Origin of the sequence: Streptomyces sp. NPDC086519 (assembly GCF_040686075.1) — a bacterium.
In the GTDB taxonomy this organism is placed as follows: domain Bacteria; phylum Actinomycetota; class Actinomycetes; order Streptomycetales; family Streptomycetaceae; genus Streptomyces; species Streptomyces shenzhenensis.
This window is the reverse complement of the sequence record NZ_JBFBJL010000006.1, coordinates 166701-222978: the sequence shown is the minus strand read 5'-3', so window position 1 is coordinate 222978 and position 56278 is coordinate 166701. Positions and strand designations below refer to the sequence as shown.

The following is a 56278-nucleotide window of genomic DNA, read 5'->3' as shown; positions in this document are numbered from 1 at the left end:
TGCCCTCGGGGGTGCCCCAGCCGGTCGGGCCGTCGTAGCCGGTCGTGGCGGTGCAGTAGTACGAGACCGAGCAGGTGCCGTTGTTGCCGCTCGTCACGTCGTTGAGGGACGAGGTGCCCGCGTAGTCGTAGGGGTACTGGGCGGGGTAGGTGCCGCTGGCCGGGGTGCCGGCGAGCGCGTAGACACCGGCGATGATCGGCGCGGAGACGCTGGTGCCGCCGAAGGTGTACCAGCCGGCGGTGACGCCGTAGGAGTCGTAGACGGAGACGCCGGTGGCCGGGTCGGCGACCGCGGAGACGTCGGAGATCATGCGCTTGGTGCAGCTGGTGTCGGTCTGCCAGCTGGGCTTGGCGTCGTAGGAGGAGCAGCCGGAGCCGGTGCCCTCGGTGCTGGACGTCTTCCAGACCGTCTCGGTCCAGCCGCGGGTGGTGGAGGACGTGGACAGCTTGGTGCCGCCGACCGAGGTCACGTAGCGGGAGGCGGCCGGGTACTCGGAGCCGTAGGCGCTGTCACCGGCGGAGACGGTGATGGCGACACCGGTGTGGTTGAAGTACGAGGAGTCGTACGAGGTGTCGGAGGAGGACTCGCTGCCGCCGTAGCTGTTGGACACGAACTTCGCGCCCAGGGTGACCGCCTCGTTCACCGCGGTGCCCAGGTTGGCCATCGTGGCGCTGGTGGCCTCGACGAGCAGGATCTTGCAGTTCGGGCAGATCGCGGAGGCCATGTCGAGGTCGAGGGAGATCTCCTCGGACCAGCCGGCGTCGGAGGAGGGCAGCGAGGTGGTGGAGCCGGTCTGGCTGACCTTCTTGAAGCAGCCGTTGGCCGTGGTGCAGGCGGAGAGGCCGTAGTACGAGCGGTAGGTCGCGAGGTCGGACTCGGCGTTCGGGTCGTTGTACGCGTCGACGATCGCGATGGTCTCCCCCGAGCCGTTGGAGGCGGCGGCGGAGGTCAGGCCGTAGGCCGACCGGAGGTTGGTCGGGCTGTAGCCGGAGGGGGTGGAGGCGTCGGCGGCCTTGGGGGTGATGCCGGTCTTCGCGGCCTGCTGCTTCTGGTAGGCGGTGAGGCCGCCGGTGACGCGGTAGGAGTTGCAGGCCAGCTCGCCCTTGTGCTTGGGGGTGGCACAGGGGGTCGCGGTGTAGGTCACCTTCGAGGAGACGGAAGGTGCCGCGTCGGCCTGGACGGCGGTGCCGAAGCTGGCGAAGACCAGTGCGGCCGTGGCCGCTGCGGCGGCGCCGATGCGGCGCCAGCTGCCGCGGTGGGACGCTCTGTTGGGGGGAGTGGAACGCATACGTGCAGCCTCCTGAGTTCCGGAACTGGGGTGGGAACAGGGGCGGTGCGGGTGCGATCTGGTGCGTTCGCCGTCGGTACGGGTTCCCCGGCGGCGGGGCGGCGGCCCGCGAAGAGAATCCTTTGTTGGGTACGCGACAACAAGAGGCTGCTGGAATCCTGACTTCCGCATTGCCGAACAGGGCCTTCGCGTGACCCTTCAATGGCCGCCTGTTGTATTGCGGGTGACAGCGGCTTGACTCAACTCACAGGCAATACACGGGAGTTGCAAAGGGCATGTAACCGGGTTCGGTGGGGGCATGAAAGACGGGCCACGGCCGGCTGCCGTGGCCCGTCTCTCTTTCCCTGCCGCCGAGGGGACCCCACGTCCCCCTCACGGTGGCGGCTCCCCGTGACCCGACGGGGAGGTCAATCGGTGCGGGCCTCAACCGGTGAAGGCGTCGGTCCCCTCGGGGGTGCCCCAGCCGGTCGGGCCGTCGTAGCCCGACTCGGCGGTGCAGAAGTACGAGGTGGAGCAGGTGCCGTTGCTGCCGCTCGTCACGTCGTTGAGGGCGGAGGTGCCGGCCGCGGCGTACGGGTACTCGGCCGGGTAGTCGCTGCTGCCCGGGGTGCCGGCCAGGGCGTAGACCGAGGCGATGAGCGGCGCGGAGGCGCTGGTGCCGCCGTAGGTGTTCCAGCCGGTGCCGTCGGAGCCGTAGGAGTCGTAGACGGAGACGCCGGTGGCCGGGTCGGCGACCGCGGAGACGTCGGAGATCATGCGCTTGGTGCAGCTGGTGTCGGTCTGCCAGCTGGGCTTGGCGTCGTAGGAGGAGCAGCCGGAGCCGGTGCCCTCGGTGCTCGACGTGTTCCACACCGACTCGGTCCAGCCGCGGCTGTTGGCGGCGGTCGTGAGGGCGGTACCGCCGACGGCGGTCACGTACCGGGAGGCGGCCGGGTACTCGGCGCCGTAGCCCTCGTCGCCGGCGCTCGCGGTGATGGCCACGCCCGCGTGCTTGTAGTACGAGGTGTCGTACGTCGTGTCCGAGGAGGACTCGGAGCCGCCGTAGCTGTTCGACACGAACTTGGCGCCCAGCTTGACGGCCTCGTTCACGGCGGTGCCCAGGTTGGCGTCGGACGCGGACTTGGCCTCGACGAGCAGGATGTTGCAGTTCGGGCAGGTCGCGCTGACCATGTCGAGGTCGAGGGACTCCTCGCCGGCCCAGCCGCTGTCGGCGGAGGGCAGCGAGGTGGTGGAGCCGGTCTGGGAGACCTTCGTGAAGCAGCCGTTGGCCGTGGTGCAGTCCGGCAGGCCGTAGTACGAGCGGTAGGTCGCGAGGTCTTCCTCGGCGTTCGGGTCGTCGTAGGCGTCGACGATGGCGACGGTCTCGCCCGAGCCGTTGGAGGCGGCGGCGTCCGTCAGGCCGTAGGCGGACTGGAGGTCGCCCGGGCCGTATCCGGTGGGGGAGTCGGAGGCGGCGTTCGGCTTGACGGTCTTCGGCGCGATGCCCTTGAGGGCGGCCTGCTTCTCCATGAAGGCGGTGGTGCCGCCGGTGACCCTGAGGGCGTCGCAGGCGGCGTAGCCCTTCTTCGGGGCGGCGCCGCAGCCGGCCTTCTCGTACCGGACGTGGGCCTTGGCGACCTGGGCGGCGACGGCCCTGGCGCTGACCTTGTGGGTCGCGGTGGTGGCCGTGGTGGCCGCGCTGGCGTGGGCCGCGGTGCCGAAGCCGGCCACGAGGAGCGCGGCGGTGGCGGCGGCTGCCGAACCGATCTGGCGCCATCTGCCGCGTATGTGGGGGGAGTTGGGGGTGGTCGTACGCAAGGTACAGCCTCCTGGGAGGGGTTGGGACAGAGGCCTGCGGGTGGGGGGTCACCGGTGTGGTTGCCGGTGGGGGCGGCGGCCCGCGACGAACCATCCCCTTGTTGAGTACGCGACAACAAGGTGGGTTTCGGAATCCTGACTTCCGCGTTACTGAAGGGCGGGAAGGGCTTACTGATCATTGGGGGCCGGATGGCCGGAGGTTGGGGTTCGATTGACCTGAAGTCCGTTGCGGGCGGGGTTCAATGCGCGTTGATCGGGGCGTACCGAGCCGTCCGAAGGGCCGAACCGGCCCTGCGTCAGCGGGGCTTGAGGCCGTACAGCATGAGGTGGATGTGGCGCTCCAGGCCGGCCAGGACCGCCTCCGGCCGGAGGCTGCCGTTGGTGGCCAGCGCGGCCAGGCCGTGGATGCCGGCCGCGGCCGTGAGGGTGACGGTCTCCGGGTCGCCCTGGACGATCTCGCCGCGCCGCTGGGCGTCGGTCACCAGCAGGACGAAGGAGCCGAGGGACAGCTCGGCGGCGGCGGCCAGTTCGGTGCCGATGTCCGGGTCGTGCTTGCGGGAGTACATCAGCTCCAGCAGCTCGGGGTTCGCGACGGCGAAGGTGACGTAGGCGCGGGCGAGTGAGGTCAGGCGCGGTTCGAGGGCGGCGTCCGGGAGGTCCGCCGCGGCCAGCGTCTGGTTCAGGCGCTCGAACCCGCTGAGCGCGAGGGCGTCCAGCAGCGCCTGCTTGTCCTTGAAGTGCCGCCCGGGGGCGGCATGGCTCACCCCGGTGTCGCGGGCCAGTTCGCGCAGGGACAAGGCGGCGCTGCCCCGCTCTCGCAGGGTGCGCTCGGCGCGGGTGAGCAGGGCGGCGCGCAGGTCTCCGTGGTGGTAGGGGCGGCTTTGTGGCATGGATGCCATCGTAGCTCGATGTGGTCGCCGTCAGCTTTGTTGCCGTTGACATCATTGTTGTCGACGTCTACATTGGTGGCATGGCTGAGAAGAACCGCACATGGAATGTTTCCGACCTGCCTGGTCTTGCCGGTCGTACGGCCGTGGTCACCGGCGCCAACAGCGGCCTCGGCTTCGCGGCCGCGGACGCGCTGGCCGGGGCGGGCGCGCATGTGGTGCTCGCGGTACGGGACCCGGAGCGCGGGCGGGCCGCCGCGGCCAGGGTGAACGGCAGCACCGAGGTCCGCCGCCTGGACCTGGCCGACCTGTCCTCGGTACGGGAGTTCGCCGCGGGCTGGGACCGGCCGCTGGACCTCCTGATCAACAACGCGGGCGTGATGATGCTCCCGGAGCTGCGCACCAAGGACGGCTTCGAGATGCAGTTCGGCACCAACCACCTGGGCCACTTCGCGCTGACGAACCTGCTGCTGCCGTATGTCACGGACCGCGTGGTGACGGTCTCCTCGGGCCTGCACCGGAGCGGCGACGGAGTGATCCACTTCGACAACCCGAACCTGGAGGGCTCCTACACCCCGACCCGCGCCTACGCCCAGTCCAAGCTGGCGAACCTGTTGTTCGTGCTGGAACTCCAGCGCCGCCTGACGGAGGCCGGCTCCCGGGTCCGCGCCCTCGCCGCCCACCCCGGCTACGCGGCCACCAACCTGCAGAGCCACACCGCCAACCCGCTGGTCCGCCTGGGCATGCGGTTCGGCAACCGTCTCGTCGCCCAGGACGACCGCGCGGGCACCCTCCCCACCCTGTTCGCCGCGACCCAGGACCTGCCGGGCGCGAGCTACGTCGGCCCGGACGGCCTGGGCGAGATGCGGGGCGCGCCGACCCTGGTCGGCCGCAGCGCGGCGGCGAGCGACCCGGCGGCGGCCCGCAGGCTGTGGACGCTGTCGGAGGAGATGACGCAGGTGCGGTGGCCGCTCGGCGTCGAGGCCGCGTGAACGGCGGGATGCCTGGGTGAGCACCCGGCCACCGGAGGCCCTGCGGAACCGTCGAGGCGCCCCGATACCGTGGGCGGACACGATCGACACGACGGCTCTCCGGGAGGTGGCCGGATGAGCGCCGGCACCGTGGACTTCACGCTCGACGGCCGTACGGCCCTGGTGACCGGCTCCGTGCGGGGGCTGGGCCTGGAGATGGCGCGGGGACTGGCGGGCGCCGGCGCGCGGGTCGTCCTCAACGGCCGGGACGCGGCGGCGCTGGCGGAGGTGGTCTCCCGGCTGCGTGAGGACGACGGCCTGGACGTGACGGGCGCCGCCTTCGACGTCACCGACCGCGAGGCCGCCGAGGAGACGGTGACCGCCCTCGGCGCGATCGACATCCTCGTCAACAACGTGGGCCACCGGGACCGCAGGGGCGTCGAGGAGATGACCCCGGACGAGCTCTCCGCGCTGCTCGACGTCCACCTGACGTCGGCGTACGCGCTGAGCCAGACGGTCGCCCGGGGGCTGGCCGCGCGAGGCGTCCCGGGCCGCATCATCAACGTCTCGTCCGTCGTCGGCCAGCTCGGCCGCATCGGGGACGTCGCCTACGCCACGGCGAAGGCGGGCCTCGACGGCCTGACCCGGGCGCTCGCCGCCGACCTGGGCCCGAGCGGCACGACCGTGAACTCGGTGGCCCCCGGCACCTTCGCCACGGAGGTCAACGCGGAGCTCGCCGAGGACCCGGAGTGGGGCAGGTGGCTGCGCACCCGGACGGCACTGGGCCGGTGGGGCCGCCCGGCCGAGATCGCGGGCATCGTCGTCTTCCTGGCGGGCGACGCGGCGTCCTTCATCACGGGGCAGACGATCGCGGTGGACGGCGGGATGACCACGACGTTCTGAGCGCGGGGCCGGCTGACACGCGGTGCTGGTCCCAGAGGCCGAGGACCGCGCCGAGCGCCTCGTCGGCACGGGCGATCGCGCCGGCGTGTCCCAGCAGATAGGGTCCGCGCATGTCCGACGCGATAGCGACTGCGATCACCGCGGCCGCGGGCCTCGGCGGGGCTCTCCTCGGCGCGGTGCTCCCGCAGCGCTTCAACGCCCGCGAACGTGCCACCGAGGCCGAACTCGCCGACCGCAGACGATCGTTCGAGGAACGCCGAGCGGCGTACACGGCCATGAACCGCGCCTCCGAGCAGTTCCACACGCTCCTCAAGGACGCACTGCACCGCATTCGCGACGGCGTCTACACCGAGGAGGACCGCACCGGTCTGGAGAACTCCCGCAGGGAGTACCGCGACCACTACGCGGCGGCCCAGATGATCGTCCCGCTGCGGATCATGGAGGCGTCGCGGGAGCTCAACAAGGTGCTCGCGGGGGTGGACGCGGCGGCCAAGCGCGTCGACCGCGGCCTCGCGCGGGACGGGGAGACCGTCGAGCACCTGCTCGTCGAGATCAAGCGGGCGGAGCCCCGGCTGGTGGCGATGCGGACATTGATGAGGGCGGACCTGGGGATCCGGGACTAGCCGTGCGCCGCACACCCGCCCCGCCGACGGCGCCTGCCAGGGCGTACTGCCGGGGAAGTACGGCGCGAGCGTGCCGTCGCCCGAGCCGGTCCGCGTCGGCGTCGTGACCGACGCGTTCCCTCTCCACGGTGAGGCCGGTCGGCCGCAAGGGCGGTTCCCAGGAAAATCTCAGTGAAGTCGGGAACCGTTTCTCACCTTTGTGGGAGACAGTGGGCGCTGATGAAGCGCACCTCACGCATCTCCGTCACCTTGCGACGCGTCGCGCTCTGCGCCGTGCTCGTGCTGGCCGCCACGTCGGCCTCCGTCGCGGCCGCCGACGAAGCGGCGGGGCCGTTCGGAGTGACCGCGGTGGTCGGCGACACGGCCGAGAGCGCCCGGGCCGGGGCGCTGTTCGGCGCCGACAAGGCCGGGAGCCTGTCCGGCAACCACTTCTGCACCGCCTCCGTCGTCCACAGCCCGCAGCGGGACCTGATCATCACCGCCGCGCACTGCATCGACGGGGAGGGGGATGCCACCGGGCTGGTGTTCGTGCCGGGTTACCGGGACGGACAGGCGCCGTACGGGGTGTGGAAGGTGGGCAGGCGGTACCTGCCCGACGGGTGGGCCCACGGGCAGGACGAGGACAGTGACATTGCCTTCGCCGTCGTGGACGAGCTGGGCGGCAAGCGGGTCGAGGACGTGACCGGGAGCAACCGGTTCGCCGCCGGGGTGGCCACCGGCGCCACCGCCGTCACCGTCACCGGCTACCCCGACTCCCGCGAGGTGCCGGTCAGCTGCACCAACAAGCCCGTCGCCCACAGCGCCACCCAACAGCGCATCGACTGCCCCGAGTTCACGGGCGGAACCAGCGGGAGCCCGTGGGTGAACGGGGACCACGAGGTGGTCGGGGTGCTGGGCGGGCACGAGCAGGGCGGGTCGACCCCCGACGTCTCCTACAGCGTGGTGCTCGGCCGGGAGGCCGCCGAGCTGTACAAGGACGCCACGGGCGGCTGAGACGGCCGTCTGAGGGGGCGTCATGTGCGCCGTCTTCCTGTGAAATAGCGCCACTCTCCGCCGAAATGGCGTTGAACAGCCCTGACATGGGGGAGGGTTGGGGCGTGCGGAAAGTATGGGTGATCGGTGGCGCGGCGGCGGCGCTCGGGCTGAGCTTCGTCATGCTGCTCGTCATCGGCGTGTACGTCGTCGCCGGGAACCTGCTGGGCGGGGTCGACGGCGCCGGCAAGACCCTGGCCAAGGGCGCCGTACCGGCCGCGTACTCCACGCTCGTGCAGAAATGGGGCAACCTCTGCTCCGCCCTCAACCCCGCCCTGCTCGCCGCACAGCTCTACCAGGAGAGCGGGTTCAACCCGAAGGCGCAGAGCCCGGCGGCCGCGCAGGGGATAGCTCAGTTCATCCCGGGGACCTGGGCCACCCACGGCATCGACGGGAACGGCGACGGAGTACGGGACGTCTGGGACCCGAACGACGCGATTCCGTCGGCCGCCTCCTACGACTGCGAGCTCGCCTCGTACGTCAAGGACGTTCCCGGGAACGTCTCCGAGAACATGCTCGCCGCCTACAACGCGGGGGCGTACGCGGTCATCAAGTACAAGGGGGTGCCGCCGTACAAGGAGACCCAGAACTACGTCAAGACGATCACCACGCTGGAGCAGAGTTTCGCCGCGCCCGTCAGCCGGCTCTCCCCGACCAAGCAGGCCGCCGGGGCCATCAACTACGCCCAGAGCAAGCTCGGCACCCCCTATCTCTGGGGAGGCAACGGCACCGCCGCGGACGGCGGCCGCTTCGACTGCTCCGGGCTGACCAAGGCGGCGTACGCCCATGTCGGGATCACACTGCCGCGAGTCGCCAACGACCAGTACAACGCGGGGCCGCATCCCTCGCGCAACGAACTGCTCCCCGGCGATCTCGTCTTCTTCTCCACCGACCTCTCGAACTCCCGCGCCATCCACCACGTGGGGATCTACGTCGGCGGCGGATACATGATCGACGCGCCCTACACCGGGGCCGTGATCCGTTTCGACCCCATCGACTCGGCCGACTACTTCGGGGCCACCCGCGTCACCGAGGATGGCGCGAAAGCACTCCCCACGACGGTGTGAACGGAGCGTATGACCTACCCCCTGAGCTGGGGCTTCGTGTCTCTCTTCGATAACGTCTGCGTGATCATTCGGTGGAACCTGGAACGCAGTGGTGTGGGCCGTGCGTTCCTGTTGACGTAGCCGACCACGGGGGTGGCAGCGAGCGACGCACACCAGGTGCGTCCCGGAACGACGACGAAGGGGCCACAGCACGATGGCTGTAATCGCCGAATCCGGATCGAACCCCGACGTCGACCTGCTCTACGACATCAACGGCCTGGCCAAGGACGCGCCGCACTGGTTCGACCGGGCCATGGAGTTCGTCGGGGAGTACGGGCTGCTGGTCGCGATGGTGCTGCTGGTGGTGTGGTGCTGGTGGTCCGTGCGGCGCCGGGGCGACGAGGACGTGCCGGCCACCATGGCCGCGCTGGTCTGGGCGCCGCTCGCCGCCGCGATCGCCGTCCTCGTGAACGTTCCCATCCGCGGTTTCGTCGAGCGGCCCCGGCCGTTCCTCACCCACCAGGGGCTCGACGTCCTGGTCTCCGGCAAGACCGACTACTCCTTCGTGAGCGACCACGCGACGATCACCATGGCGCTGGGGGCCGGGCTGTTCGTCGCCAACCGGAGGTTCGGGGCCGCGGGGATAGCGCTGGCTCTGGCGGAAGGGTTCTGCCGGGTCTACATGGGGGTCCACTACCCGACGGACGTGGTCGGGGGCTTCGCCCTCGGTACGGCGGTCGTGCTGCTGCTGTCTCCGCTGGCCACGGCCTTGCTGACGCCGCTGATGAAGGCGGTGGAGGGGTCGCCGCGGGTGGGGTGGATCGTGCGGAGGCGGTCGGCGCGGGTCGGACTGGTGCCGGGGGGCCGGGCGTCGCTGGAGTCGGAGGAACGGGACCTGGCGGCGTAGGCGGGGGTGTCGCCGCGCCCACCCTCCCCCACGCTCGGCTTCGCTCGCGCGGGGGGACCCCCATCGCCCTGGGGGAACCTCCCAGGCCCTTGAGGCACTGGGGGAGGCACGACTGCCCGCAGCTAGGAAACTGACGCGAATGCAGCGCCCCGCAAGGGGCGCGGGGAACTGCGCGACCAGCCCCCACCCACCCGCAGCCGAACGATCTCTACAACCCCTGCGCGTACGAGAAGAACCTCTCCGGGTCGTACTGCTTCTTCACCTTGCCCAGCTTCGTCACGGCGTCGCCGTAGTACGCCTTCTTCCAGCCGGTCAGCGTCGGGTCCGTGTAGTTCTGGTAGGCCGCGCCGGAGGCGTACGGCCGCATCGCGGCGTGCGCCGCGTTCAGCCAGGACTGCCCCGTGCTGCCGGAGGAACCCGCCCCCCAGGACACGATGTACTGCGCCAGCATCCGCGACCGCCGGTGCACGAACGCCGTCGCCGTCGGCGCGACCCTGTTCACCGCTCCGCCCAGCGCCGTGAACGCGATGCTGCCCGCGCCGCCCCGGACGGCGGCGATCTGCCGCAGCGCCGTCTGGATGCCGGCCGCCGAGAGCGAGCGGTCGAAGAAGTCGGAGCGGGCCGTGTACGTCTCACGGCCGAGTCTGCCCTGGGGGGAGCGGCCCGGCGTGGAGCCGGGCAGGTGGCACTGGGCGTCGGTGGAGAAGGAGGAGCAGCCGGCGTAGATCTCCATCACCTCCTCGTAGCCGTGGCGGCGCAGCGAGACGGAGGAGGCGTTGGCGCCCGCCTTGTGGGCGAGGGCGTCCACGGCGTTCTGCAACTCGCCGTACGTGCCCATCGAGAAGCAGGCGACCGAGACGCGCGGGCCGCTGCCCGAGTTCTCCAGGTGCAGGGAGGACCAGATCTCGTCCGGCTGGGCGGGGCCCCACTCCTGCCAGGCCTTGAGGACCTGCGCCGCCTTGGCCCACGGCCAGGTCAGGTACGCCGTCACCCCCTGCGGGGTCGGGTGGGTCTTGAACTGCAGCTCCGTCACGACGCCGAAGTTGCCGTTGCCGGCGCCGCGCAGTGCCCAGAAGAGATCCGCGTTGGTGCTCGCGTCAGCGGTCACCTGCGTGCCGTCGGCGGTGATGAGCGTCGCGCGGGTGAGGCTGTCGCAGGTCAGGCCGTACGCGCGGGACGCGACCCCGTGGCCGCCGCCGAGGACCAGGCCGGAGACACCGACGGTGGGGCAGGAGCCTGCCGGTATGGTCACGCCCTTGGCCGCCAGGGCCCGGTAGACGTCGATCAGTTTGGAGCCGGCGCCGACGACCGCCGTGCCGCCGCTGACGCGGATGCGGTTCAGCTTCGAGACGTCGACGATCAGACGGCCGTCGCCGGAGGAGTAGCCCGCGTAGGAGTGGCCGCCGTTGCGGATCGAGACCTTCAGGGAGTGGGCCTGGGCGTACGACAGCGTGGTGCGGATGTCGTCGGCGTGGGCCACGTACGCGACCGCCGCCGGCTTCAGGCCGTCGAAGCGGGTGTTGTAGAGCTGGTGGGCCGTCGTCCAGGAGGCCTCGCCGGGGCGGACCAGGGTGCCGTCCAGGGCGTGCGCCAGGGCCGTCCAGTTGGCCGCGGCCGCTGCGCTGGTGGTCTTCAGTGCCGTACGAGAGGATGTTGTCGCGAGTGGCGCCCCGGTCGTGTGGGTCGCGGTGGTGCCGCCGGTGCTGCACCCCGCCAGTGCGGTCGCCGCGAGGGCGGCCGCTCCGCCCGATATGAAGGAACGCCGTTCCATGCCCGTGCCTTTCGTCGGCTGTCGTGGGACGAGACGGCGTTGGTCGCACACGGGTTCCCGTGCGGTGTAACGAACGCTGTGACGTCGTAACGGCTGTGATGGCGAACGCCGAAGACTTGTTCGCCCAACCCGCCCGTTGGAACCGGCATGTGCTCTCACCGTGAGCATTCCGTGACCTAACCGGGTTGACGGCAGGGGTTCACCCCCCGTTCACCTATGGCCATCGGCGGCTTCACCTGTTCTGCCTAATTTCGGCCGTACCGGGTGCGGTGAGCGGCCATGAATGCCCATGCAGGAGGTCCTTGCCCACCACCTACTTCGCACGCCGCCGAAGGTGGCGCCTCTGGAAGGAACTCCCGAAAGTGAAGCTTCAGCGCAAGAACCGGCTGCGCGCCCTGTCTCTCGGTGCTGTCGCCGTCTCCGGCGCCCTGGCCCTTACGGCGTGCGGCTCCGACGACAACGGTGGCGGCAGCGGTTCGAGCACGTCCTCGGCCTCCGCCAACGCCAGCTCCATCAAGTGCGACAACGCCAAGGGTCAGCTGCTCGCCGACGGCTCCTCCGCGCAGAAGAACGCGATCGACGCCTGGGTGAAGAACTTCTCGCAGGCCTGTGGTGTCCAGATCAACTACAAGGGCTCCGGCTCCGGTGCCGGTGTGACCGCCTTCACGCAGGGTCAGGTCGCCTTCGCCGGTTCCGACTCCGCGCTCAAGCCGGAAGAGGTCACCGCCTCCAAGAAGGTCTGCTCCGGCGGCCAGGGCATCGACCTCCCGATGGTCGGCGGCCCGATCGCCCTCGGCTACAACGTCCCGGGTGTCGACAGCCTGGTCCTGGACGCGCCGACGATCGCCAAGATCTTCGACAGCAAGATCACCAACTGGAACGACGCGGCGATCAAGAAGCTGAACCCCACCGCGAAGCTCCCGAACCTGAAGATCCAGGCGTTCCACCGCTCGGACGAGTCGGGTACGACGGACAACTTCACCAAGTACCTGATCGCCGCCACCCCGTCCAACTGGAAGTACTCGGGCGGCAAGGCCTGGCAGGCGAAGGGCGGCCAGTCCGCTCCGCAGTCCGCGGGCGTCGCGCAGCAGGTCAAGCAGACCTCGGGCGCCATCGGCTACTTCGAGCTCTCCTACGTCGCGGACGGCATCAAGGCCGTCTCGGTCGACACGGGCGCCAGCAAGCCGGTCGCCCCGTCCACCGAGTCCGCCACCGCCGACATCGCGGCCGCCAAGGTCGTCGGCACCGGAAAGGACCTGTCGCTGAAGCTCGACTACAACACCAAGGCCGAGGGCGCGTACCCGATGACCCTGGTGACCTACGAGATCGTCTGTGACAAGGGCAACAAGGCCGACACCCTCCCGGCGACCAAGGCGTTCCTGCGCTACATCGCCTCCGAGGACGGCCAGAAGATCCTCTCCACGATCAACTACGCCCCCGTTCCCGACGAGATCATCGCGAAGGTCCGCACCACCATCGAGGGCCTGAGCTAAAGATCCGTGAGTGCGGCCGAGTTCCGGACGGAACCCGGCCGCACCGTCCGGTGCACCGCCGCCCGGAGTCGTACTCCCTTACGTGTGGGGCGTACGGCTCCTCCGAGCCGCCCCCAGGCGACTCCGCAGACCGGAGAACCCGATGGACATATCGACGCAGACAGCAGACGCCTCTCCTCCTCCGCCCCCGCACCCCTCCGTGGCCGAGCAGAAGCGCAACGCGCGCGGCGCCACCCGGGTCGGTGACCGAGTCTTCCTCGGTCTCTCCCGTGGTTCCGGCATCCTGCTCCTGGTGGTCATGGCCGCGATCGCGGTCTTCCTCACCTACCGGGCCGCCCTCGCGATCAACCGCGACCACAGCAACTTCCTCACCACCTTCGAGTGGAACACCAACCTCATCCCGCCGAGCTTCGGCATCGCGGTGCTCGCCTTCGGCACGATCGTCTCCTCGATCATCGCCATGGCCGTCGCGGTCCCGATCGCGGTCGCGATCGCGCTGTTCATCACGCACTACGCGCCGCGCCGCCTGGCCGGCCCCGTCGCGTTCGTGATCGACCTGCTCGCCGCCGTGCCGTCCATCGTGTACGGCCTGTGGGGCGGCCTGGTCCTCGTACCCCACATGACCGGCCTGTTCGGCTGGCTGAACAGCTACTTCGGCTGGACCGGGATCTTCTCCTGGGACGGCGGCGCCCCGCGCTCGATCCTGACCGTCTCCATCCTGCTCGCGATCATGATCCTGCCGGTCATCACCAACGTGAGCCGCGAGGTCTTCCGCCAGGTCCCGCGGATGCACGAAGAGGCCGCCCTGGCCCTCGGCGCCACCCGCTGGGAGGTCGTCCGCATGGCGGTGATCCCCTTCGGACGCTCCGGCGTGATCTCCGCCTCGATGCTCGGCCTCGGCCGCGCGCTCGGCGAGACGATGGCCGTCGCCACCGTGCTCTCCCCGGACTTCGACATCCACGCCAGCCTGCTCAACCCGGGCGGCGGCACCTTCGCCCAGAACATCGCCAGCAAGTTCGGCGAGGCGACCTCCGACGGCCGTGACGCGCTCATCGCCTCCGGTCTGGTCCTCTTCGTCATCACCCTGCTGGTCAACGGCGCGGCCCGCGTGATCATCGCCCGCCGCGCAGAGTACTCGGGGGCCAACGCATGAGCACCGCAGCAGTCGACCGGCGCGCCAGCACCCTGCGCGGTGCCAGCCTCCCGAAGTGGTCCCCCTTCGCCATTGTCGGCGGGTCCATCGTCCTCGGTGTGCTCATCGGCCTCGTCGCCGGCCTGGACAGCAAGATCCAGTGGGGCCTGATCGCCGGCCTGCTCTACGTCCTCGGCACCTACGGCATCGCCGCCCGCGTGGAGGGCCGCCGCCAGGCCAGGGACCGGGTCGCCACCTCCCTGGTATGGGTCGCCTTCGTCGTCGCCGTCGTCCCGCTGGTCTCCCTGATCTGGGTGACCGTCTCGCGCGGCGTGAAGGTCCTGGACGTCTACTTCCTCTCCCACTCCATGGGCGTCGTCGCCGACTCCCAGCCCGGTGGTGGTGCCTACGCGGCCATCATCGGCTCCCTGGAGCAGGTCGGCCTCGCCACCCTGATCGGCGCACCGATCGGCATCCTCACCGCGGTCTACCTCGTCGAGTACGGGCGCGGTCGCCTCGCCAAGTCCGTCACCTTCTTCGTGGACGTGATGACCGGTATCCCGTCGATCGTCGCGGGTCTGTTCATCCTCAGCCTCATGCTGATCTTCGACATGCAGCCCTTCGGCTTCGCGGGATCGCTGGCCCTGGCCATCCTGATGATGCCGGTGGTCGTCCGCTCCACCGAGGAGATGCTCAAGCTCGTCCCGAACGAGCTGCGCGAGGCGTCCCTGGCGCTCGGTGTGCCCAAGTGGCGCACCATCCTGAAGGTGGTCCTGCCGACCTCCATCGGCGGTATCACGACCGGTGTCATGCTGGCCATCGCCCGTATCGCGGGTGAGACCGCGCCGGTGCTGCTGCTGGTGTTCGGCAACCCGTTCATCAACAACAACCCCTTCGAGGGTGCGCAGTCGTCGCTGCCGCTGTTCATCTACCAGCAGTACGCGAACAGCGCCGGTGCCAACGCGGCGTACGACCGTGCCTGGGCGGCCTCGCTCACGCTGATCGCCTTCGTGATGATCCTGAACCTGGTGGCCCGCGGCATCGCCCGCTGGAAGGCCCCCAAGACCGGTCGCTGACCGGCCGACAGCGACCGACTCCTGGAAGTGAAGAAGTAATGTCCAAGCGAATCGACGTGAGCGGGCTCTCCGCCTACTACGGCTCCCACAAGGCCATCGACGACATCTCGATGAACATAGAGCCGCGCACCGTCACGGCGTTCATCGGCCCCTCCGGCTGCGGCAAGTCGACGTTCCTGCGCACGCTCAACCGCATGCACGAGGTCACCCCCGGCGGCCGTGTCGAGGGCAAGGTCCTCCTCGACGACGAGAACCTGTACGGCGCCAACATCGACCCGGTGGCGGTGCGCCGCGAGGTCGGCATGGTGTTCCAGCGCCCGAACCCCTTCCCCACGATGTCGATCTTCGACAACGTGGCCGCGGGGCTGCGGCTGAACGGCAACTACAAGAAGAGCGAGCTGACCGACATCGTCGAGAAGTCGCTCAAGGGCGCGAACCTCTGGAACGAGGTCAAGGACCGCCTGAACAAGCCGGGTTCCGGCCTCTCCGGTGGTCAGCAGCAGCGGCTGTGCATCGCCCGCGCGATCGCGGTCGAGCCGAAGGTGCTGCTCATGGACGAGCCCTGCTCGGCTCTCGACCCCATTTCGACGCTGGCGATCGAGGACCTGATCGGGGAGCTCAAGGAGCGCTTCACGATCGTCATCGTGACGCACAACATGCAGCAGGCGGCGCGTGTCTCCGACCGCACGGCGTTCTTCAACCTGGCCGCCGTCGGCCAGCCCGGCAAGCTGATCGAGATCGACGACACGGAGCGCATCTTCTCCAACCCGTCGGTCCAGGCCACCGAGGACTACATCTCGGGGCGCTTCGGCTGAGCCGGACCTGACCCCTCGCGGTGCTGCATGGCGGTGCCACCGCGAGGACGCAAAAGGGCCCGCCCCTGGCTCCCGGGGGCGGGCCCGACTTGCGTTTCCCCGTCGAGGACGGGGGACCTGGGGGGATCTGGGGGGACCTGTTGTCCGGCGGCTGCGGGTGGGTGGGGGTTGCTCGCGCAGTTCCCCGCGCCCCCAGACGGCGGCTGCGCCGCCAGGCGGGAGCTGTGCGCCAGGCGGGGGCTGCGCCGTCAGGCGGGGGCTGCGCCCCCAGGCGGGAGCTGTGCCAGCAGGCGGGGCTGCGCCGTCTACGGGGCGCTCACCTGGGCGAAGTGGTTACAGGAAGGCCAGGTCCACGACGCCGAACGCCGCCGCCGCCACCAGTGCCGCCGCCGGCATCGTGATGAACCAGCCCAGGACGATGTTCTTGGCCACGCCCCAGCGGACCGCGTTCACGCGCTTCGTCGCGCCGACGCCCATGATCGCCGAGGTGATGACGTGGGTGGTGGAGATCGGCGCCTTGAAGAGGTACGCCGTGGTGAACATGATCGACGCGCCCGTCGCCTCGGCCGCGAAGCCCTGCGGCGGGTCGAGTTCGATGATCTTGCGGCCGAGGGTGCGCATGATGCGCCAGCCGCCGGCGTAGGTGCCGAGGGAGAGCATGAGAGCGCAGACGACCTTGACCCAGGCCGGGATCGGGTCCCCGTACGTCTTATGGCCGGAAATCACCAGTGCCATGACGACCACGCCCATCGTCTTCTGGGCGTCCTGAAGGCCGTGGCCGAGGGCCATGCCGGCCGCCGAGACGGTCTGGGCGATACGGAAGCCCCGCTTCGTCTTGTGCGGGTTGGACCTGCGGAACAGCCACATGATGGCCGTCATGACCAGGTAGCCGAGGATCAGGCCGACGACCGGCGACAGGAACATCGGGATGATGACCTTGTCGACGACGCCGTTCCAGAGGACGGTCGTGCCGCCGGCCAGCGCCGCCCCCACCAGGCCGCCGAACAGCGCGTGGGAGGAGGACGAGGGCAGGCCGAAGTACCACGTGGCGAGGTTCCAGACGATCGCGCCGACCAGCGCCGCGAAGAGGATGCCCATGCCCGTGGAGCCCTTGGGGGTCTCGATCAGGCCCTCACTGACCGTCTTGGCGACCCCGGAGCCCAGGAAGGCGCCCGCGAGGTTCATCACGGCCGCCATCGCGAGGGCCGCGCGCGGCGTCAGCGCCCGGGTGGACACCGAGGTGGCGATCGCGTTCGCCGAGTCGTGGAAACCGTTCGTGTACGTGAAGAAGAGCGCGACCGCGATGGTCACGACGAGCGCCAAGGTGTCCATCGACGGGTCAGGACTCCTTGACGGCGATGGTCTCCACCGTGTTCGCCACGTGCTCGAACGCGTCCGCCGCCTCTTCCAGGACGTCCACGATCTGCTTGAGCTTCAGCACCTCGATCGCGTCGTACTTGCCGTTGAAGAGGTGGGCGAGAAGCTTGCGGTGGATCTGGTCCGCCTGGTTCTCCAGGCGGTTCACCTCGATCCAGTACTCGGTGAGGTTGTCCAGCGTGCGCAGGTGGGGCATCGCCTCGGCCGTCAGGTCGGCCGCCCGCGCCAACACCTCGATCTGCTGTTCGACGCCCTTCGGCAGTTCCTCGACGTTGTAGAGGACGACCAGGTCGACGGCCTCCTCCATGAAGTCCATGATGTCGTCGAGGGAGGACGCGAGGGTGTAGATGTCCTCGCGGTCGAAGGGCGTGATGAACGAGGAGTTCAGCTGGTGGAAGATCGCGTGCGTGGCGTCGTCACCTGCGTGTTCCGCTGCCCGCATGCGCTCCGCGATCTCGGCCCGGGCAGACGCGTCCGCCCCGAGCAGTTCCATCAGGAGTTTCGAGCCCGTGACGATGTTGTCCGCGGAGGCGGCGAACATGTCATAGAAGCTCGTCTCCCTGGGGGTCAGACGAAAGCGCACTTGGGGTCCTCGGTATGCATGGGTTTCGGTCAGGGTGATGCTAAGCGCATCATCCGGCCACGGCTAATGGGCCGCCCTCCAGTCTCGCCCATGGGGCTTGGCGATCATCACGGGGGCGTCCCGAGGGCCCTATACCCAGCAAAGTTCGTTACCATATACCCACCAGGGGTATATGTATCGACGCTACGGAGGACGCGATGACGACCACCGAGGCCGGCGCCACGACACCCTCCGGAAGCGGAGCGCCGACGCCGACCACGCACGGCTACCACAAGCAGAAGGACGAGCACCTCAAGCGGCTGCGCCGGATCGAGGGCCAGATCCGGGGTTTGCAGCGCATGGTCGACGAGGACACCTACTGCATCGACATACTCACCCAGGTCTCCGCCTCCACCAAGGCCCTGCAGTCCTTCGCCCTGCAACTGCTCGAGGAGCACCTGCGGCACTGCGTCGCCACGGCGGCCGTCGAGAGTTCCGCCCAGGGGGCCGACAAGGGCGGCTCGGAGATCGACGCGAAGGTCGAGGAGGCCACCCAGGCCATCGCCCGCCTGCTGCGGACCTGACCGGGCCCGGCCCGGCCCGGCCTGGCCTGAATCAGCGGGCGTCGCCCTCCTCGCCCACGCGCAGCACCTCGTCGATGCTCTCCAGACTGAGCCGGTCCTCGGCGGCCGACGCCGCGATGATCAGCTCTCCGCACAGCTCGATCTCGGCGAGGGCCACGTGGTCCTGAACTGCCGTACCGCCGACCGGAGCCACGTGCATCACCTCTTCTCTGCCGTCACCGACTCTCTAGAGTAGGCAGCGGTCTACTCAACGCGCATGGCACGGACGGGCTAGTTCACAGGTTGGACAGAGCGGTTCCCTGACTAGTGCGTCGGCTGGTTCTCGGCGATCCGGCCCGCGTAGATGTCCGCGGGGCGCGGCAGCTTCACGTCCACCGGAGTGCCGAACCCGTACAGCAGAGTCGTCGAGGCGACCGCCACCGTGCTCTTGCCGCTGTCGTTGACGAAGCTGAACCGCTGCCGCAGCTTCCGGATCCGGCCCTGGTCGTCGAGGTACACGTCGAACGGGACCTCGGCGGTGGCGAACCCTTTTGCCGCGGACGCCAGGGCGGCCCTGTTGGCGGCGGACGCCGAGCGGGCGGCGGCCGCGAGGTCGGCGGTGCCGCGGTAGTGCCGGACCTCGGTCCCGGCGAGCTCGGTCTTCCCCACGTACGTCGCCGAGCGCGTGCCGCGCAGCAGCTCGGCCGCCGCGAACGGGTCGGTCGCGCCGCCGGTGACCAGGTTGCCGTCGGAGAGGGTCGCGGTCTCCACGCGGACCCATTTGTCGGCGGGCACCCCGGCGCCCCGGTTCTTCATGAACAGCGCGCCCGGGGCGAGGAGTTCGGTGATCGGGCGGTGCTCGGAGGCGCCGGCCGGGTCCTGCGGGAGGACGATCGTGAGCCTGCCGAGCTGCCGGTCGTAGTCGTAGACGCCCCTGCCGCGGATGGTGACCCGGGTGCCGCCGGTGGCCATCTCCATCGAGGTCGTCGCCTGGGAGGTGCCGGTGGCGCGCAGGGTGTCCGCCGCGCGCTTCAGGAGGGTGACCGGGGTGTCGCCGGGGGTGCCGCTGGCGCCCTCCGCCGTGGCGCCGCCGCAGCCGGTGGCGCATGCGCCGAGGCCGACCACGAGTCCTACGGTGACGGCCGTCTTTCCAGCGCGCCAGTGCTGCCGCCGTTTCATCGCCTGCCTACCCCCAGCCGGTACGTCCGTCACGGGTCCCGCGTCGTTCCGCTTAACGAGGGGTGGGTGGGGCCGTCACGCATACTTGGGCTTTGCCGAGCGTGGGTAACGTTGTCGGTGTGGCGCAGGAAGACGGTTCCGGGCGGGTCCTGCAAGGGACGGGACACGATGCGAGCACGGTGGAACAGGGGCGGTTCTGTTTCGCGCGGTGCACCTGTGGGTGGCGGGGGCCGGCGAGGAGAGCGAGAAGCCTGGCGCGGACCGATGCGGAGGGGCACCTGGCCGGGGGGTGAGTTGCGGTCGTGCGGTGACTGCGGGCCGGCGGGGGCTTGTCGCGCCCCGCGTCGGAGCCGCGGATCGACGCAGTCCCGCGCCCCTGGGAGGCTGCGCCCCCTGAGGCGCTTCCCTACGGCGTGTTGTGCAGCACGGCCAGCAACTCGTCCACCAGTTCGGCGTCTCTCGGCTGGGTCAGGCGGCGGCGGGCGTCCGGTGGGCGGAGCCACAGGATCCGGTCCACCTCGTGGTTCGGGGTGAAGTGGCCCTCCGCTGCCTCGCCGGCCCAGTAACGGACGTCCTTGGGGCGGCCGTTGGCGTAGTAGTGGACGGTGGACAGCTCGCTGCCGAGGACCGCTGTGCAGCCGGTCTCCTCGGCCACCTCGCGCAGCGCGCCGGTGCCCGCGTCCTCGCCGCGCTTGAGCTTGCCCTTGGGGTGCGACCAGTCGTCGTACTTGGGGCGGTGGACGAGGCAGATCTCCAGGTCGCCGTCGACGGGCGAGCGGCGCCACAGGACGCAGCCCGCCGCCTGCACCGGGGTGTCGCTCACACTGCCTCCACCGGCTGCTTCTGCCACGCCTGCTGGAACGCGAACCGGGCCGCCTCCACCTCGTGCCGCTGGTCGGCGTGGAGGACACCGAGGGCGTAGGCCGTCGCGGGGGCGATGCGCGGGGTGCGGGCCGCCGCGGCGGCCGCGGCGGCGGCTTCCGAGGCGTCCCGGTGCCGGTTCAGGGCCTGGCCGGCCGCGAGCAGCCGTACGTCCACCGGCGCGCCCTCGCCGGACACCACCTCGCGGGCGTAGCGGTGCAGGCGCAGCAGGAGGCGGACCTGGTGCCAGGGGCCGTCCTGGGGGTGCGGGGCCGGGTCCGGCGACAGGCCGTGGACCAGGGCCTCGGCGTTGTAGGGGTGGCCCGCGGTGACCAGGGGGAGCGCGGCGATGGCGTCGGTGAGGCGTTCCTCGGCCGCCGCCGCCTGCGGGCGCAGGTCGGTGGTGGGCGCCGCGGCCGTCAGCGGGACCTCGCTGGCCAGCACCGCGACCTTGTCGGCGACCGCGTGGAAGCGGGAGGAGCCGAGCGCCTGGAGGGCGGTGGAGTGGGCGCGGGTGCGGGCGAGGGTGAGCTGGCGGTCCAGGAGGGCGCCCGCCTTGGCCGCGCCGACGGTGAGGTTGCCGCGCTCGGTCCCCGCCTCCGAGGTGGCCTGGGCGGGCAGGGCCGTGGAGCCGGAGAGGCGGTGCAGCGCGAGCAACAGGCGCTCCAGTCTGCCCTCGTAGGCGTGCTCAAGGCCCAGCGTGCCCGACAGCCAGGCCAGTTCGGGGCGGATCTCCTCGGACCAGTCGGTGTCGAGGAGTGGTCGGAAGGTGTGCAGGCTGCCGCTGATGCGCCGGGCGGAGCGGCGCAGCGCGCGGGCCGCGTCGACGGACTCCGCCGTCGCGCTCGCCGTCCCGGTCTCCCGGTGCAGGCGCAGCGCGCGGAGGAACTCCGTGGCCTGGGTGCGCAGGTAGCCCGCGAGGGCGTCACCCGTGGGGGCACCTCCCGCTCGTGCGGAGCCGAGAGCGGGGGACACCCGGGCCGTCGGGTCCGTCGGTTCAAGGTGTTGCTGTGCCACGCCGGCGCCTCCGGGCGTCTATGAGCATCTCCTGGATGTTGCGCAGCGGCTGTCCGTCGGCGTCGGTCGCGTGCCGGGTCCATTCGCCGTCCGGGCCCAGGTGCCAGGAGGAGGTGGAGTCGGACATACCGCTTTCGAGGAACCGGTTGAGCGCGGCTCGATGGGCCGGATCGGTGACCCGGACCAGGGCCTCTATCCGCCGGTCGAGGTTGCGGTGCATCATGTCGGCGCTGCCTATCCACACCTCGGGCTCGCCGCCGTTGCCGAAGGCGAAGACCCGGGAGTGCTCCAGGAAGCGGCCGAGGACCGAGCGGACCCGGATGTTCTCCGACAGGCCCGTGACGCCCGGCCGTATCGCGCAGATGCCGCGCACCCAGACGTCGACCGGCACGCCCGCCATGGACGCGCGGTACAGGGCGTCGATGACCGCCTCGTCGACCATCGAGTTGACCTTGATGCGGACGAACGCGGGGCGCCCGGCCTTGTGGTGCTGGATTTCCTTCTCGATGCGCGCGACCAGTCCGTCGCGCAGCGACTTGGGGGCCACCAGCAGGCGGCGGTACGTCTCCCGGCGGGAGTAGCCGGAGAGGCGGTTGAACAGGTCGGACAGGTCGGCGCCCACCTGCGGGTCGGCGGTGAGCAGGCCGAGGTCCTCGTACAGGCGCGCGGTCTTGGGGTGGTAGTTGCCGGTGCCGACGTGGCTGTAACGCCGTAGCGTCTCGCCCTCCTGGCGGACCACCAGGGACAGCTTGCAGTGGGTCTTCAGACCGACCAGGCCGTACACCACATGGCAGCCGGCCTCTTCCAGGCGCTTGGCCCACTTGATGTTGGCGTGCTCGTCGAAGCGGGCCTTGATCTCGACCAGGACGAGGACCTGCTTGCCGGCCTCGGCTGCGTCGATGAGCGCGTTGACGATCGGGGAGTCGCCGGAGGTGCGGTACAGGGTCTGCTTGATCGCCAGCACGTCCGGGTCCTCGGCGGCCTGCTCGATGAAGGCCTGTACCGAGGTGGAGAAGCTGTCGTACGGGTGGTGCAGCAGCACGTCCCGCTCGCGCAGCGCGGCGAAGATGTCGGGCGCGGACGCGGACTCCACCTCGGCGAGGTCCCGGTGGGTGCCGGCGATGAACTTGCGGTACTTCAGCTCCGGCCGGTCCAGGCCGGCGATGCGGAACAGGCCGGTCAGGTCGAGCGGTCCGGGCAGCGGGTAGACCTCGGCCTCGCCGATCTTCAGCTCGCGCACCAGCAGGTCGAGCACCTCGCGGTCGATGGACTCCTCGACCTCCAGGCGCACCGGCGGCCCGAAGCGGCGCCGCATGAGCTCCTTCTCCAGGGCCTGGAGCAGGTTCTCCGCGTCGTCCTCCTCGACCTCCAGGTCCTCGTTCCTCGTCAGCCGGAAGGCGTGGTGCTCCACGACCTCCATGCCCGGGAACAGCTCCTCCAGGTGGGCGGCGATGACGTCCTCGATCGGGACGTACCGGCCCGGGGAGCTCTCCAGGAAGCGGGACAGCGACGGCGGCACCTTGACCCGGGCGAAGTGCTTGTGGCCGCTGACCGGGTTGCGTACCACCACGGCCAGGTTCAGGGAGAGGCCGGAGATGTACGGGAAGGGGTGCGCCGGGTCGACGGCCAGCGGGGTCAGGACCGGGAAGATCTGGTGCCTGAAGAGCGTGAAGAGCCGCGCCTGCTCCTTGTCCGTGAGCTCGGCCCAGCGGACCAGGTGGATGCCCTCCTCCGCGAGCGCGGGGGCGACGTCCTCGTGGTAGCAGGCGGCGTGCCGGGCCATCAGCTCACGGGAGCGGGCCCAGATCATCTCCAGCACCTCGCGCGGCTGTAGCCCGGAGGCGGACCGGGTGGCCACACCGGTGGCTATCCGGCGCTTCAGGCCGGCCACCCGGACCATGAAGAACTCGTCCAGGTTGCTCGCGAAGATCGCCAGGAAGTTCGCTCGCTCCAGCAGCGGGGTGTTCGGGTCCTCGGCGAGTTCCAGCACCCGCTCGTTGAACGCGAGCCAGCTGCGCTCCCGGTCGAGGAAGCGCCCCTGGGGCAGCTGGCCCCCGTCGGCCTGCGACTCCTCGTACCCGTCGAGGTCGGCGTCGATGTCGGGTTCCAGGTCGGAGACCGCGGCGGCCACGGTGTGCGGCCGGTGCGCGGCGATGGAGCCCACGGAGGGCTGGGCGGGCGGGACCTCGGCTGCCTGGGCGTTCTGCTGACTCATGACCCCATTCTTCCGCGCCCGGGCCGTCACAGGCGCGTCGGAACGCGCGGGTGGGAGCCGGACGACCCCGTTTCCCGTGACCCCGTCGGGGGGCGGCGAAGGCTCTGGCACGGCGGGCTTCATTGGCTGAGCGTCGCAAGTCCGTCTGAACCAACGGTTACGAAGACATGGCGTGCGGGATAGCGGGGAGCGGCTCGCGGACGTCTGTGGTCGGCCCGCGCGGGCGCGGCGGATCACGAAAGTGACGATCCTGTACGACCTTCCCACCGGCACCGTACGTCCTTCCCCCGTCCGGGGGACGCGCGGGGCAGAAGGTTCCTCAGCGGGTCCGGCGGCGCAGGAGGGAGAACGCGCCGGCCGTGGCCGCGGCGGCCGCCGCGAGCACCATCGCGGTGGCGAGGAGGTGCACGGCCCAGAAGCCGTGCAGCGGCCCGCGCAGCGGCTGCCACGCCTCGCGCAGGTACAGCCTGATCACGAGCGTCGCGACGGCGGCCGCGCCGAGCGCCGGGAGGGTGCGGCCGAGCGCGATCCCGGCGAGGGCGCCGACGGCGAGGCCGAGCAGGAGCAGGGCCGGCAGCAGCGGGCCGCACGGGATGAAGACCCGGTCGTAGGTCCAGTTGCTCACCAGCCAGTTCCGGTCGGAGGTCCATGTCCGGCCGAAGACCAGCGCCAGCAGCCCGCCCCCCGCGGCCAGCGGTACGGCGGCCGCGACCAGCTTCCCGGCCAGCCACCGGGCCGGGGACACGGACTGGGTCCAGGCGAGCTTGGCGGTGCCGGACTCCAGCTCGCGGCCGGTCAGCGAGGCGCCCGCCCAGGCGGCGACGGCGACACAGGCGTAGCTGAGGGTCTCGCCGAGGAAGTTGAAGACGTTTTCGGCGTCGGTGAGCGCCGAGTAGCCGCACGCGGGCAGCTGGCCCGAGGCGGAGAAGTGGAAGCCCTGGCAGGCCCGCTCGGCCGGTACCTCCGAGAAGTGCAGCCAGAGCAGCCAGCCCGCCACGAGCAGCACGAACGCGGCCCAGCTGAGCAGCGCCGGGCGGTGCAGCCGGCGCAGGGAGCGGTGCGGGGCCGCTGGAGCGGCGGACGGGACGGTCATGCGGGGGACTCCGTGCGGTGCTTGAGAAGGCGGAAGGAGAGGAGGGTGGCGAGGACGGCGAGGGTGAGGACGATCGCGGTCTCGGTGAGGTGGAGGGGCCAGTAGTGGGAGGCGGGGTGGTAGGCGGCGAAGCGGCCGTGGGAGTCCGAGCCCTCGTTCACCAGCCAGGTGCTGTCGGGGAGGTCGAAGGCGTGGGGTCCGGTGCGGGTGAGGGCGGGCCACAGGTAGGGGCGGTAGTACGTCAGCACGCTCTTGAGCAGCCACATCGCCCCGGCGGCGGTCCCGAGCGCGGCCAGCGCGCGGCGCAGCCACAGCGCGGTGAGGGTGCCGACGGCGAGCGCGCACAGGGCGTACGCCACGAGCAGCGGGCCGCGGGCCGTGAACGCGATGTCCCAGGTCCAGTTCTCCCAGGACAGGTCCGGGTGGGCGGCGAAGGCCCAGCGGAACACCAGGCTCAGGACCGTGCCGCCGACGGTGACCGCGAGTGCGGGCAGCGCCAGCTTGGCAGCCAGCCAGCGGACCGGGGTGACGCCCTGTGTCCACGCCAACTGCGCGGTCCCCGACTCCAGTTCCCGGCCGATGAGGGCGCCGCCCGCGAAGGCGGCGACGCCGACGAAGCCGTAGCCGATCAGGTTGCCGGCCCAGCTCAGCTGCACCGGGTAGCCGAACCCGTCGACGCAGACGTCGTAGCAGGGCAGGCCCTTCCGGTCCGGGTCGTTCGCGGTGACCTTCGTCAGCCACGCCAGCCAGCCGCTCACGCCCACCACGAACACGGTCCAGGTCAGCAGGGCCGGCCGGTGCAGTCGCAGCACGGTCCGGGGCAGTCCGCCGACGGCCGGGGGCAGGGCGCTCATCGGGTGGCCGCCCTGCCGGTCCGGCGGCGCAGCAGCAGGAAGCAGGCGAGGGTCAGCAGGGCCGCGACGGTGAGGAGGAGGGCGGTGGCGGTGAGCTGGAGCGGCCAGTAGTGGGAGTACGGGTGGTATGTGACATGGTACTGAGCCGCGTCCCCGCCCTGGCTCACCGTCCAGGAGCCGGCCGGGGAGGTGGGATAGCCATGCCCGCTGCGGCCCAGCGTGGGCCACAGATGGGGCAGCAGCAGCTGGGACGCGCCCCAGATCGCGCCCGTGAGCAGCGTGCCGAAGGCCAGCGCGGGCAGCGTCCGCCGCCACAGCAGCCCCGCCAGCGCGCCCGCCGCGAGCCCGGCCAGGGACAGGGCGCCGAGGGTGGGGCCGCCGGTGAGGAACGTCCCGACGTCGTACCACTCCTTGGCGCTGTGGATCCGGCCCCGGCCCGCGGCCCAGGCGAGATGGTGCAGCCAGGCCAGCAGGCCGGTCCCCGCCGTGACGAGGACGGCCGGGGTGGCCAGCCGCACGGACAGCCAGCGGACCGGGGTGCTGGACTGGGCCCAGGACAGCTCGGCGGTGCCGGACTCCAGCTCCTTGCCGAGGAGCGCGCCGCCCGCCCAGGCGGCGGTGAGGAAGGGCACCGCGGCCGCGGCCAGGGTGGCGTAGTTGTACCAGTCCTTGTAGCGCAGGATCGCGCTCTGGTCGTACCGGCACGCGGTGGTGAACCCGCAGCTGTCGAACTGGCGCCAGCCCTCGGCGGCCGCGTCCGCGAACGGGCCGTGCAGCAGGAGCAGCAGGACGGTGCCGAGCAGGACGAGGGCCGTCCAGACGTACAGCGCGGGGCGGTGCAGGCGCAGCACCCAGCGGGTCAGGTGCGGCCTGGCCGGGGCGGCGGGCGCGGGTACGGACAGGGCGGTCACGCGACGGCCTCCTCGGCCGGGGCCAGGGCCGGGGCCCCGGGGTTGCGGAGGTGGCCGAGGACCAGTTCCTCCAGGGAGGGGGTGTCGGTGCGCCAGTCGTCGGGCAGCGGTCCGGCCGGGCGGATCAGGGCGCTGAGCCGGCGGCCGGCGGTGCGGGACTCGACGACGGTGTGCGGGGCGAGGTCGGCGCCGGCGCCGGCGGTGACCCGGGTGTGGGCGGCCAGCAGGTCGTCGATCTCGCCGGCCAGCCGGACCCGGCCGCCGCCGATCAGCAGCAGGTGGTCGCAGGAGTCCTCCAGCTCGGCCACCACGTGCGAGGACATCGCGATGGTGGTGCCGTGCTGGGCGGCCTGCACCATCAGCACGCCCATCAGCTCGTGCCGGGCGAGCGGGTCGAGGTCGGCCATCGGCTCGTCGAGGAGGAGCAGTCCGGGCCGCTTGCCGAGGGCGAGCGCGAGCGCGACCCGGGTGCGCTGGCCGCCGGAGAGGGCGCGGACCCGGGACTTCGGGTTCAGGTCGCCGGCGGCCACGATCTGCTCGGCGGCGGCCGCGTCCCAGTGCTCCGGGTTGAGGTCGGCGCCCATCTGCAGGGTCTCGGCGACCGTGAGCTGCGGGTAGAGCGGCTTGTCCTGGGCGACGTAGCCGATCCGGGTGCGGGCCTGGGCGGGGGTGGTGCCGAGGACGGTCAGCTCGCCCTCGGTGGCGCCCAGCAGACCGGCGGCGAGGGCGAGGAGCGTGGACTTGCCCGCCCCGTTGGGGCCGACGACGGCACAGACCCGCCCGGCGGGCAGCCGGAAGGTGCAGTCGCGCAGCGCCCAGCCTCCGCGTCGGCCGAACCGCTTGCCGAGCGCGGACGCCGCTATCGCGGTGTCGGTCATGAACTCTCTCCTTGGAAGTGCTTTTCGAGTACGGCGGTGAAGAGTGCGGCCACGTCCTCGCGGTCCAGGCCGGCCGCGCGGGCCCGGGCGGCCCAGTCCTCCAGCTCCCCGTGCAGGGGCGACTCGGCCGTCGGGGCGGCGCCCAGGGCACGCTTCACGAACGTGCCGAGCCCGCGGCGGGCCTCGACCAGGCCCTCGCGCTCCAGCTCCCGGTAGGCCTTCAGGACCGTGTTGGGGTTGATGGCGGTGGCCTCGACCACCTCGCGGGCGGTGGGCAGTCTGTCTCCCGGCCGCAGGTGACCCAGGCGGAGGGCCTGCTTGGTCTGCTGGACGATCTGGACGTAGGTGGCGACGCCGGAGCGCCGGTCGATGCGGTACTCGACCACCCGTACAACCACCCTTTCACTAATTGAGTAGTGAAAGGGTGGTGCAGGATCGTTCGGAAAGTCAAGGCCGGTTCCGTGAACCGATCGGCAGGGCCCGTGCGATGAGGAGACGTGAGCGGAACGAGAAGCGACGGGGAGCTGCTGCGGGCCATAGCCGCGGACTCGGACCGGCGCGCCTTCGAGGAGCTGTACCGGCGGTACGCGCCCTGGCTGACCGCGCGGCTGCGCGGCCGGTGCGCGGATCCGGCGGTCGTCGACGACGTCGTGCAGGAGACGTTCCTCGCGGTGTGGCGGGGAAGTGCCGCCCGCTACCGGGAGACCACCGAGAACGGTGCGAACGCCGACGCGGCCGGGTGGCTGTGGCGGATCGGCTCGCGGCGGCTGGTCGACGCGGTGCGCGGCGACGGGGCCCGGGGCCGGCTGCGGCAGGCGCTGGCCCGGCTGCGGCACCGGGACGAGGACTCGGCGGAGGAACGCGTGCTCGCGGGGGTGGAGCACGGGGACCTCGCCGGGGCCCTGGTCCGGCTCTCGCCCGAACTGCGGGCGGTGCTCCAGGCGACGGTGATCGACGGGCTGACCACCCGGGAGGCGGCGGTGCTGCTCGGCATCCCGCCGGGGACGGTCAAGACCCGCGCGCTGCGGGCGCGCAAGCGGCTGCGGGAGGAGCTGGCATGACCTGGCATGTGTCCGAAGAAGATCTGCGGGCCTACGCGCGCGGCGAGTTGGCGGCGCCGCTGCTGTGGTCGGCCGACACCCACGTCGGCTCCTGCGCGGACTGCCGTGCGGTGCTCGCGGCGGTGTCCGACCCGGTCGCGCTGGACGTCGGCTGGGAGCGCCTGGACGCCGAACTGGACGCGCCGCGGCCGGGGCCGGGCGAACGGCTCCTGGTCCGTCTGGGGGTCGCCGCGCACACCGCACGGCTGCTCACCGCGACCCCCGTGCTGCGCCGCTCCTGGCTGGCGTCGGTGACGTTCGTGCTGGCGGCGACGGTGCTCGTGGTCCACGCGGTGGACGCCCCGGCCCTGTTCCTGGCCCTCGCCCCGCTGCTCCCGCTCGCCGCGGTGGCCCTGTCGTACGGACCGGTCCTCGACCCGACGCACGAGATCGCCGCGGTCGCCCCGACGCACGGCTTCCGGCTGCTGATGATCCGCACGGTGGCCGCGCTGACCGCCTCCCTCGGCCTCAACGGCCTGGCCGCGCTGGCCCTTCCCGGCTACGGCCTGCTCGCCTTCGGCTGGCTGCTGCCCGCCCTGGCGCTCACCGCGGCCGGCCTCGCCCTCTCCGCCCGGCTGGGCCCGCTGCTCGGTCCCGGACTCGTCGGCGGGGCGTGGATCGCCCTGATGGCGGTGGCGGCACTGCATCCGGCGCACACGCCGGCCGCCTTCACCACGGCCGGGCAGTCGGTGGCCGCCGCGCTCGCCGCCCTGGCGACGCTCCTGCTGCACCAGGTGCGCGACCGCTTCGACGCCAAGCCCTGCTGACCGACCGACTGATCGTCTGACCGACCGATCACTGGAGTCCTACGTGAACACCACTGTCTCCGCCGCCGGCCTCACCGTGCGCTACGGCGGCGCCCCGGCGCTCGACGGCGTCGACCTGTCCCTGACGGACGGCGTCACCGGCCTGCTCGGGCCCAACGGGGCCGGGAAGACCACCCTGTTGAAGGTCCTCGCCACCGCCGTACCGCCGGACGGCGGCGCCTTCACGGTGTACGGCGCGGACCCGGCCACCCCGGCCGGCCGGCTCGCGGTCCGCCGCATGCTCGGCTACCTCCCGCAGACCCCCGGCTTCCATCCGGACTTCACGGCCTTCGAGTTCGTGGACTACGTCGCCGTCCTCAAGGAGCTCACCGGCCGCGGCGGCCGCCATCGCGAGGTGCGGCGCGTCCTCGACCAGGTCGGCCTGGCCGACGTGCGCGGCAGGCGGATCAAGCGGCTGTCCGGCGGGATGCGGCAGCGGGTCGCGCTGGCCGCCGCGCTCGTCGGCGACCCCAGGTTCCTCGTGCTGGACGAGCCGACGGTCGGACTCGACCCCGAACAGCGCATGCGGTTCCGGGAGCTGATCGCCGAGGCCGGTGAGGGCCGCACGGTGGTGCTGTCCACCCACCAGACCGAGGACGTGGCGATGCTCTGCAACCGGGTGATCGTGCTGGCCGACGGCCGGGTCCGCTTCGACGGCACGCCGGCCGGGCTGACCGCCCGCGCGGCCGGACGCGTGTGGAGCAGCACGGAACGCGCCCCGGGCGCCCGGGCGGGCTGGCGCACCGGCACCGGCGCCTTCCGCAACGTCGGCGACCCGCCCACCGGAGCCGACCTGCTCGAACCCACCCTGGAGGACGGCTACCTGCTGGTCCTCGACGAGAACCCGGCGAAGGGCACGAAGGGCACGAAGGGCACGGAGGACACGGGGGTGGCGGCATGACGACCGTACTCGTGAAGAACCCGGAGACGGCCGGGCCCGCGGACCACCAGCGCGAGCGCGGCACCGCGACCGCGTCCGTCTTCGCCCTGGCCGCGTTCGAGGCCCGCCAGCTCCTGCTGCAGATCCCGGTGCTGGTCTTCGGCCTGGTGTATCTCGCCTACGTCGGGTACGGCCTGTTCGGGCGGGACGAGGGCATGGACGCGTATCCCGTCCTGCACGACGTGGACCGCTCCACCCAGGGCGGCCCGGAGCTGTTCGCCGTCGCCCTGCTGGTCTGCGCGCACCGGGCGGCGCTGCTCGACCGGCGGCGGGGCCTTGAGGAGCAGTTCGGGGTGCTGGCCATGCCGCCCGCGCGCCGGACGCTGGCCCACGCCCTGTCGGTCGTGCCCTTCGCGCTCGGCGTGGCCCTGGTGGTCGACCTCCAGTTCGCCTGGGCGGCGCTGCGGCCGGGCGCGGTGGGCCACGGCTCGGTCTTCGAACTGGCGGTGGCCCCGCTGGCCGTCCTGCTGGCCGGCGCGGTCGGCGTGCTGCTGGCCCGGGTCCTGCCCCACCCGGCGGCCCCGCTGTTCCTGCTGCTCGCGACCGGGGTGGTCACCAGCCTGCTGTCCGACGGCTCGGGCACGCGCGGCGTGGACTGGCTGTGGCCGGCGGTGGCGGAGAACGGCGGCACCCCGGTCCCCGGGGAACTGCTGGGCCGGCCGGCGGGCTGGCACGCGCTGTACCTGCTGGGGTTCACCGTGCTGGCGGTGTGCGTGGCGATGTGGGTGGCCGGCAGCCGGGCGCGGGTCCTGAAGGCGGCGACCGCCGTGGCCCTGGCGGCGGCGGTGGCGGGCGTGGCCGGTCAGGCACCGCGGGATTCCGCCGCTCTGCAGGCCGCCCGGAAGGCGGAGGCGGACCACCCGGCGAAGTTCCAGACGTGCGTCGAGCGGGCCGGCTCCCGCTACTGCGCGTACCCGGACTGGACGGGCTGGACGGTCGACTGGGCCGGAGTCGTCCACCGCGTCCAGTCCGAGGCGGGCGGCGACGCGGCCACGACCCGCCTCACCATCCGCCAGCGCATCGAGGAGATCACCGACCTGACCACGGACGCCACCCTCCCGACGAGCTCCGCCCCCGGCACGGTCACCGTCGGCACCCAGTGGGGCGGCAACCGGGTCCCCGAGTTCGCGGTCGGGGTCGCCCGGGTCCTGGTCGCGGGCAGCGAACAGGCCTCCCAGGAGATGTGCGACGCCCGCGTGGTGACGACGATGTGGCTGGCCCTGGCCACCGACCCCACCCCCACCGCCACCTTCCGCCACCTGCGCATCGACGACAGCCTCAAGGGCTCGGCCGCGGTCCTCACCCCGGACGGCGGCAGCATGTCCGTCTCGGCCCCTCAGACGCAGGTCGTACGTGAACTGCTCCGCGAGCCGCACGACACGGTGGCGGCCCGTGTGAAGGCCCACTGGCAGCAGCTGGTCTCCCCGCACACGACGACGGCCGACGCGGCCCGCCTGCTCGGCGTGAAGGTGCCGAAGGGGCCGGACGACTGCCTGGCGGGCTGAGCCCCGGGGCTCAGAGCGGCCGGTGCGGGGCCGGGTCCTCACGTCTCCGTGCGGTACATCAGGTCCGTCTCGTGGGTCGTGAAGCCCAGCCGTTCGTAGACCGCGACCGCCGCCGCGTTGTCGGCGTCGACGTACAGCATCGCCGTCGGCAGGCCGCGGTCGGCCAGGTGGCGCAGGCCGATGGTGGTGAGGGACTTGCCGAGGCCGCCGCCCTGTGCGCCGGGGGAGACACCGAGGACGTAGACCTCGCCGAGGCGTTCCGCGTCGTGGACCTTCGTCCAGTGGAAGCCGAGGAGTTCGCCGGCGCGTTCGGCGAGGAAGAAGCCGGCCGGGTCGAACCAGGGCTGGGCCTTGCGGTCGTCCAGGTCGCGCTGGGTGAGCGAGCCCTGTTCCGGGTGGTGGGCGAAGGCGGCGGCGTTGACGGCGAGCCAGGCCGCGTCGTCCTGGCCGGGCACGAAGGCGCGGACGGTGACGCCGTCGGGCAGCTTCGGGTCCGGCAGGTCCAGGTCCGTCAACGAGCGGCGCATCTGGCGCAGTTCGCGGAACAGGGTGAGGCCGAGGACCTGCGCCAGGTGGCGGGCCGCCGAGTGGCCGCCGTGCGCCCACACCCGCAGCCGCTTGCCGGACGCGGCCAGCAGGGCGGAGCCGAGCGCGCGGCCGTGGCCGTGGCCCCGGTGGTCCGGGTGGACGACCAGTTCCGCGGCCGGCGCCTCCACCGGGTCGGTGTCCTCCAGCTGGGCGTAGCCGACGAGTTCGCCGTCGGTGGAGAGGAGCAGATGGGAGACGCCCTCCCGGGCGCCGCCGCCGAGCTGGAGGCGGCCCTGCTCGGACACCGGCTGCTGGCCGTCGGTCCGCGCGGCCTCCGCCAGCAGCTCCCGTACGGCCTCGGCCTGATCCGGGGTGAGCGCGGAGTAGGTGTCGATGGAGCGGGAGCCCATGGGCGGCCGTGCGGTGTCGTCGCTGGTCATGCGTACGAGGGTACGGGGCCGGATCGGCAATGCGGGGGCACCCGGGAAAGGTAAAGGGCAGGGCAACCGGCAACCAAGATGTAACCAGGAACCCCCTGTTGCGCTACGCGCGTTGACCCTAGGCTGCGCCGGACCGGGCCACTTCTCAGCAGACCCACAGGGGGGTTCCATGGAAGCGAAGTCCAGACCGTCCGGACGGCGTTCGTACGCGCTGCTCGCGTCGGCCGCCGGGCTCGCCACCGTCGCGGCACTGGCGAGCGCGCTGCCCGCCGACGCGCACTCCGGCAAGGGCCACGGACCCAGCCGTTACCAGGACGTCCAGCTGCTCTCCTTCAACGATCTGCACGGCAACCTGGAGCCGCCGTCCGGCTCCTCCGGGCGGGTCACCGAGACCCAGGCCGACGGGACGACGAAGACCGTCGACGCCGGTGGTGTCGAGTACCTCGCGACCCATCTCCGTCAGGCCCGCAAGGGGCACCGGTACTCCGTCACCGCAGCCGGCGGCGACATGGTCGGCGCCTCCCCGCTGATCTCCGGGCTCTTCCACGACGAGCCGACCATCGAGGCGCTCAACAAGCTCGACCTGGACGTGACGACGGTCGGCAACCACGAGTTCGACGAGGGCGCCGGGGAACTGGCCCGCCTCCAGAACGGCGGCTGCCACCCGACCGACGGCTGCTACACCGACAAGAAGTTCAAGGGCGCCGACTTCCCCTACCTGGCGGCCAACGTCCTCGACGAGAAGACGGGCAAGCCGATCCTCAAGCCCTACTGGGTGTGGAAGAAGAAGGACGTCAGGATCGGCTTCATCGGCGTCACCCTGGAGGGCACGCCCGGCATCGTCTCCGCCGACGGCGTCAAGGGCCTGGCCTTCAAGGACGAGGTCGAGACCATCAACAAGTACGCCAAGGTGCTCCAGCGCCAGGGCGTCCAGTCGATCGTGGCGCTGGTCCACGAGGGCGGTTTCCCGAGCTCGTCGTCGTACAACTACGACTGCGACTCGCCGGGCGCCGGGGACGGCATCTCCGGCCCCGTCGTGGACATCGCGAAGAACGTGACCCCGGCCGTGGACGCGCTGGTCACCGGCCACACCCACACCGCGTACGTGTGCACGGTCGACGACCCGGCCGGCAACCCCCGCATGGTCACCTCGGCCGCCTCCTTCGGCCGCCTCTACACCGACACCACCCTCACGTACGACCGCTACACCGGCGACATCGCGCGTACGGCGGTGAAGTCGGCGAACCACGTGGTCACCCGGGACGTCGCCAAGGCGCCCGACATGACCGGGCTGATCGGCAGGTGGAACACCCTCGCCGCCCCGATCGGCAACCGCGCCATCGGCTACATCTCCGCCGACGTCAACAACACCGGCACCGAGTCCGCGATGGGCGACCTGATCGCCGACGCCCAGTTCGCGTACGGCAGGGAGCTGGACCCGGAGACCGACCTGGCGCTGATGAACCCGGGCGGGGTGCGGGCCGGGCTGACGTACGCGGCCAAGGGGAGCGAGGGCGACGGCGTCGTCACGTACGCCGAGGGCTTCACCGTGCAGCCGTTCGCCAACACCGTGAACCTCCAGGACTTCACCGGCGCGCAGCTCATCCAGGTGCTCAAGGAGCAGGTGAGCGGCGCGAACGCGGCCGCCCCGAAGATCCTGCAACCGTCCAGGGGGCTCACCTACACCCTGGACCTGACGAAGACCGGCGCGGACCGTGTCGTCACCGATTCCGTGAAGCTGAACGGCACGGCCGTCGACCCGGCCGCCACCTACCGCGTCGCCACCAACTCCTTCCTCGCGGGCGGCGGCGACGGCTTCACCACCCTCGGCCAGGGCACCGGCGACCTCGTCGGCACCGACGACCTCTCGGCCCTCGCCCAGTACCTGACGGCCAACTCCTCGGCGACCGCCCCGCTCGCCCCGCCGGCCACGAACCGGATCACGATCGTGCAGTAGGCACCCGTCTCAGCCCCACCCGAGGGCCCGGTACGCAGCCGTGCGTACCGGGCCCTTTCTGCTGGATAAAACCTATGTGAGACCGTGTCCGGTTCCAAGTTGCTTCTGAAAATTTCTCTCAGTCGCAATTCATCGAGGTCTCACTGGAAATGGCTTTTTCCGGCTCCCGGGTCCCGTAATGTTTTCCATGTCGAAAGCGAACGGCGCGGACGACAGAACGAAGGAGAAGGACATGAGCTTCCACAAGATCGTCCCCGTCAAGAAGCACCGCAAGCCCGCTCCGGCCCCGAAGAAGCCCGCGCCGAAGAAGTCGGAGCCGAAGCGCCGCCCGGTCGGCGACGAGCGTTGACAAAGCATTTACAGAAGTAATTCAAATCAATTCACAGGTTGCTGTGGCGGGTCAGTAGAAAAACTGTTGCAGAACCACGACACAAGTCACCGCGAGAGGAACGGCATCATGAGCTTCCACAAGATCGTCCCCGTCAAGAAGCACCGCAAGCCGGCCCCGGCCCCGAAGAAGCCCGCGCCGAAGAAGCCGGAGCCGAAGCGCCCCGTCGGCGACCAGCGCTGAGGCACGCCGCGAGGCGGGGTCACCGGTGTCGCGTGCTCGCGCCGGTGGCCCCGCCTCGGCCATGTCCGCCCCCGTGGCCCGCCTCGACACCCCTGAAGGGAGTTACCGACCATGAGAGAAGCCCGTGCGGCCTTCCGCCGCTTCTGGCCGCTGACCCGCGGCGACCGCAGGTGGCTGTGGCTGATCATCGCGTGTGTCGTGGTGTCCGCGCTCGCCGAGACCGCCGCGATCCTGCTCTTCGCCGACCTCACCGACAACGCCCTCAAGGCCGGTTCGCTCGCCGCCTTCTGGGGCCCGGCCGGCGCCTGGCTGGGCGTCGCCGCACTCGGCGCCCTCGTCGGCTACCTCGGCAACTCACTGGCCACCTGGACCGCCGAGAGATTCGTCCTGCGCCTGCGTGCCAAGGTCTTCCGGCACGTCCAGGACCTGCCCCCGCACTTCTTCCAGCGGCACCGCCAGGGCGACCTGGTGGAACGCCTCACCGGTGACGTCGAGGCCATCGAGCAGATGGTCGTGTCCGGTGTCGTCGGCACCGTCGCCGCCGCCTTCTCCGCCGTCTTCTACGCGGCCGCCGCCTGCTGGCTGCGCTGGGACCTGGCGCTGGCCACCTTCGTCCTCGCGCCCCTGTTCCTGTTCGCCGCCCGCCGCTTCTCCGGCCGGATCAGGGCCGCCTCCCAGGACGAGCGGGTCGCCGACGGCGCGATCACCTCCGTGGTGGAGGAGTCCCTCGGCAACGTCGTCCTCACCCAGGCGTACAACCGCCGCCGGGACGAGGAGAGGCGCCTCGACGCCGAGGCCCGCGCCTGGATGCGGGCGAGCGTGCGCGGGGCCCGGCTCAGCGAGATGTACGCGCAGTTCGTCGAGGTCGTGGAGACCGTGTGCGTGCTGTCCGTCATCGGCCTGGGCGTCTGGGAGATCTCCGCCGGCCGCATGACCCTTGGCCAACTCCTCGCCTTCGCGGCCTTCCTCGGTTACCTCTACCCGCCGATCCGCAACCTCGGCCAGCTCGGCCTCACCCTCACCGCGGCCATCGCGGGCGCGGAGCGCATCGGCGAGATCCTGGACGCCGAGCCCGCCGTCACCGACCCCGACCGGCCCGTCGGCCCCTGGCCGGTGCGCGGCTGGGTCAGCTTCCACAACGTCTCCTTCCGCTACCCGGAGTCCCGCCGCGCCTCCCTGCGCGACGTCGACTTCGCGGCGGGCCCCGGCGAACTGGTCCTGGTCACCGGCAAGAGCGGCGCCGGCAAGTCCACCCTCTCCAAGCTCCTCACCCGCTTCTACGACCCCTCGGCCGGCGTGATCTGCCTGGACGGCGTCCCGCTCGGCGACGTACCCCTGGAGTTCCTCCGCGAGAACGTCGCCCTGCTCCCGCAGCAGACGCTGATCCTCAACGGCACGGTCCGCGAGAACATCGGCTGCGGCCGACCCGGCGCGACGGACGACGAGATCGAGCAGGCCGCGCGGGACGCGGCGGCCCACGACTTCATCGTCGCGCTCCCCGAGGGCTACGACACCCACATCGCCCCCGGCACGGCCGCCCTCTCCGGCGGCCAGCTCCAGCGGATCGCCATCGCCCGCGCGATGCTCCGCGCGGCCCCGGTCCTCGTCCTCGACGAGCCGACGGCGGGCCTGGACGCGATCGCCGCCCGCCAGGTCGTCGCCCCCCTGCGCAGGCTCATGGCGGGCCGGACCACCATCATGATCACGCACGACCTCACCCTCGCCCCCGACGCCGACCGCGTCCTGGTCGTCGACCGCGGCCGCCTGGTGGAGGCCGGCACCCACGCCGAACTCCTCGCCCGCGACGGTGCCTACGCCGCCCTGGCCCATCCGCTCCCCGAGGCCATCACGGCGGAACCGGCACCGGCCCCCGACGAGACGATGATCCTCAGGTGGTAGCGGCCGTCCGCACCGCGGACTACGGCTGCCGGGCCGGGGAGCGGGGCGGGTGGGCGCTCCAGTACCACCGCAGTACGGCGCCCAGGGCGACGCCGCAGGCCGGCGGCACGCACCCGATCAGCAGGAGGGGGTGGTCCGCCCAGCCCGTCAGCACCAGCGCCAGGGAGACCACGGTCATCACCACGATCATCACGACGCCGCCGTACACCCCCCACGTCCACGCCTTGCGCCGCGCGGCCCCGTGCAGGATCCGCTCCTCGACGTCCGGGCGCCGCTCCCAGGTGAGGCTGCGGTGCGGGGCGGCGGCCAGGCACAGCTCCGTGACCTCGGCGTAGGGGTCGTCCAGCTGCCAGTCGTTGAGGTGCGGGAGCAGGAAGCGGCGGCCCTGGAAGTCGTACAGATAGGTGAGCCACCGGGGAGCCGCCTGCCCCGAACCGGGCGGGGCGGGCTCGACCCGGATGTCGTAGACCTCGGACCAGGACCAGGTACGGGTCCGCAGCGGTCCCTGCGCGGTGATCCCGGCGGAGGTGACCCGGGTGCGGGCCCGGTACTGCTCCAGCAGGATCCGCACCAGCGTCACGGCCATCAGCAGCCCGATGAGCGGCGGCGCCCACCGGAAATCGCTCTCGTCGCGGTCGGTCGCGAGGCGGCCGCTCTGGACGAGCGCGTTCACCAACACCACGCCCAGCAGCCCGAGATGCGGCCACGGCAGCTTCCGCCGCTTCCGGTACTCCCGTTCGACGCCGCCCTCGTCCACGTCCCGAGCCCCTCCCCAGGCGCACCGAACGGGTGCGCGACTGAGGAGAGGATAAGACCGCCCGCCGCCCCGGGCGCACGCACTGACGGTGGTGCGCCGTCCGTGCGTGCCGTCGTTCCGTGCTGTCGTTCCGTGCCGTCGGTCAGGGACGCCGGTGCTGCTGGCGGCAGTCGGAGAGCCGGAAGGAGGCGATACGGGTGTGCCAGTTGTAGGCGCCGTCGTACGGCTGGTACTGGTTGGTGTACCAGAACGTACAGTCGTCCGACGGGTCGATCGCCATGGAGGTGTAGTCGCCCCAGCGGTTGCTCCCGATCTGGGAGCCCAGTCCGGTCCCCACCAGGGTCTCGTGGAACGTCATCAGGTTTGACCGGTCACCGGCCAGACGTCCGGTGAGACGGATCGAGGGGCGGGTCTGGGCGGAGGACTGCGAGTATCCCAGCGCGATGTCGCCCGCCCTGTTCTGGGCGACGGAGCCCATCCAGCGGTAGGTCGGGTCCGGAGCGTAGGTGCTCTGCTGGCGGACGACCGGCCGGCCGCCCCGCAGCCGCAGCTCGTACCAGCGCACACCCACGGCGCCGCGGGCGTCGACCGCGTGGTTGAACACCAGCGACTCATGGTCGTCGAAGTTGCGGTAGGCGAGCCGGTACATGGGGAAGTAGGACAGCGAGTCCAGCTTCTGCCTGGTGTTGGCCTGCGGTACGCACCTGTCCCCGGCGTGGTCCGTGCGCTCGCAGGCGCGGGTGAAGGGCGCGACCCTCAGGTCCCGCGCACGGGTCACGGAGGTGGCGGCCTGGTTCCGCCAGTCGACATGGAACTGGAAGTACCGCAGGGTGTCGTCGGTCTCCCCGAGGGTGACCAGCAGGTTGGGTTCGCCCCGCCGGGGCCGGGTCGTGCCGTCGAGGTCGGAGCCGAGCAGGAAGTGGTCCGCCGGGAAGAAGTAGCACTGCTGACTGGCGTCGGCACCGCGCAGCATCCGGCTCCGGTCCCAGGCGCATGCCTCCTGCGGCAGGCCGGGAGGGCCGGAGTTGATGGTCACGTAGTAGGCGTCCGGCCACACCGCGACCTTCTCGTGGCCGGGGTCCTGCCGGTACCCGAACTCGTAACGGTGGTAGGAGCCCGTGGCGTCCGCGGTCGTGGAGACGCCCACGCACAGCCGTCGGTGGTCGGTGGAGAACTGGGTGATGATCCAGCGGCGGGCAAGGGTGTCCCAGCGGACGACGGGGTCCACGTTGAACGCGGTCTCGCACGGCCCGCCGAAGCCCTTCCACAGGGTGTTGGTCGGGATCTGGCCCAGCACCGTACCGCCGGTCTTGGAGTACACCGCGAGTACGAGGTTGGTGACCTCCACGATCTGGGTGGAGCCCACCGAGGCGTTCGGATCCGGAGGAACGGCGCCCCCGTTCGAGACGCCCTCGAAGCTGCGGAGCAGCGTGATCTGCGCCCGGCTGCCCTGGTTCGTCTGCACCACCGGATCCGAGGCGGTGTGCTCGGGCAGCGCCCGATGCGGCCGTCGGGGACCGGGAACGACGGACGGTGTGGGCCTGACGTGCCCGGCCGTCCGCGCCAGCGTGCGCAGGGGGAGCGAGGTGTCGTGGTGCAGCGCGGGACCCGAGTCGGGCGACCGGACGGGCTGTGTCCGCACCGGCCCGGCGAGAGCGGCTCCGGCGGCGGGCGTGGGGGACAACGCGGGGGAGACGGCCAGCGCGGCACTCAGCGCCGCGACGGCCGAGAGTGAGCGCAGGCCACCGAAGACGTGCACGGATCCTCCAGACGGTCGGCGAACCATCCGATCGGCTCGCCCGGTGACGGCACCGGCCAAGGGGATTCCGCGCCGCCCACGACGGCTGTCACGGCACACACATGCCCGGGGAACATCGTCATGTGTCGGAACCAGGCCACCCGTACCAGGGCGAGCGGCCCTCCGGTGCACGGACGCCCAGTTACCCACGCCGCCCGCCGGATACCACGGCTGCCGACGTCGTGTCCTGCCCGCATGACTCGTACGGCGCATTCCGAGGCGGTCGCCTTCGAACACCGGTCGCCTCCGTCGCCGGTGGCGGAGGCAACCGAGTCAGCCGCATCGCCGACTGGATCGCCGAACCGACCCGCCCCCGGCGGACACCAAGCCACTTCCGCGCCCTCTGCACCGCCCCCGGCTGACCTCCCGGCAGGATCGCCAACGGAGTCACGGCATCGGCCCTGGGCCGAAACGGCTGCTTGCCTTCGGCTTCGCGGGAGACGGGAGCCCGCTCGGCCCGCTCGGTGAGGTGTTGCCGGGGAAGGATTTCTCTGGGGTTCAGAGCCCGGCGACGACGCGTCGTAGTGTGCCCGGCGCGATGCGCAGCATGGCGGGCATGACCTTCGTCTGGCCGGGGAATGCCATGTTCCGCCCCCGCCGAAGAGCCTTCATCGTGACCGCCGCCACCTGTGCGGGAGTCAGTTTCTTCCCCGTGGCTTCGGCGTTCATGGGCGTGTCCGTAGACGGTGGGAGGACCTCGAGGACATGGGTGCCCTGCGGGGCGAGTTGACGGCGCAAGCCATCCGCAAAGCCGTGCAGGCCGGCCTTCACCGCGCCATGGGTAGGCGCGCGAGTGGGCGAGACCAGAGCGAACCCCGAGGTGATGAATACGATCGCGTCGGGCTCTGGCCATCGCTCGAGCACTTCACCCGTCAAGTGGATGGGGGCGGTGAGGTTCAACGCCACCTCGGCATCGAGAGTCGCATTGGGGTTCTTGCCGGCTGCATAGTCCCGTTCCTCGAACGTACCGGCGTTGTTGACCAACACGTCCAGACGCCCGAAGCGATCAGCGACTGCTTGCAACAACGCTGCCCGATCAGCTGCGTCCGTCACATCAGCCCGCACGGCCAGCGCCTGCGGGTGGGCCTGCGCGAATCGGTCGAGCGCAGCCTGCGAACGCCCGCAAACGACGACAGACGCCCCGAGCTCGACGAAGGATTGCGCGAGGCTCAAGCCGATGCCTGAGGTTCCGCCAGTGATGAGTACGGTCTGTGACATGATGTTGCCTCTCCGTATACCGTACCGATTGGTACGAAACACGTTAGCACATCCGTACCGATCGGTACCGAAGGAGTAGGATGAAGAAATGACCTCGACGACACCGGTCCCTCCTGGCAGGCCCCGCGCGTTCGACATCGATGAGGCACTCGATCGCGCAGTCCTGGTGTTCTGGTCAAAGGGTTTCGAGGGCGCCAGCCTTGACGACCTCACCGAAGCGATGGGTATCAGCCGCCCCAGCCTGTACCGGGCGTTCGGCAGCAAGGAAGACCTCTTCCACAAGGCGCTGGAGCGCTACACCGAGGGCTTGACCGCCTACTTCGCCCGAGCTCTGGCCGAGCCCACCAGCGGAGCAGTGGCTACTGCCGTGCTCCACGGGGCGGTCGAGGCGGCAACCATGCCGGGGTTGCCCGCGGGCTGTCTTGGCGTGCTGGGTGCGTTGGCCACCGGGGATGAGAGCCGCCCGGTCCGAGACGCACTCATCGCATGGCGCGAGGAGGGGGTAGCCCACTTGACGCGCCGGTTCCAACAGGCGGTGGACGCCGGTGACCTTCCGCCTTCCGCGGATCCGCATCTTCTCGCGCTCTACCTGAGAACAGTCGCCAATGGGATCGCCGTCCAGGCCGCGAGTGGTAGTTCCCGCCCTGAGCTGCTGCAAGTCGCGAACCTCGCGCTGGGCAGCTGGCCAAAGCTGTAGTCAGCCAGTCAGCCAGTCAGCCAGTCAGCCAGTCAGCCAGTCAGCCAGTCAGCCCGGGATCGACGCTGGGCGTGGCGCGCGGCGAACTACCGGTGATCAACTGTTCATCAAGCCGTGCGTGCCGGCGGCACCCGGCTCCCGTCCTTGTCGCGTCGGCGCCCCAGCCGGCCAGCAGTCGTAGTGCCTCCGCCGACGGGGAACCGGGTTCGGTGTAGTACGTCGCCTCCGTGCAGGCGGGTACGTCGGGGCCGGTGGCGTATCGCCTAGCTGGGGCACCGGTTACTGCGGCTCGGCGCACGAGGTGTTGTTCGACGTGATCGAAGCCGACCGCAAGCTGGACACCTGGCTGCGGTGGGTCCGGTTCGTCGCGGCCACGGAGGGGCGCCCCGGAGGGTCAGGCGCACTCGGCGTTCACGTAAGGCTCCACGCGGCCGACGCTCTCCTTGAGGACGAGGTCGAGCAGTCCGGGGAACCGCTGGTCCAGATCTTCCTTGCGCAGCGTGTTGAAACGGCGGGTGCCGACATCGTGCTGCCGGATGAGACCGGCCTCGCGCAGGACGCGGAAGTGGCGGGTGAGTACGGACGCGGTGACGTCCTGCGTGAAGCCGCTACAGGCCAGGCCGGGGGAGACGGAGAGGGTGACGACGATGGTGAGCCGGGTCTCGTCGGTCAGCGCGCTCATGATCTTGAAGAGGTCGAGGTCGTCCGTGTCGGGGTGGACGAGGGGGGAGGAGGTGCGGCTGGCCATGAGAAAAGAATAACCCCGGCCCTATGTTCGCGTCAGCGCGTACATGGGTTACGGTGAAGGCACGGATTGACCCTTCATCCGTCATCCACCGGGTTGCCCATCACCGGTACCACGGCATGCCGCGAACGCCTTTGTCGGCGCGGCCTGCATCAAGAACGGAGCACACCCCATGACCACAACACAGGCGACCGAGCCGAGGACGCACCGGAGCGAAACTGCCGCGGAGGTGGTCGGCCGCCTTCGTGCGACGTTCAACACCGGCGTCACCCGCGGACTGGACTGGCGCGTCAGCCAACTGCGGCGGCTGCGGGCACTGCTGGTCGAGAACGAGCAGGAGCTGATCGAAGCCCTCTGGGCTGACCTGAGGAAGAATGCCGCCGAGGCGAAGACGCAGGAGATCGACTTCACCGTCGCCGACATCGACGAGACGCTGGCGAATCTGGAGAGCTGGCTTCAGCCTCGCCCGGTGGAGGTTCCTGCCCATTTCGGTCCCACGACCACGGCCTACACCACGTACGACCCGCTCGGGGTCGTCCTGGTGATCGCTCCGTGGAATTTCCCGCTGCACCTTCTCATCGACCCCATCATCGGCGCGCTGGCCGCCGGGAACACCGTGGTGGCCAAGCCGAGCGAGATCTCGGTGCACACCTCGGCGGTCGCTTCACGCCTGCTGCGTGAGTACTTCGACGCCGACGTGCTCACCGTCGTCGAAGGGGGTGCCGAGGAGACCACGGCCCTCCTGGCGCAGCGTTTCGACCACATCTTCTACACCGGCAACGGCACCGTCGGCCGGATCGTCATGGCCGCAGCCGCCAAGAACCTCACCCCCGTCACGCTCGAACTCGGAGGCAAGTCACCGGTCTTCGTGGCGCCCGACGCCGACGTGGACGAGACCGCCAAGCGGCTGGTCGGCGCCAAGTTCGGCAACGCGGGGCAGCAGTGCATAGCCCCGGACTACGTTCTGGCCGATCCTGCCACCGCTGCCGCACTGGTTCCCGCCCTGCGTGCGGCGGTCGAAGCTCAGTTCGGCACCAGCCCGCAGACCTCGGCCGGCTTCGGCCGGATCATCAACGAGCGGCACTTCGACCGGCTCACCGCTCTGCTGGACTCCGGCCGGGCGGCGGTGGGAGGCCAGCACGACCGTGACGACCTGTTCATCGCACCGACGGTGCTCACCGATGTCGACCCCGCATCGCCCATCATGCAGGAGGAGATCTTCGGTCCGATCCTCGCCGTCGTCGAAGTCGAAGACCTCGATGCCGCCATCGCCTTCATCAACGAACGCGACAAGCCCCTCGCGCTCTACGCCTTCACCGAGTCCGAGGCCACCAAGGCGCGCCTGGTGAACGAGACGTCCTCCGGCGGCGTCGCCTGGGGCCAGCCGGTGATGCAACTGCTCATGACCGGCCTGCCTTTCGGAGGCGTCGGCGAAAGCGGCATGGGCCGCTACCACGGCCGGTACTCCCTCGAGACGTTCAGCCACCTCAAGGCTGTCGCGGACGTCCCGCTCAACTAGGCCCGCGCTTTCGTGAAGCAGGCTGTCCGATGGGCGATCGGCCGGCGGACGTGCCTCAGGCCGGTCAGAATGAGGATCGCTGAGATCGCTGTTCCCACCCCCGCCGCAATCGCGTTCCAGGTGAAGCCGTGTACCGGTCCTCTTCACGGGGGCGCGTCGAGGGAGTCGGTCGCGACGCGGCCCGCAGACGTCGATCCGTACCGACTCCGGCGGCGGCACCCACGACTTCGTGAGCCGGCCGGCTGCTGATCGTGCGCAAGGAGCGAACGCCCGTACTCCGGCGGGCAGTTGCGCTTGACCGGCGTCGACACCGACACCGACACCGACGCTGACGCCGACGGCATGCGGCTCTCACCGCGTTCGCCGCCAACACCACCCACACCCCGATCGCGGTCCTGGAACCGCGTCACCGCCAGCGGGCCCGCGCCTGCCCGAGGACCGCATCCGCGCCTCCGCCGGGACAGCGTGGACCCCCTGTGTCGCAGACATTCATCCCCTTTCCCTCCGTATCGCAGAAAGAAAACCCATGCCTGTCAACATTTCAGAAGTCTCGCCCGTTTCATCACTTTCCTCCCCCGTCTCTCTCGGGAAGATCGAGCTCGCCAACCGCATCGTCATGGCACCGCTGACCCGGGTCCGCGCCGGTTCCTCCGGCATCCCCGGGGACCTGATGGTCGAGTACTACCGGCAGCGGGCGAGCGTCGGGCTGATCATCACCGAGGGCACCTACCCCGACCACGCGTCGCAGGGTTATGTCGGTGAGCCGGGCATCGCCACCGACGAGCAGGCGGCCGGCTGGCAGCGGGTGTTCGAGGCGGTGCACGCCGAGGGCGGCCGCATCGTCCTGCAGATCATGCACGCCGGCCGCCAAACCCACCCCGACATCAACGGCGGCCGCCGCATCCTCGCCCCCAGCGCGATCGCCAGGACCGGCGAGACGTTCACCGAGAAGGGCGAGCAGCCCTACCCCGTACCGGAAGCGATGACCACCGCAGAGATCCGTGCAGCCCTGGAGGACTTCGTCACCGCCGCCCGCCGGGCCATCGAGGCGGGAGCGGACGGCGTGGAAATCCACGGCGCCAACGGCTACCTGCTCCACCAGTTCCTCTCCCCGGCGGCCAACCAGCGCACCGATGGATACGGCGGCTCGCCGCACAACCGCGCCCGCTTCGTCGTCGAGGTCGTCACGGCGGTCGCCCAGGCCGTCGGTGCCGAGCGGGTCGGGCTGCGGATCTCGCCGGAGGTCGCCTTCGGGGACGTCTTCGAGACCGACCGGGACGACGTCCTGGCCACCTACGGCACCCTGCTCGACCAACTGCGCCCGCTGGGCCTGGCCTACCTCTCCGTACTGCACACCGAGCCGGGCGGCGAGCTGGTACAGGAGCTGCGGCGGCGCTTCGACGGCAAGCTGATCGTCAACAACGGCCCCCTCGGCGGGGGGCAGACCACCCGCGAGCAGGCGCTCCAGCAGATCGAGGCCGGCCACGCCGACGCCGTGGCCGTGGGCCGGGCCCTCATCGCCAACCCCGACCTGGTCGAGCGCTGGCAGGGCGGCCACCCGGAGAACGAGCCGCGGCCGGAACTGTTCTACGGGCCGGACGCCGAGGGCTACACCGACTACCCCTTCCTCGAAGCGGCTTGAGGCCCACACTCACGCCTGTCCATGCGGCAGCCCCACCCACCCATGGACAGGCGCCCGACCGGCGACACCGTGCCCGCCCTTGGAGCCCGCGCTCACACCGGCGATCACCGGCTCGAGGACCGTCGGGTCCATCAGGGCGTTGACAGTCCGCAGGTTCCTGGTCAGCAGCCTGCGTTCGGCGACCTCGTCGAGCACGGCTGCGACGACCTCGTTGTCCACGAATGGGCTCACCTGGTTCACGCCGTGCTCGGCGAACAGCGGTGCGCAGTCGCGTATGGCGGCGCCGTTGTAGCGCAGCGCGGCCCAGTCCTCCCATTCGCCGGCGTTTGATCCGAGGGGCCGCCATAGGTGCTTTTTCGATGACGGGTACGGCTGGCTCAAATACACCTTCGTCCGCCGGACCGAAGATCCGCAGATCGTGGTGGAAGAGATCTTCTGGCAGGAAGGCGAACCTCTTACGGGCCATCCGGCGGAGCCGTAGGCGCTCCCGGCAGTCGTACCGTCGCCACCGTGCCGCCGCCGTTGGCGCGGGCCAGAGTCACATCGCCGCCCGCCTGTTGCACCGTGCGGGCCACGATGGAGAGGCCGAGGCCCGAGCCGGGCAGGGCCCGTGCGCTGGGTGAGCGCCAGAAGCGGTCGAAGACGTGGGGGAGTTCGTCCTCCGCGATGCCGGGGCCGTGGTCGCGGACCGTGAGGACGCCGCGTTCCAGGACGACGTCGATCGTGCCGCCCTCGGGGCTGAACTTCACCGCGTTGTCGAGGATGTTGACGATCGCCCGCTCCAGGGCGGAGGGCTCCGCGCGTACGAACCACGGCTGGACGTCGGCCGTGATCGTCAGCTCCGGGCCGCGCAGGCGGGCGCGGCGCAGCGCCGCCTCGACCGTGTCCTGAAGCGCCACCGTCTGTAGGCGCTCACCGCGCTGGCCCTCCGAGCGGGACAGCTCCTGGAGGTCGCCGATCAGCGACGCCAGCTCCGTCATCTGCGCCTTCACCGAGGCGAGCAGTGCCTTGCGGTCCGCCGGGGGGATGGGCCTGCCGGTCTCCTCGCTGCGCGTGAGGAGTTCGATGTTCGTGCGGAGCGAGGTGAGAGGGGTGCGGAGTTCGTGACCGGCGTCCGCGATGAGCTGTTGCTGGAGCTCCCGGGAGCTCGCCAGAGAGCTGGTCATGCTGTTGAAGGAGCGGGACAGTCGCGCGATCTCGTCGTCCGACTCCTCCTCCACCGGGATACGGACGCTCAGGTCCTCGGTGCGGGCGACGTGTTCGACGGCCTCGGTGAGCTTGTCGACGGGGCGGAGACCGGCACGGGCGACGGCCAGGCCTGCGGCTCCTGCGCCGAGGACTCCGATGCCGGAGACGAGGAGGAGCAGCAGGGCGAGGTCGTTGAGGGTGTTCTGAGTGCTCTTCAGAGGGACGGCGGTGATCAGCCCGACGTGGGAGCCGCCTTCGGTGGCGAACACCTGCGTCATCACGCGCAGCGGGTTGCCGTCCACGTCGCTGCCGTTGCTGAAGTAGAGGGTGTCGGTGTTTCCGCCCTTGATGAGGTCTTTGTCGGCCTGACTGACCTTGATCACGCCCGTGGCGTCGTGGGTGAGGCAGAACGTGCCGTCGGTCCTGACCACCTGGCCGTAGCCGACCCGCAGGCCGTTGGTGTCCTGGACCGTGCTGGTGCAGTTGATGAGGGCGTTCTGGGCGACGACATTCGCCGGTCCCCGCACTTTCTGCAGGTCGCTCTCGAGCTGGTCGTACAGCTTCCCCTGCACGATGAACCAGCAGGTCACCGAAACCGCCGCCACCGCGAACGCCACCGCCGCCGCGACCAGCATCGACAGGCGGGCGCGGATCGGGAGGGTGCGGAAGCGGCGGACGAGTTTGTTCACTCCGCGCCGCCCTGGCGCAGGACGTACCCGACGCCGCGCACGGTGTGGACGAGGCGGGGCTCGCCGCCGGCCTCGGTCTTGCGGCGGAGGTACATGACGTACACGTCGAGGGAGTTCGAGGAGGGCTCGAAGTCGAAGCCCCAGACGGCCTTGAGGATCTGCTCGCGGGTGAGGACCTGGCGCGGGTGCGCCATGAACATTTCGAGGAGGGTGAACTCGGTGCGGGTCAGCTCGACCTGGCGGCCGGCCCGGGTGACCTCGCGGGTCGCGAGGTCCATGCGCAGGTCGGCGAAGGTGAGGGCCTCGTCCTCCTGGGCGCCGTCGGCCAGGGAGGCCGCGTAGGAGCTGCGGCGCAGCAGGGCTCGGATGCGGGCGAAGAGTTCGTCCAGCTCGAAGGGCTTGACCAGGTAGTCGTCCGCCCCGGCGTCGAGGCCGGTGACGCGGTCGCCGACCGTGTCGCGGGCCGTCAGCATCAGGATGGGCGTCGTGTCGCCCGCTCCGCGGATGCGGCGGGCCGCGGTCATGCCGTCCATGCGGGGCATCTGGATGTCGAGAACGATCAGATCCGGCTTGTAGGCCGTCGCCTTCTCCAGCGCGTCCGCGCCGTCGACCGCGACCTCGGTCTCGTACCCCTCGAAGGCGAGGCTGCGCTGGAGGGCTTCGCGTACGGCCGGCTCGTCGTCGACGATCAGGATGCGCTGGGGTTCACGGTCGCCATCGGCGGGGCTCATCGCTCGGGTTTCCTCGGGGTGCGGTGGGTCTGGGTCGGGACGCCTCTCAGCCTCGCATGTTTCCGGGCTGTCGGGTATGCGCGCTGGTGGGGTGGTACGCCCCTAGCCGCGGACCAGGGTCATGCGGCTCAGCGGCACCTTGCGCTGGTGCGGCCGGGCCGCGGAGGTGCGCAGGCCCATCAGCTCCGGGGCGGGCACGACCTCCGGGGCGCGCCGGGCCGGGGCCGGCGCCACCATGGTCTCCGGGGAGCGCGGTGCCGGAGTCGGGGTCGGTATCACCACGGCCTCCGGGGAGCGCGGTGCCGGGGTCGGCGCCACCACGGCCTCCGTCGGTGCGTGGAGTTCGTACGCCACGGCAAGGGCCAGGCTGAACCCGGCCGGGCTGTCGGCGGCCGTCGTGTGCGAAACCTGCTTGATCATGACGTACTCCCTTGCTCAGGTGCTGCTCTGGTGCCGGGTGGTTCAGCTGGTGGAGCCCGCCCGCAGCTTGGCCAGGTCGGACTTGACGGTGTTGATCGGGATGGCGAAGCCGAGGCCGACGCTGCCCGTGTCCGAGGAGGACGACGAGGAGTCCGAACTGGCCGAGTACATCGCCGAGTTGATGCCGACGATGTCGCCGCTGGCGTCGATCAGCGCGCCGCCGGAGTTGCCGGGGTTCAGGGACGCGTCGGTCTGTATCGCCTTGTAGGTCGTGGTGGACGAGCCGGTGTCGCCGTTGAACTGCTGGCCGCCGAAGGAGAACGGCCACTGGCTGTTGCCGCCGCCCTGCTGCTCCTGCTGGCCCTCGTCGGTGGAGACGGTCACGTCCCGGTTGAGCGCGGAGACGATGCCGCTGGTGACGGTGCCGGTCAGGCCCTCGGGGGAGCCGATCGCGACGACCGTGTCGCCGACCTGGACCCCGTCGGAGTTGCCGAGGGTGGCCTTCTGGAGACCGGAGGCGCCCTGGAGCTTGAGGAGGGCGAGGTCCTTGGAGCTGTCGGTGCCGACGACCTGGGCGGTGTACGACTTGCCGTCGCTGGTGGTGACCTTGATGGACTGGGCGCCGGAGATCACGTGGTTGTTGGTGATGACCTCGCCGTTGCTGGTGATGATCACGCCGGAGCCGGTGGAGGTGCCGTTGCTGAGGGTCGCGTTGATCTCGACGACGCTCGGGCTGACGGCGGCGGCGATCGAGGCGACGTCGCCCTTCTTGCTGGAGGGCACCACGCTGGTGGTGGTGCTGCTGGAGACGACCTCGTTCTTGCCGGTCAGCTCCTGGAAGGCGTACGCGGTGCCGCCGCCGACGGCCGCCGCGACGATCGCGACCGCGGCGAGCAGGGCCATCGGGCCCCGGTTGCGCCTCTTCTTGCCGTGGGCCGAGTGCTCCGGGTGCTCCGGGTGCTCCGCGTCGGCGCCGACGGTGGGGAGCACGGCCGTGCCGCCGCCGTAGCCGCCCTGTCCGCCGTCGGCCGCCGCCGGCTCCGCGGTCACCGGCTGCTGCGCCGGCTGGTGGGCGGGCTGGTGGGCGGGCGGGGGCGGCCACTCCGGGTTCACGGGGGAGGGCGAGGAGGCGTGCTGCTGCTGGGGGTACGCGCCCTGGTAGGCGTCACCCTGGGGACCCTGCGGGTTCTCGTACTCGCCGCTGCGGCGGAAGCTCTCGGTCATGACAAACAGCTTGTCCCGCGACCATGAGAGCTCCCTGAGTGCCCGCTGAGAACGCCGCGAGAAGCGTGTTTGCCCGATATAAGGAAGCTTCTCGCAGGTCGGCCGAGGTTCTCAGACGCCGTTCATGAAGGCTTTGCTGTGAGTCCGCGAGTTCTGCGGGTGCGGGCCGGTGGGGGCTGGTCGCGCCCACGCGGCGGAGCCGCACATCGATACAGCCCCGCGCCCCTGAAAGAAGGGCACTGCGGTGAGCGCCCTTTTAGGGGCGCGGGGAACTGCGCGAGCGACCACGACGCACCCGCGGCCGCAGACCTACCCGCACCCGCAGGAACCCCGCACGACCAGCGTCGACGGAAACGTCTTCAGACGCTCCCTCCGCGATCCCGCCACCCGCAGCCCGTCGTCGAGCACCAGGTCCACCGCCGCGCGGGCCATCGCGGGCCGGTCGGAGGCGATCGTCGTCAGCGGGGGATCCGCGAGCGCCGCCTCCTTGATGTCGTCGAAGCCCGCCACCGCCAGCTCCCCCGGCACGTCGATGCGCAGCTCCCGGGCCGCCCGCAGCACGCCGAGTGCCTGGTCGTCGGTGGAGCAGAAGATTGCCGGGGGGCGGCGCGGGCCGGCGAGGATGTCAAGGGCGATCCGGTACGCGTCGTACCTGTTGTACGGCGCCTCGAACAGCCGGCCCTCCGTGGGCAGGTCCGCCTCGGCCATGGCCCGCCGCCAGCCCTCGACGTGGTCGGAGACCGGGTCGCCGACGGCCGGGGTGTCCGCCGTACCGCCCATACAGGCCACGTACGGGTAGCCGTGTTCCAGCAGGTGGCGGACGGCGAGCTCGGCGCCGCCGAGGTCGTCCGTCACCACCGCCACGTCGTCGATGGCCTCCGGCCGCTCGTGCAGCAGCACGACCCGGGCGTCCCAGGCGTCGATCTCGGCGGCGGCCAGGTCGTTGAGGGCGTGGGAGACGAGGATCAGGCCCGAGACACGCATCCCGAGGAACGCGCGCAGGTAGTGGACCTCGCGCTCGGCGACGTAGTCGGTGTTGCCGACCAGCACCATCTTTCCGCGCTCGGACGCGGCCTGCTCGACCGCGTGCGCCATCTCGCCGAAGAACGGCTGGCGGGCGTCCGGGATGATCAGGCCTATGAGGTCGGTGCGCCGGGACGCCATCGCCTGGGCGACCCGGTCGGGGCGGTACCCCAGCTCCTTGATCGCGGCGAGGACACGCTCGCGCGTTGCCGGGGCGACCGGCCGGGGTCCGTTGTTGATGACATAACTGACGACGGCGGTGGAGGTCCCCGCCAGCCGCGCCACATCATCCCGAGTCACCTTGGCCACGCGCGGAGTCTACGCGGATGGACCCGTTCTGGGCAGGGCGAACCGAAGCTTCGCTTGCGTAAGCAATGCCCCGGCCGGGCGACGGCCACGCCCCGCCCGGCCGGCGACTACGCCTCCGTCGGCACCTCGACCGCGTCCAGGGCGGCCGATGCGTCCGCATCCTCCGGCTTTGGCTGGTCCGCGTGCGCCTTGGCCGCGTCAGCGGCCCGGTCGCCCTTCTCAGGCGTAACGAATCGATAACCGACGTTCCGGACGGTCCCGATCAAGGACTCGTGCTCCACGCCGAGCTTGGCGCGCAGCCGCCGTACGTGTACGTCGACGGTCCGGGTGCCGCCGAAGTAGTCGTACCCCCAGACCTCTTGCAGCAGCTGTGCACGAGTGAACACCCGGCCGGGGTGCTGGGCGAGGTACTTCAGCAGCTCGAACTCCTTGAAGGTGAGGTCGAGGACCCGTCCCTTCAGCTTCGCGCTGTACGTCGCCTCGTCGACCGACAGGTCGCCGTTGCGGATCTCCATGGGGGAGTCGTCGTTGACGATCTGCTGCCGGCCCATGGCCAGCCGCAGTCGCGCCTCGACCTCGGCGGGACCCGCGGTGTCGAGGAGCACGTCGTCGATGCCCCAGTCGGCGGTGACGGCGGCGAGCCCGCCCTCCGTCACGACCAGGATCAGCGGGCAGCCGGGGCCGGTCGAGCGGAGCAGCTGGCAGAGGCTGCGGACCTGCGGGAGGTCGCGGCGGCCGTCGATCAGGATGACGTCGGCGCCCGGGGTGTCGACGAGTGCGGGCCCCTCGGCCGGTGCGACCCGCACGTTGTGCAGGAGCAGGCCGAGAGCAGGCAGCACCTCCGTCGACGGCTGGAGGGCGTTGGTCAGGAGCAGCAGAGAACTCATATGTCTGGTTCCTCCTCGGTCCCTGCGAGGACTGTGTGCAATGACACTGCGCTGCGCTCCCGAAGTTCCATACATCGGCGGTCACCTGGAGTTACCCGCTTCGTATACAGCCCTTCCGAAAGCACAAAAGGACCCGGTGGCGGCGCTGCCCGAGTCCTCTGCCAGCAGAATAGCCCACATGAGCATCGGTCCGGCAGGTCATGTGGCACGTTCCACCGTTCGTCCGACATGTGAGACGAGCAGAAACGCCTCTATGCGGACGTTTCTGCGCACGGACGACGGGGTTTCCATCGATTCCGTATACGATCCCGCCTCCGCCGTATACGACAGCTCCCGGCCACCTTCCCGTGATCTGGTGTTCGTCATCGCCCACGGTTTCACGGGCGACGTGGATCGGCCACACGTACGGCGGGTGGTGGCCGCCCTGACGGATCACGCGCCGGTGGTCAGCTTCTCCTTCCGCGGCCACGGCCGGTCCGGCGGCCGCACCACCGTCGGCGACCGCGAGGTCCTCGACCTGGCGGCGGCGGTGGCGTGGGCCCGGGACCTCGGCCACGCGCGCGTCGTCACCGTCGGCTTCTCGATGGGCGGCTCGGTGGTCCTGCGGCACGCGGCGCTGCACGCCGGTGCGGACGCGGTGGTCTCCGTGTCGTCCCCCGCCCGCTGGTACTACCGGGGCACCGCCCCCATGCGCCGCGTCCACTGGCTGGTCACCAGACCGGAGGGCCGGCTGGTCGGCCGTTACGGCTTCCGCACCCGTATCCACCACCGCGGCTGGGACCCGGTACCGCTCTCCCCGGTGGAGGCGGTGCCGAGGATCGCCCCGACCCCGCTGCTGATCGTGCACGGCGACAGCGACGGTTACTTCCCGGTGGACCACCCCCGGATGCTGGCCGACGCCGCGGGCGGCGCCGCCGAGCTCTGGCTGGAGCCGGGCATGGGCCACGCCGAACACGCGGCGAGCGAGCGGCTGCTGGGCAGGATCGGCGACTGGGCGGCCGCCCGGGCGGGCTAGCCTGACCCTGTACACAGGTACACAGCCGACTGATCGTTCTCATCGATTCTCTTGAGGAACCGGATGCCCAAGGTCACGGTGCGCTACTGGGCCGCCGCGAAGGCCGCGGCCGGCATCGCCGAGGAGCCGTACGACGCGGACACCCTCGCCGAGGCGCTGGCCGCGGTGCGCGCGCGACACCCCGGGGAACTGACACGCGTCCTGCGGCGATCCTCCTTCCTCGTCGACGGTGACCCCGTGGGCACGCGCGGACATGAGACGGTACGGCTGGCCGAGGGCGGCACGGTCGAGGTGCTCCCGCCGTTCGCAGGAGGGTGAGCGAGAGCGATGAGCAACCAGCCGTACGAGGGCTACGACCCGTACCAGCAGCAGCCCCCGGCCCAGCCGCAGTGGGGGTACGACGAGCAGCAGTACGCCACCCAGCAGTGGCAGGGGCAGACCTGGGAGACGCAGATGCACGCCCCGGTGCAGGAGGCTGCCGCTCCGCCTGCGGCGGCCTCCGAGACGGCGTACATGCCACCGCAGTCGTACGAGCGGCCGTACGCCACCGGGCAGCAGGCGTACCCCGCGCCCGCGGCCGCCTCCGCCCCTGCCCCCGCCCCCGCCCAGTCGGAATCGGCGGGCTACGGTCCCGCGACCCTCTCCGGCAACGCCCGGATCACCGACGCCCAGCGGGCCCGTCTGGAGGGCCGCTCGCCGATCATCGAGCCGGGCATGCAGCCGGCGCTGCTCACGGCGCTGCTGGGGCTGCTGCTCGCGGCGACGGCGCCGATCGCCTCGTACGCCCTCGTCGTCCCGCTGGTGATCCTCCAGGCCGTGACGGCGGCGGGCTGGTTCCGCCTGAACGGCATGTGGCCGGCCCGGCAGGGCATCGCGCTCGCCTTCCTGGGCGGGATCACGGCGGACGTGGCGGTCCTGGTGGCGGGCCGGGACCAGGCCCCGGCGGCGATCCTCGGCCCGCTGGGCGTGTGGGTCCTGCTCACTCTCGTCCTGCAGCTCCGCTCGCACGCGGACCCCGACACCCGTATGTACGGCCTGATGGCCACGGTCGCCTCCTCCGCGCTGGCGATCATCGCGACCGGCTACCTGGGCGCGGACCCCGACACGGTGTCGGTCGGCGCGGCCGCGGTCGCGGTGGCGGTCCTCGCGCGGGCGCTGCCGCTGCCGACGGCGGCGTCGGTGACCGTCTCCCTGCTCGCGGCGACCGGGGCGGGCATCGCGGTGGGCGGCATGACGGGCCTGGGCACGAAGGGCGCGCTGGTCGGAGCGGCGGCCGGGGTCTGCGCCCTCGTCGGCCACCGCGCGGCGAGCTACGACTACCCGTCGAGGTTCGTCCACTTCACGGCAGGCGTGGCGTTGCCGCTGACGGCGGCGGCACCGGTGATCTGGATCCTGCACTGACGTCGCCGCGAGGCCGAAAAGCTCTGCCCACCCACCCACCCGACTCGGTAGGCAGAAAAGGCGAGGCCGAAGCAGGACGACCCCGCAGCACCCTGTTTTCAGGGACGCGGTACTGCACCGATACCCGGCCCCGCCACGTGGGCGCGACCAGCCCCCCACCGGCCCGCGCCTGAACCCGAAACGGACCGGTTCCCCCCACCGGCCCGCGCCTGAACCCGAAACGGACCGGTTTCCCTCACCGGCCCGCGCCTGAACCCGAAACGGACCGGTTCCCCTCACCGGCCCGTGCCCGTGCCCGAAACGGACCGGTTTCCCTCACCGGCCCGTGCCCGTGCCCGAAACGGACCGGTTTCCCTCACCGGCCCGTGCCCGTGCCCGAAACGGACCGGTTGCCCCCGGCCGATCCCGCCGCATGGGTGCCGTCGCCAACCCCCATCGGCCCGCGCCCGAACACCGACCGGGCAGCCCGATGCGGGGGCCTGGGGGCGGGCGTCCCCGGCACCGCGGCCGCCCCCACTGTCACAGCTGCTCCACAATCCCCCGTCGGCCCGCTCCCGCAGGGTTAGCGTGGCGGGATCGAATGACCAGCCGACCCCGGGGGAAACCGACCCACATGCGTGCCCTGCGAATACTCCTGATCACCGTCGTCGTCCTCGGCGTCCTCTTCGTGATCGTCGACCGGGTGGCCGTGCACTTCGCCCAGGGCGAGGCCGCCGACAAGCTGAAGACGACGGAGAACCTCGCGAGCACCCCCGACGTCTCCATCAAGGGCTTCCCGTTCCTCACCCAGGTCGCGAGCGGCACCCTCGACGACGTGCACGTCGGCATCAAGGGGTACGACGCAGCCACCGGCACCGCCGGCAGGACCATCCGCATCGAGGACCTGAACGCCGACATGAAGGACGTCACCTTCACCGGTGACTACAGCTCCGCCACCGCGAAGACCGCCACCGGCACCGCGCTGGTCTCCTACGACGAGCTGCTGAAGAACGCCAGGTCGGCGCCCACCGACCTGGGCCTCGGCTTCACCGGCCAGGTCGTCGGTCTCGCCGACGGCGGCGACGGCAGGATCAAGGTCACCCTCGACATCAGCGTCCCCGGCGGCGCCCACCAGAAGGTGCCCGTCCTCAGCACGGTCACCGTCAAGGACAACACCGTGCAGGTGCACGCCGACAACCTCCCCAAGCTCGCCGGTGTCAGCCTCGTGGAGGACCGTTTCCGCCGGGCCTCCGACTTCCAGCAGGCGATCGACCAGCTGCCCGGCGGCGTCAAGCTGGACAAGGTGGAGGCCGTGCAGAACGGTGTGGAGATCGCGGTGCAGGGTTCGAACGTCAGGCTGGCCGGGTAGAAGGCGGCACGGCGGGCACCGGCGCCGTTCCAGCACGCGAGACGGCCGCGTCCGTACAGTAGATGTGATGACCGATACAGGCGCCCGCCCGCCCCGGAATCACGCCGCGGGCCTCCCTCTCGTCCCGCAATCCGGACGATCGCGTCTCACCATACGACATGCCGGTGACATGCCCGCTCATCCGTCCCTACGATCGAGCCCATGAAGCGTCAGGCGGATCTCACGAAGCGGCGGGCAGTCGACCTGTGCCGCGTCGCCGCCATGCTCTGTCGCCCCTTCTGACGGTGGAGGCCACTGCCTCCGCATCCCCCCTGCCCTCCTTCGCCGAGGGCATCCGTGCGCCCCGACGCGCACCCACCCGCATTCGCACGCCCCGCCGCAACTGCCCCGGAGGAGAAAGAGCATGAGCCGCAGCGACGTCCTGGTCGACGCCGACTGGGTCCAGGACAACCTGGACAACCCCGAGATCGCGATCGTGGAGGTGGACGAGGACACGTCCGCCTACGAGAAGAACCACATCCGAGGCGCGATCCGCATCGACTGGACCAAGGACCTGCAGGACCCGGTCCGCCGCGACTTCATCGACCAGGAGGGCTTCGAGAAGCTCCTGTCGGCGAAGGGCATCGCCAACGACACGCTGGTGATCCTCTACGGCGGCAACAACAACTGG

At 71.0% G+C, this 56278-nt stretch carries 54 protein-coding genes (2 of these 54 only partly in view); 26 read left to right on the top strand and 28 right to left on the bottom strand.

What is annotated here, in order from left to right; genetic code table 11:
- The 3 genes from AB0P24_RS08995 to AB0P24_RS08985 all read right to left on the bottom strand — a co-directional run.
- Positions 1-1288: the 5' portion of a S53 family peptidase gene (locus AB0P24_RS08995; protein ID WP_365791698.1), read on the bottom strand. It extends 20 nt beyond the left edge of the window; the window shows 1288 of its 1308 coding nt (coding positions 1-1288); its start codon is at positions 1286-1288; its stop codon lies off the left edge, out of view.
- 423 nt (positions 1289-1711) lie between these two features.
- The gene (locus AB0P24_RS08990; RefSeq protein ID WP_365791696.1) at positions 1712-3085 is read right to left on the bottom strand and encodes a S53 family peptidase; all 1374 of its coding nucleotides are present in this window, start codon (positions 3083-3085) and stop codon (positions 1712-1714) included.
- Between the two features lie 296 nt (positions 3086-3381).
- A complete protein-coding gene (locus tag AB0P24_RS08985) occupies positions 3382-3984 on the bottom strand; it encodes a TetR/AcrR family transcriptional regulator (RefSeq protein ID WP_365791694.1) in 603 nt (200 codons plus the stop codon).
- A 71-nt stretch (positions 3985-4055) separates the two neighbouring features.
- On the opposite strand from AB0P24_RS08985, the gene AB0P24_RS08980 reads away from it, so the two are divergent.
- The 6 genes from AB0P24_RS08980 (at position 4056) to AB0P24_RS08955 (ending at position 9454) form a co-directional block, all read left to right on the top strand.
- On the top strand, positions 4056-4964 hold the full coding sequence (locus AB0P24_RS08980) for an oxidoreductase (protein ID WP_365791692.1): 909 nt from the start codon (positions 4056-4058) through the stop codon (positions 4962-4964).
- Positions 4965-5078: 114 nt separating this feature from the next.
- A complete protein-coding gene (locus AB0P24_RS08975; protein WP_365791690.1) occupies positions 5079-5846 on the top strand; it encodes an SDR family oxidoreductase in 768 nt (255 codons plus the stop codon).
- A gap of 110 nt (positions 5847-5956) precedes the next feature.
- Positions 5957-6469, top strand: coding sequence for a hypothetical protein (locus AB0P24_RS08970; RefSeq protein WP_365791688.1), 513 nt, complete (start codon positions 5957-5959; stop codon positions 6467-6469).
- Positions 6470-6688: 219 nt separating this feature from the next.
- The gene (locus AB0P24_RS08965; RefSeq protein WP_365791686.1) at positions 6689-7462 is read left to right on the top strand and encodes a trypsin-like peptidase domain-containing protein; all 774 of its coding nucleotides are present in this window, start codon (positions 6689-6691) and stop codon (positions 7460-7462) included.
- Positions 7463-7548: 86 nt separating this feature from the next.
- Complete coding sequence (locus AB0P24_RS08960) at positions 7549-8568, top strand: bifunctional lytic transglycosylase/C40 family peptidase (protein ID WP_365791684.1); 1020 nt, start codon at positions 7549-7551, stop codon at positions 8566-8568.
- A gap of 193 nt (positions 8569-8761) precedes the next feature.
- Complete coding sequence (locus AB0P24_RS08955; protein WP_365791682.1) at positions 8762-9454, top strand: phosphatase PAP2 family protein; 693 nt, start codon at positions 8762-8764, stop codon at positions 9452-9454.
- Between the two features lie 208 nt (positions 9455-9662).
- Here AB0P24_RS08955 and AB0P24_RS08950 read toward each other — a convergent pair whose 3' ends face one another.
- Positions 9663-11225, bottom strand: coding sequence for an FAD-binding oxidoreductase (locus AB0P24_RS08950; RefSeq protein ID WP_365791681.1), 1563 nt, complete (start codon positions 11223-11225; stop codon positions 9663-9665).
- Between the two features lie 362 nt (positions 11226-11587).
- On the opposite strand from AB0P24_RS08950, the gene pstS reads away from it, so the two are divergent.
- From pstS to pstB, 4 genes are all read left to right on the top strand, one after another.
- Positions 11588-12718, top strand: a complete 1131-nt coding sequence (gene pstS, locus AB0P24_RS08945) for a phosphate ABC transporter substrate-binding protein PstS (RefSeq protein ID WP_365791680.1) — start codon at positions 11588-11590, stop codon at positions 12716-12718.
- Positions 12719-12860: 142 nt separating this feature from the next.
- Entirely contained in the window at positions 12861-13871 is a 1011-nt protein-coding gene (pstC, locus tag AB0P24_RS08940) for a phosphate ABC transporter permease subunit PstC (protein WP_365791678.1), read from the top strand.
- Complete coding sequence (pstA, locus tag AB0P24_RS08935; protein ID WP_365791676.1) at positions 13868-14926, top strand: phosphate ABC transporter permease PstA; 1059 nt, start codon at positions 13868-13870, stop codon at positions 14924-14926. The genes pstC and pstA overlap by 4 nt, the downstream gene beginning before the upstream one ends.
- Before the next feature lie 38 nt (positions 14927-14964).
- Entirely contained in the window at positions 14965-15741 is a 777-nt protein-coding gene (pstB, locus tag AB0P24_RS08930; protein WP_365791674.1) for a phosphate ABC transporter ATP-binding protein PstB, read from the top strand.
- 333 nt (positions 15742-16074) lie between these two features.
- Here pstB and AB0P24_RS08925 read toward each other — a convergent pair whose 3' ends face one another.
- The gene (locus AB0P24_RS08925; RefSeq protein ID WP_365791672.1) at positions 16075-17073 is read right to left on the bottom strand and encodes an inorganic phosphate transporter; all 999 of its coding nucleotides are present in this window, start codon (positions 17071-17073) and stop codon (positions 16075-16077) included.
- A 7-nt stretch (positions 17074-17080) separates the two neighbouring features.
- Positions 17081-17701 (bottom strand): DUF47 family protein, encoded by a 621-nt coding sequence (locus AB0P24_RS08920; RefSeq protein ID WP_132892118.1) that lies wholly within the window; start codon positions 17699-17701, stop codon positions 17081-17083.
- 197 nt (positions 17702-17898) lie between these two features.
- Between AB0P24_RS08920 and AB0P24_RS08915 the strand changes: the two genes are divergently transcribed.
- Positions 17899-18264, top strand: coding sequence for a metal-sensitive transcriptional regulator (locus tag AB0P24_RS08915; protein ID WP_365791670.1), 366 nt, complete (start codon positions 17899-17901; stop codon positions 18262-18264).
- 31 nt (positions 18265-18295) lie between these two features.
- Here AB0P24_RS08915 and AB0P24_RS08910 read toward each other — a convergent pair whose 3' ends face one another.
- From AB0P24_RS08910 to AB0P24_RS08865, 10 genes are all read right to left on the bottom strand, one after another.
- The gene (locus tag AB0P24_RS08910; protein ID WP_365791668.1) at positions 18296-18463 is read right to left on the bottom strand and encodes a hypothetical protein; all 168 of its coding nucleotides are present in this window, start codon (positions 18461-18463) and stop codon (positions 18296-18298) included.
- Positions 18464-18567: 104 nt separating this feature from the next.
- A complete protein-coding gene (locus AB0P24_RS08905) occupies positions 18568-19422 on the bottom strand; it encodes a hypothetical protein (protein ID WP_365791666.1) in 855 nt (284 codons plus the stop codon).
- A 406-nt stretch (positions 19423-19828) separates the two neighbouring features.
- The gene (locus AB0P24_RS08900) at positions 19829-20245 is read right to left on the bottom strand and encodes an NUDIX hydrolase (RefSeq protein WP_365791664.1); all 417 of its coding nucleotides are present in this window, start codon (positions 20243-20245) and stop codon (positions 19829-19831) included.
- A complete protein-coding gene (locus AB0P24_RS08895; RefSeq protein WP_365791662.1) occupies positions 20242-21300 on the bottom strand; it encodes a CHAD domain-containing protein in 1059 nt (352 codons plus the stop codon). The genes AB0P24_RS08900 and AB0P24_RS08895 overlap by 4 nt, the downstream gene beginning before the upstream one ends.
- Positions 21281-23638, bottom strand: coding sequence for an RNA degradosome polyphosphate kinase (locus tag AB0P24_RS08890; protein WP_365791660.1), 2358 nt, complete (start codon positions 23636-23638; stop codon positions 21281-21283). Before AB0P24_RS08890 ends, AB0P24_RS08895 begins: the two co-directional genes overlap by 20 nt.
- 196 nt (positions 23639-23834) lie before the next feature.
- Positions 23835-24608 carry a hypothetical protein gene (locus AB0P24_RS08885; RefSeq protein ID WP_365791658.1) on the bottom strand — a complete coding sequence of 258 codons (774 nt, stop codon included), beginning with the start codon at positions 24606-24608 and terminating at the stop codon, positions 23835-23837.
- On the bottom strand, positions 24605-25462 hold the full coding sequence (locus AB0P24_RS08880) for a hypothetical protein (RefSeq protein ID WP_365791656.1): 858 nt from the start codon (positions 25460-25462) through the stop codon (positions 24605-24607). The genes AB0P24_RS08885 and AB0P24_RS08880 overlap by 4 nt, the downstream gene beginning before the upstream one ends.
- Complete coding sequence (locus AB0P24_RS08875; protein WP_365791654.1) at positions 25459-26373, bottom strand: ABC transporter permease; 915 nt, start codon at positions 26371-26373, stop codon at positions 25459-25461. Before AB0P24_RS08875 ends, AB0P24_RS08880 begins: the two co-directional genes overlap by 4 nt.
- Positions 26370-27251 carry an ABC transporter ATP-binding protein gene (locus AB0P24_RS08870; protein WP_365791652.1) on the bottom strand — a complete coding sequence of 294 codons (882 nt, stop codon included), beginning with the start codon at positions 27249-27251 and terminating at the stop codon, positions 26370-26372. The genes AB0P24_RS08875 and AB0P24_RS08870 overlap by 4 nt, the downstream gene beginning before the upstream one ends.
- Entirely contained in the window at positions 27248-27637 is a 390-nt protein-coding gene (locus AB0P24_RS08865; RefSeq protein WP_365791650.1) for a GntR family transcriptional regulator, read from the bottom strand. Before AB0P24_RS08865 ends, AB0P24_RS08870 begins: the two co-directional genes overlap by 4 nt.
- Before the next feature lie 111 nt (positions 27638-27748).
- Here AB0P24_RS08865 and AB0P24_RS08860 point away from each other — a divergent pair, with 111 nt between their 5' ends.
- The 4 genes from AB0P24_RS08860 to AB0P24_RS08845 are packed head-to-tail and all read left to right on the top strand — an operon-like array spanning position 27749 to position 31602.
- On the top strand, positions 27749-28312 hold the full coding sequence (locus tag AB0P24_RS08860) for an RNA polymerase sigma factor (RefSeq protein WP_365791648.1): 564 nt from the start codon (positions 27749-27751) through the stop codon (positions 28310-28312).
- Positions 28309-29118, top strand: coding sequence for a zf-HC2 domain-containing protein (locus tag AB0P24_RS08855; RefSeq protein ID WP_365791646.1), 810 nt, complete (start codon positions 28309-28311; stop codon positions 29116-29118). Before AB0P24_RS08860 ends, AB0P24_RS08855 begins: the two co-directional genes overlap by 4 nt.
- Before the next feature lie 43 nt (positions 29119-29161).
- Positions 29162-30058: an ABC transporter ATP-binding protein gene (locus AB0P24_RS08850; RefSeq protein ID WP_365791644.1), complete on the top strand. Its 897-nt coding sequence runs from the start codon at positions 29162-29164 to the stop codon at positions 30056-30058.
- On the top strand, positions 30055-31602 hold the full coding sequence (locus AB0P24_RS08845; protein WP_365791642.1) for an ABC transporter permease: 1548 nt from the start codon (positions 30055-30057) through the stop codon (positions 31600-31602). Before AB0P24_RS08850 ends, AB0P24_RS08845 begins: the two co-directional genes overlap by 4 nt.
- Positions 31603-31640: 38 nt before the next feature.
- On the opposite strand, the gene mshD is transcribed toward AB0P24_RS08845, so the two are convergent.
- Positions 31641-32570: a mycothiol synthase gene (gene mshD / locus AB0P24_RS08840; RefSeq protein WP_365791640.1), complete on the bottom strand. Its 930-nt coding sequence runs from the start codon at positions 32568-32570 to the stop codon at positions 31641-31643.
- 169 nt (positions 32571-32739) lie between these two features.
- Here mshD and AB0P24_RS08835 point away from each other — a divergent pair, with 169 nt between their 5' ends.
- Positions 32740-34527 (top strand): bifunctional metallophosphatase/5'-nucleotidase, encoded by a 1788-nt coding sequence (locus AB0P24_RS08835; protein WP_365791638.1) that lies wholly within the window; start codon positions 32740-32742, stop codon positions 34525-34527.
- A 682-nt stretch (positions 34528-35209) separates the two neighbouring features.
- Positions 35210-36997 carry an ABC transporter ATP-binding protein gene (locus tag AB0P24_RS08830; RefSeq protein ID WP_365791636.1) on the top strand — a complete coding sequence of 596 codons (1788 nt, stop codon included), beginning with the start codon at positions 35210-35212 and terminating at the stop codon, positions 36995-36997.
- A 19-nt stretch (positions 36998-37016) separates the two neighbouring features.
- On the opposite strand, the gene AB0P24_RS08825 is transcribed toward AB0P24_RS08830, so the two are convergent.
- From AB0P24_RS08825 to AB0P24_RS08815, 3 genes are all read right to left on the bottom strand, one after another.
- Entirely contained in the window at positions 37017-37754 is a 738-nt protein-coding gene (locus tag AB0P24_RS08825) for a PH domain-containing protein (RefSeq protein WP_365791634.1), read from the bottom strand.
- 142 nt (positions 37755-37896) lie between these two features.
- On the bottom strand, positions 37897-39513 hold the full coding sequence (locus AB0P24_RS08820; protein WP_365791632.1) for a hypothetical protein: 1617 nt from the start codon (positions 39511-39513) through the stop codon (positions 37897-37899).
- A 537-nt stretch (positions 39514-40050) separates the two neighbouring features.
- The gene (locus AB0P24_RS08815; protein ID WP_365791630.1) at positions 40051-40770 is read right to left on the bottom strand and encodes an SDR family NAD(P)-dependent oxidoreductase; all 720 of its coding nucleotides are present in this window, start codon (positions 40768-40770) and stop codon (positions 40051-40053) included.
- An 88-nt stretch (positions 40771-40858) separates the two neighbouring features.
- On the opposite strand from AB0P24_RS08815, the gene AB0P24_RS08810 reads away from it, so the two are divergent.
- Positions 40859-41467, top strand: coding sequence for a TetR/AcrR family transcriptional regulator (locus tag AB0P24_RS08810; protein WP_365791628.1), 609 nt, complete (start codon positions 40859-40861; stop codon positions 41465-41467).
- A gap of 394 nt (positions 41468-41861) precedes the next feature.
- Here the strand turns inward: AB0P24_RS08810 and AB0P24_RS08805 are convergent, their stop codons facing one another.
- The gene (locus tag AB0P24_RS08805; protein ID WP_060895109.1) at positions 41862-42215 is read right to left on the bottom strand and encodes a helix-turn-helix transcriptional regulator; all 354 of its coding nucleotides are present in this window, start codon (positions 42213-42215) and stop codon (positions 41862-41864) included.
- A gap of 169 nt (positions 42216-42384) precedes the next feature.
- On the opposite strand from AB0P24_RS08805, the gene AB0P24_RS08800 reads away from it, so the two are divergent.
- A complete protein-coding gene (locus AB0P24_RS08800; protein WP_365791626.1) occupies positions 42385-43731 on the top strand; it encodes an aldehyde dehydrogenase family protein in 1347 nt (448 codons plus the stop codon).
- A 526-nt stretch (positions 43732-44257) separates the two neighbouring features.
- Complete coding sequence (locus AB0P24_RS08795; RefSeq protein ID WP_365791624.1) at positions 44258-45373, top strand: alkene reductase; 1116 nt, start codon at positions 44258-44260, stop codon at positions 45371-45373.
- Between the two features lie 9 nt (positions 45374-45382).
- Here the strand turns inward: AB0P24_RS08795 and AB0P24_RS08790 are convergent, their stop codons facing one another.
- The 7 genes from AB0P24_RS08790 to AB0P24_RS08760 form a co-directional block, all read right to left on the bottom strand.
- On the bottom strand, positions 45383-45754 hold the full coding sequence (locus tag AB0P24_RS08790) for a hypothetical protein (protein WP_365791622.1): 372 nt from the start codon (positions 45752-45754) through the stop codon (positions 45383-45385).
- Positions 45755-45828: 74 nt separating this feature from the next.
- On the bottom strand, positions 45829-47250 hold the full coding sequence (locus AB0P24_RS08785) for a HAMP domain-containing sensor histidine kinase (protein ID WP_365791620.1): 1422 nt from the start codon (positions 47248-47250) through the stop codon (positions 45829-45831).
- Complete coding sequence (locus AB0P24_RS08780) at positions 47247-47981, bottom strand: response regulator transcription factor (protein ID WP_365791618.1); 735 nt, start codon at positions 47979-47981, stop codon at positions 47247-47249. Before AB0P24_RS08780 ends, AB0P24_RS08785 begins: the two co-directional genes overlap by 4 nt.
- Positions 47982-48083: 102 nt before the next feature.
- Entirely contained in the window at positions 48084-48401 is a 318-nt protein-coding gene (locus tag AB0P24_RS08775) for a hypothetical protein (RefSeq protein WP_365791616.1), read from the bottom strand.
- Positions 48402-48443: 42 nt separating this feature from the next.
- On the bottom strand, positions 48444-49625 hold the full coding sequence (locus AB0P24_RS08770) for a trypsin-like peptidase domain-containing protein (protein WP_365791614.1): 1182 nt from the start codon (positions 49623-49625) through the stop codon (positions 48444-48446).
- 309 nt (positions 49626-49934) lie between these two features.
- Positions 49935-50957 (bottom strand): LacI family DNA-binding transcriptional regulator, encoded by a 1023-nt coding sequence (locus AB0P24_RS08765; RefSeq protein ID WP_365791612.1) that lies wholly within the window; start codon positions 50955-50957, stop codon positions 49935-49937.
- A 107-nt stretch (positions 50958-51064) separates the two neighbouring features.
- Positions 51065-51844: a response regulator transcription factor gene (locus AB0P24_RS08760; RefSeq protein WP_181802874.1), complete on the bottom strand. Its 780-nt coding sequence runs from the start codon at positions 51842-51844 to the stop codon at positions 51065-51067.
- Positions 51845-52022: 178 nt separating this feature from the next.
- Here AB0P24_RS08760 and AB0P24_RS08755 point away from each other — a divergent pair, with 178 nt between their 5' ends.
- From AB0P24_RS08755 to AB0P24_RS08730, 6 genes are all read left to right on the top strand, one after another.
- Positions 52023-52859 carry an alpha/beta fold hydrolase gene (locus AB0P24_RS08755; protein ID WP_365791609.1) on the top strand — a complete coding sequence of 279 codons (837 nt, stop codon included), beginning with the start codon at positions 52023-52025 and terminating at the stop codon, positions 52857-52859.
- A 63-nt stretch (positions 52860-52922) separates the two neighbouring features.
- Positions 52923-53177: a MoaD/ThiS family protein gene (locus AB0P24_RS08750; RefSeq protein WP_365791607.1), complete on the top strand. Its 255-nt coding sequence runs from the start codon at positions 52923-52925 to the stop codon at positions 53175-53177.
- Between the two features lie 9 nt (positions 53178-53186).
- Positions 53187-54260, top strand: coding sequence for a hypothetical protein (locus AB0P24_RS08745; RefSeq protein WP_365791605.1), 1074 nt, complete (start codon positions 53187-53189; stop codon positions 54258-54260).
- Between the two features lie 613 nt (positions 54261-54873).
- A complete protein-coding gene (locus AB0P24_RS08740) occupies positions 54874-55608 on the top strand; it encodes a DUF2993 domain-containing protein (protein WP_365791603.1) in 735 nt (244 codons plus the stop codon).
- A gap of 201 nt (positions 55609-55809) precedes the next feature.
- Positions 55810-55890, top strand: a complete 81-nt coding sequence (locus tag AB0P24_RS08735) for an Ms5788A family Cys-rich leader peptide (RefSeq protein WP_350751515.1) — start codon at positions 55810-55812, stop codon at positions 55888-55890.
- A gap of 121 nt (positions 55891-56011) precedes the next feature.
- A protein-coding gene (locus tag AB0P24_RS08730; RefSeq protein ID WP_365791601.1) for a sulfurtransferase crosses the window boundary here: on the top strand, positions 56012-56278 show its start. 573 nt of this gene lie beyond the right edge of the window; only the first 267 of its 840 coding nucleotides appear in the window; it begins with the start codon at positions 56012-56014; the stop codon falls past the right edge of the window.

Bases quoted from the DNA above. Each gene is read 5' to 3' on its own strand.
- AB0P24_RS08745 (WP_365791605.1), top strand. From the start codon at position 53,187: ATGAGCAACCAGCCGTACGAGGGCTACGACCCGTACCAGCAGCAGCCC.
- AB0P24_RS08905 (WP_365791666.1), bottom strand. From the start codon at position 19,422: ATGAAACGGCGGCAGCACTGGCGCGCTGGAAAGACGGCCGTCACCGTA.
- pstB (WP_365791674.1), top strand. From the start codon at position 14,965: ATGTCCAAGCGAATCGACGTGAGCGGGCTCTCCGCCTACTACGGCTCC.
- AB0P24_RS08950 (WP_365791681.1), bottom strand. From the start codon at position 11,225: ATGGAACGGCGTTCCTTCATATCGGGCGGAGCGGCCGCCCTCGCGGCG.
- AB0P24_RS08960 (WP_365791684.1), top strand. From the start codon at position 7,549: ATGGGGGAGGGTTGGGGCGTGCGGAAAGTATGGGTGATCGGTGGCGCG.
- AB0P24_RS08815 (WP_365791630.1), bottom strand. From the start codon at position 40,770: ATGTCACAGACCGTACTCATCACTGGCGGAACCTCAGGCATCGGCTTG.
- AB0P24_RS08755 (WP_365791609.1), top strand. From the start codon at position 52,023: ATGAGCATCGGTCCGGCAGGTCATGTGGCACGTTCCACCGTTCGTCCG.
- AB0P24_RS08770 (WP_365791614.1), bottom strand. From the start codon at position 49,625: ATGACCGAGAGCTTCCGCCGCAGCGGCGAGTACGAGAACCCGCAGGGT.
- AB0P24_RS08880 (WP_365791656.1), bottom strand. From the start codon at position 25,462: ATGAGCGCCCTGCCCCCGGCCGTCGGCGGACTGCCCCGGACCGTGCTG.
- AB0P24_RS08975 (WP_365791690.1), top strand. From the start codon at position 5,079: ATGAGCGCCGGCACCGTGGACTTCACGCTCGACGGCCGTACGGCCCTG.
- AB0P24_RS08855 (WP_365791646.1), top strand. From the start codon at position 28,309: ATGACCTGGCATGTGTCCGAAGAAGATCTGCGGGCCTACGCGCGCGGC.
- AB0P24_RS08985 (WP_365791694.1), bottom strand. From the start codon at position 3,984: ATGGCATCCATGCCACAAAGCCGCCCCTACCACCACGGAGACCTGCGC.
- pstC (WP_365791678.1), top strand. From the start codon at position 12,861: ATGGACATATCGACGCAGACAGCAGACGCCTCTCCTCCTCCGCCCCCG.
- AB0P24_RS08795 (WP_365791624.1), top strand. From the start codon at position 44,258: ATGCCTGTCAACATTTCAGAAGTCTCGCCCGTTTCATCACTTTCCTCC.
- AB0P24_RS08885 (WP_365791658.1), bottom strand. From the start codon at position 24,608: ATGACCGTCCCGTCCGCCGCTCCAGCGGCCCCGCACCGCTCCCTGCGC.
- AB0P24_RS08965 (WP_365791686.1), top strand. From the start codon at position 6,689: ATGAAGCGCACCTCACGCATCTCCGTCACCTTGCGACGCGTCGCGCTC.
- AB0P24_RS08970 (WP_365791688.1), top strand. From the start codon at position 5,957: ATGTCCGACGCGATAGCGACTGCGATCACCGCGGCCGCGGGCCTCGGC.
- AB0P24_RS08835 (WP_365791638.1), top strand. From the start codon at position 32,740: ATGGAAGCGAAGTCCAGACCGTCCGGACGGCGTTCGTACGCGCTGCTC.
- AB0P24_RS08890 (WP_365791660.1), bottom strand. From the start codon at position 23,638: ATGAAGCCCGCCGTGCCAGAGCCTTCGCCGCCCCCCGACGGGGTCACG.
- AB0P24_RS08740 (WP_365791603.1), top strand. From the start codon at position 54,874: ATGCGTGCCCTGCGAATACTCCTGATCACCGTCGTCGTCCTCGGCGTC.
- AB0P24_RS08800 (WP_365791626.1), top strand. From the start codon at position 42,385: ATGACCACAACACAGGCGACCGAGCCGAGGACGCACCGGAGCGAAACT.
- AB0P24_RS08845 (WP_365791642.1), top strand. From the start codon at position 30,055: ATGACGACCGTACTCGTGAAGAACCCGGAGACGGCCGGGCCCGCGGAC.
- AB0P24_RS08780 (WP_365791618.1), bottom strand. From the start codon at position 47,981: ATGAGCCCCGCCGATGGCGACCGTGAACCCCAGCGCATCCTGATCGTC.
- AB0P24_RS08980 (WP_365791692.1), top strand. From the start codon at position 4,056: ATGGCTGAGAAGAACCGCACATGGAATGTTTCCGACCTGCCTGGTCTT.
- AB0P24_RS08830 (WP_365791636.1), top strand. From the start codon at position 35,210: ATGAGAGAAGCCCGTGCGGCCTTCCGCCGCTTCTGGCCGCTGACCCGC.
- AB0P24_RS08750 (WP_365791607.1), top strand. From the start codon at position 52,923: ATGCCCAAGGTCACGGTGCGCTACTGGGCCGCCGCGAAGGCCGCGGCC.
- AB0P24_RS08810 (WP_365791628.1), top strand. From the start codon at position 40,859: ATGACCTCGACGACACCGGTCCCTCCTGGCAGGCCCCGCGCGTTCGAC.
- AB0P24_RS08775 (WP_365791616.1), bottom strand. From the start codon at position 48,401: ATGATCAAGCAGGTTTCGCACACGACGGCCGCCGACAGCCCGGCCGGG.
- AB0P24_RS08805 (WP_060895109.1), bottom strand. From the start codon at position 42,215: ATGGCCAGCCGCACCTCCTCCCCCCTCGTCCACCCCGACACGGACGAC.
- AB0P24_RS08955 (WP_365791682.1), top strand. From the start codon at position 8,762: ATGGCTGTAATCGCCGAATCCGGATCGAACCCCGACGTCGACCTGCTC.
- mshD (WP_365791640.1), bottom strand. From the start codon at position 32,570: ATGACCAGCGACGACACCGCACGGCCGCCCATGGGCTCCCGCTCCATC.
- pstA (WP_365791676.1), top strand. From the start codon at position 13,868: ATGAGCACCGCAGCAGTCGACCGGCGCGCCAGCACCCTGCGCGGTGCC.
- AB0P24_RS08735 (WP_350751515.1), top strand. From the start codon at position 55,810: ATGAAGCGTCAGGCGGATCTCACGAAGCGGCGGGCAGTCGACCTGTGC.
- AB0P24_RS08910 (WP_365791668.1), bottom strand. From the start codon at position 18,463: ATGCACGTGGCTCCGGTCGGCGGTACGGCAGTTCAGGACCACGTGGCC.
- AB0P24_RS08760 (WP_181802874.1), bottom strand. From the start codon at position 51,844: ATGAGTTCTCTGCTGCTCCTGACCAACGCCCTCCAGCCGTCGACGGAG.
- AB0P24_RS08925 (WP_365791672.1), bottom strand. From the start codon at position 17,073: ATGGACACCTTGGCGCTCGTCGTGACCATCGCGGTCGCGCTCTTCTTC.
- AB0P24_RS08915 (WP_365791670.1), top strand. From the start codon at position 17,899: ATGACGACCACCGAGGCCGGCGCCACGACACCCTCCGGAAGCGGAGCG.
- AB0P24_RS08870 (WP_365791652.1), bottom strand. From the start codon at position 27,251: ATGACCGACACCGCGATAGCGGCGTCCGCGCTCGGCAAGCGGTTCGGC.